General features: G+C 39.2%; 55 protein-coding genes, 2 pseudogenes and 1 riboswitch (1 of these 58 only partly in view). Of the genes and pseudogenes, 15 read left to right on the forward strand and 42 right to left on the reverse strand.

Annotated features, from left to right (window positions below):
- Positions 1–433, reverse strand: partial view of an MATE family efflux transporter gene (locus IEX94_RS05595; protein WP_188856386.1) — the 5' end (the start) only. The gene continues 932 nt to the left of window position 1, outside the view; only the first 433 of its 1,365 coding nucleotides appear in the window; its start codon is at positions 431–433; the stop codon falls past the left edge of the window.
- Positions 434–1,022: 589 nt separating this feature from the next.
- Between IEX94_RS05595 and IEX94_RS05600 the strand changes: the two genes are divergently transcribed.
- Complete coding sequence (locus IEX94_RS05600) at positions 1,023–1,208, forward strand: type Z 30S ribosomal protein S14 (RefSeq protein WP_156856645.1); 186 nt, start codon at positions 1,023–1,025, stop codon at positions 1,206–1,208.
- 194 nt (positions 1,209–1,402) lie between these two features.
- Here the strand turns inward: IEX94_RS05600 and IEX94_RS05605 are convergent, their stop codons facing one another.
- From IEX94_RS05605 to IEX94_RS05675, 15 genes are all read right to left on the reverse strand, one after another.
- The gene (locus IEX94_RS05605; protein ID WP_188856387.1) at positions 1,403–1,567 is read right to left on the reverse strand and encodes a hypothetical protein; all 165 of its coding nucleotides are present in this window, start codon (positions 1,565–1,567) and stop codon (positions 1,403–1,405) included.
- Between the two features lie 82 nt (positions 1,568–1,649).
- Positions 1,650–3,044 carry an amidase gene (locus IEX94_RS05610; protein ID WP_188856388.1) on the reverse strand — a complete coding sequence of 465 codons (1,395 nt, stop codon included), beginning with the start codon at positions 3,042–3,044 and terminating at the stop codon, positions 1,650–1,652.
- Complete coding sequence (locus IEX94_RS05615) at positions 3,041–3,226, reverse strand: hypothetical protein (protein WP_188856389.1); 186 nt, start codon at positions 3,224–3,226, stop codon at positions 3,041–3,043. The genes IEX94_RS05610 and IEX94_RS05615 overlap by 4 nt, the downstream gene beginning before the upstream one ends.
- Before the next feature lie 136 nt (positions 3,227–3,362).
- A complete protein-coding gene (locus IEX94_RS05620) occupies positions 3,363–5,078 on the reverse strand; it encodes a sulfate adenylyltransferase (RefSeq protein WP_188856390.1) in 1,716 nt (571 codons plus the stop codon).
- A gap of 66 nt (positions 5,079–5,144) precedes the next feature.
- Positions 5,145–6,680: a solute symporter family protein gene (locus tag IEX94_RS05625; RefSeq protein ID WP_188856391.1), complete on the reverse strand. Its 1,536-nt coding sequence runs from the start codon at positions 6,678–6,680 to the stop codon at positions 5,145–5,147.
- Entirely contained in the window at positions 6,680–7,030 is a 351-nt protein-coding gene (locus IEX94_RS05630) for a DUF485 domain-containing protein (RefSeq protein WP_188856392.1), read from the reverse strand. The genes IEX94_RS05625 and IEX94_RS05630 overlap by 1 nt, the downstream gene beginning before the upstream one ends.
- 130 nt (positions 7,031–7,160) lie before the next feature.
- Positions 7,161–7,904: a LytR/AlgR family response regulator transcription factor gene (locus IEX94_RS05635; protein WP_188856393.1), complete on the reverse strand. Its 744-nt coding sequence runs from the start codon at positions 7,902–7,904 to the stop codon at positions 7,161–7,163.
- A complete protein-coding gene (locus IEX94_RS05640) occupies positions 7,901–9,664 on the reverse strand; it encodes a LytS/YhcK type 5TM receptor domain-containing protein (protein ID WP_188856394.1) in 1,764 nt (587 codons plus the stop codon). Before IEX94_RS05640 ends, IEX94_RS05635 begins: the two co-directional genes overlap by 4 nt.
- Positions 9,661–11,205 (reverse strand): solute symporter family protein, encoded by a 1,545-nt coding sequence (locus tag IEX94_RS05645; RefSeq protein ID WP_188856395.1) that lies wholly within the window; start codon positions 11,203–11,205, stop codon positions 9,661–9,663. The genes IEX94_RS05640 and IEX94_RS05645 overlap by 4 nt, the downstream gene beginning before the upstream one ends.
- A 4-nt stretch (positions 11,206–11,209) precedes the next feature.
- On the reverse strand, positions 11,210–11,479 hold the full coding sequence (locus IEX94_RS05650; protein WP_188856396.1) for a DUF485 domain-containing protein: 270 nt from the start codon (positions 11,477–11,479) through the stop codon (positions 11,210–11,212).
- Between the two features lie 144 nt (positions 11,480–11,623).
- The gene (locus IEX94_RS05655; RefSeq protein ID WP_188856397.1) at positions 11,624–12,925 is read right to left on the reverse strand and encodes a globin-coupled sensor protein; all 1,302 of its coding nucleotides are present in this window, start codon (positions 12,923–12,925) and stop codon (positions 11,624–11,626) included.
- A gap of 134 nt (positions 12,926–13,059) precedes the next feature.
- On the reverse strand, positions 13,060–13,629 hold the full coding sequence (locus tag IEX94_RS05660) for a 5' nucleotidase, NT5C type (protein WP_188856398.1): 570 nt from the start codon (positions 13,627–13,629) through the stop codon (positions 13,060–13,062).
- 11 nt (positions 13,630–13,640) lie between these two features.
- The gene (gene ribD, locus IEX94_RS05665) at positions 13,641–14,735 is read right to left on the reverse strand and encodes a bifunctional diaminohydroxyphosphoribosylaminopyrimidine deaminase/5-amino-6-(5-phosphoribosylamino)uracil reductase RibD (protein WP_188856399.1); all 1,095 of its coding nucleotides are present in this window, start codon (positions 14,733–14,735) and stop codon (positions 13,641–13,643) included.
- Positions 14,728–15,483 (reverse strand): GTP cyclohydrolase II, encoded by a 756-nt coding sequence (locus tag IEX94_RS05670; RefSeq protein ID WP_188856400.1) that lies wholly within the window; start codon positions 15,481–15,483, stop codon positions 14,728–14,730. Before IEX94_RS05670 ends, ribD begins: the two co-directional genes overlap by 8 nt.
- A 109-nt stretch (positions 15,484–15,592) precedes the next feature.
- Positions 15,593–16,180: a TetR/AcrR family transcriptional regulator gene (locus IEX94_RS05675; RefSeq protein WP_188856464.1), complete on the reverse strand. Its 588-nt coding sequence runs from the start codon at positions 16,178–16,180 to the stop codon at positions 15,593–15,595.
- Positions 16,181–16,338: 158 nt separating this feature from the next.
- On the opposite strand from IEX94_RS05675, the gene IEX94_RS05680 reads away from it, so the two are divergent.
- Complete coding sequence (locus IEX94_RS05680) at positions 16,339–17,247, forward strand: ABC transporter ATP-binding protein (RefSeq protein WP_188856401.1); 909 nt, start codon at positions 16,339–16,341, stop codon at positions 17,245–17,247.
- Positions 17,247–18,848: an ABC transporter permease gene (locus IEX94_RS05685; RefSeq protein WP_188856402.1), complete on the forward strand. Its 1,602-nt coding sequence runs from the start codon at positions 17,247–17,249 to the stop codon at positions 18,846–18,848. The genes IEX94_RS05680 and IEX94_RS05685 overlap by 1 nt, the downstream gene beginning before the upstream one ends.
- Before the next feature lie 490 nt (positions 18,849–19,338).
- Here IEX94_RS05685 and IEX94_RS05690 read toward each other — a convergent pair whose 3' ends face one another.
- Together IEX94_RS05690 and IEX94_RS05695 are read right to left on the reverse strand one after the other, a co-directional pair.
- Complete coding sequence (locus IEX94_RS05690) at positions 19,339–19,926, reverse strand: NUDIX hydrolase (RefSeq protein WP_308425584.1); 588 nt, start codon at positions 19,924–19,926, stop codon at positions 19,339–19,341.
- Positions 19,919–20,443 carry a hypothetical protein gene (locus IEX94_RS05695; protein WP_188856403.1) on the reverse strand — a complete coding sequence of 175 codons (525 nt, stop codon included), beginning with the start codon at positions 20,441–20,443 and terminating at the stop codon, positions 19,919–19,921. The genes IEX94_RS05690 and IEX94_RS05695 overlap by 8 nt, the downstream gene beginning before the upstream one ends.
- Before the next feature lie 201 nt (positions 20,444–20,644).
- Here IEX94_RS05695 and IEX94_RS05700 point away from each other — a divergent pair, with 201 nt between their 5' ends.
- Together IEX94_RS05700 and IEX94_RS05705 are read left to right on the forward strand one after the other, a co-directional pair.
- Positions 20,645–20,980, forward strand: a complete 336-nt coding sequence (locus IEX94_RS05700) for an ArsR/SmtB family transcription factor (protein WP_188856404.1) — start codon at positions 20,645–20,647, stop codon at positions 20,978–20,980.
- Between the two features lie 17 nt (positions 20,981–20,997).
- The gene (locus IEX94_RS05705) at positions 20,998–21,951 is read left to right on the forward strand and encodes a cation diffusion facilitator family transporter (protein WP_188856405.1); all 954 of its coding nucleotides are present in this window, start codon (positions 20,998–21,000) and stop codon (positions 21,949–21,951) included.
- 331 nt (positions 21,952–22,282) lie between these two features.
- Here the strand turns inward: IEX94_RS05705 and IEX94_RS05710 are convergent, their stop codons facing one another.
- From IEX94_RS05710 to IEX94_RS05720, 3 genes are read right to left on the reverse strand one after another with little or no spacing between them, the layout of a single operon-like run.
- Positions 22,283–22,891: an ABC-2 transporter permease gene (locus IEX94_RS05710; RefSeq protein ID WP_188856406.1), complete on the reverse strand. Its 609-nt coding sequence runs from the start codon at positions 22,889–22,891 to the stop codon at positions 22,283–22,285.
- Complete coding sequence (locus IEX94_RS05715) at positions 22,872–23,753, reverse strand: ABC transporter ATP-binding protein (RefSeq protein WP_188856407.1); 882 nt, start codon at positions 23,751–23,753, stop codon at positions 22,872–22,874. The genes IEX94_RS05710 and IEX94_RS05715 overlap by 20 nt, the downstream gene beginning before the upstream one ends.
- Positions 23,754–24,131, reverse strand: coding sequence for a GntR family transcriptional regulator (locus IEX94_RS05720; RefSeq protein ID WP_188856408.1), 378 nt, complete (start codon positions 24,129–24,131; stop codon positions 23,754–23,756).
- A 205-nt stretch (positions 24,132–24,336) separates the two neighbouring features.
- Here IEX94_RS05720 and IEX94_RS05725 point away from each other — a divergent pair, with 205 nt between their 5' ends.
- Entirely contained in the window at positions 24,337–26,181 is a 1,845-nt protein-coding gene (locus IEX94_RS05725) for a monovalent cation:proton antiporter family protein (RefSeq protein ID WP_188856409.1), read from the forward strand.
- Between the two features lie 574 nt (positions 26,182–26,755).
- Here the strand turns inward: IEX94_RS05725 and IEX94_RS05730 are convergent.
- The 4 genes from IEX94_RS05730 to IEX94_RS05745 all read right to left on the reverse strand — a co-directional run bounded on the left by IEX94_RS05730 (position 26,756) and on the right by IEX94_RS05745 (position 28,951).
- Positions 26,756–27,310, reverse strand: a complete 555-nt coding sequence (locus tag IEX94_RS05730) for a GNAT family N-acetyltransferase (protein WP_188856410.1) — start codon at positions 27,308–27,310, stop codon at positions 26,756–26,758.
- 122 nt (positions 27,311–27,432) lie between these two features.
- Positions 27,433–27,786: a VOC family protein gene (locus IEX94_RS05735; RefSeq protein ID WP_188856411.1), complete on the reverse strand. Its 354-nt coding sequence runs from the start codon at positions 27,784–27,786 to the stop codon at positions 27,433–27,435.
- 232 nt (positions 27,787–28,018) lie between these two features.
- Positions 28,019–28,438, reverse strand: coding sequence for a GNAT family N-acetyltransferase (locus IEX94_RS05740; RefSeq protein WP_188856412.1), 420 nt, complete (start codon positions 28,436–28,438; stop codon positions 28,019–28,021).
- 3 nt (positions 28,439–28,441) lie between these two features.
- On the reverse strand, positions 28,442–28,951 hold the full coding sequence (locus IEX94_RS05745; protein ID WP_188856413.1) for a GrpB family protein: 510 nt from the start codon (positions 28,949–28,951) through the stop codon (positions 28,442–28,444).
- 506 nt (positions 28,952–29,457) lie between these two features.
- Between IEX94_RS05745 and IEX94_RS05750 the strand changes: the two genes are divergently transcribed.
- Positions 29,458–29,874, forward strand: a complete 417-nt coding sequence (locus IEX94_RS05750; RefSeq protein ID WP_156856669.1) for a DUF1259 domain-containing protein — start codon at positions 29,458–29,460, stop codon at positions 29,872–29,874.
- Positions 29,875–30,111: 237 nt separating this feature from the next.
- On the opposite strand, the gene IEX94_RS05755 is transcribed toward IEX94_RS05750, so the two are convergent.
- The 11 genes and pseudogenes from IEX94_RS05755 to IEX94_RS05805 all read right to left on the reverse strand — a co-directional run.
- A complete protein-coding gene (locus IEX94_RS05755; RefSeq protein WP_188856466.1) occupies positions 30,112–30,564 on the reverse strand; it encodes a GNAT family N-acetyltransferase in 453 nt (150 codons plus the stop codon).
- Positions 30,565–30,654: 90 nt separating this feature from the next.
- Positions 30,655–31,725, reverse strand: coding sequence for a serine hydrolase (locus IEX94_RS05760; protein WP_188856414.1), 1,071 nt, complete (start codon positions 31,723–31,725; stop codon positions 30,655–30,657).
- A gap of 161 nt (positions 31,726–31,886) precedes the next feature.
- A complete protein-coding gene (locus tag IEX94_RS05765; protein ID WP_188856415.1) occupies positions 31,887–32,612 on the reverse strand; it encodes a class I SAM-dependent methyltransferase in 726 nt (241 codons plus the stop codon).
- Positions 32,605–33,189: a nucleotidyltransferase family protein gene (locus IEX94_RS05770; protein WP_188856416.1), complete on the reverse strand. Its 585-nt coding sequence runs from the start codon at positions 33,187–33,189 to the stop codon at positions 32,605–32,607. Before IEX94_RS05770 ends, IEX94_RS05765 begins: the two co-directional genes overlap by 8 nt.
- Before the next feature lie 96 nt (positions 33,190–33,285).
- The gene (locus IEX94_RS05775) at positions 33,286–33,792 is read right to left on the reverse strand and encodes a GNAT family N-acetyltransferase (RefSeq protein ID WP_188856417.1); all 507 of its coding nucleotides are present in this window, start codon (positions 33,790–33,792) and stop codon (positions 33,286–33,288) included.
- A gap of 156 nt (positions 33,793–33,948) precedes the next feature.
- Positions 33,949–34,881, reverse strand: a complete 933-nt coding sequence (locus IEX94_RS05780) for a nucleoside hydrolase (RefSeq protein ID WP_188856467.1) — start codon at positions 34,879–34,881, stop codon at positions 33,949–33,951.
- Between the two features lie 146 nt (positions 34,882–35,027).
- Positions 35,028–35,207 carry a hypothetical protein gene (locus IEX94_RS05785; RefSeq protein WP_156856673.1) on the reverse strand — a complete coding sequence of 60 codons (180 nt, stop codon included), beginning with the start codon at positions 35,205–35,207 and terminating at the stop codon, positions 35,028–35,030.
- A 130-nt stretch (positions 35,208–35,337) separates the two neighbouring features.
- Positions 35,338–35,631: a DNA-binding protein gene (locus IEX94_RS05790; RefSeq protein WP_156856674.1), complete on the reverse strand. Its 294-nt coding sequence runs from the start codon at positions 35,629–35,631 to the stop codon at positions 35,338–35,340.
- Between the two features lie 22 nt (positions 35,632–35,653).
- Positions 35,654–36,127 (reverse strand): DUF2812 domain-containing protein, encoded by a 474-nt coding sequence (locus IEX94_RS05795; RefSeq protein WP_156856675.1) that lies wholly within the window; start codon positions 36,125–36,127, stop codon positions 35,654–35,656.
- A gap of 3 nt (positions 36,128–36,130) precedes the next feature.
- Entirely contained in the window at positions 36,131–36,442 is a 312-nt protein-coding gene (locus IEX94_RS05800; RefSeq protein ID WP_156856676.1) for a PadR family transcriptional regulator, read from the reverse strand.
- Between the two features lie 276 nt (positions 36,443–36,718).
- Positions 36,719–37,159, reverse strand: a pseudogene (locus tag IEX94_RS05805) (aldo/keto reductase); the annotation flags it as partial.
- A gap of 290 nt (positions 37,160–37,449) precedes the next feature.
- Between IEX94_RS05805 and IEX94_RS05810 the strand changes: the two are divergent.
- Entirely contained in the window at positions 37,450–37,842 is a 393-nt protein-coding gene (locus IEX94_RS05810; protein ID WP_188856419.1) for an OsmC family protein, read from the forward strand.
- 80 nt (positions 37,843–37,922) lie between these two features.
- Here the strand turns inward: IEX94_RS05810 and IEX94_RS05815 are convergent, their stop codons facing one another.
- Entirely contained in the window at positions 37,923–38,549 is a 627-nt protein-coding gene (locus tag IEX94_RS05815; RefSeq protein WP_156857821.1) for a metal-dependent hydrolase, read from the reverse strand.
- Between the two features lie 300 nt (positions 38,550–38,849).
- On the opposite strand from IEX94_RS05815, the gene dacB reads away from it, so the two are divergent.
- The 7 genes and pseudogenes from dacB to IEX94_RS05850 all read left to right on the forward strand — a co-directional run bounded on the left by dacB (position 38,850) and on the right by IEX94_RS05850 (position 45,182).
- Entirely contained in the window at positions 38,850–40,262 is a 1,413-nt protein-coding gene (dacB, locus tag IEX94_RS05820; protein ID WP_229782584.1) for a D-alanyl-D-alanine carboxypeptidase/D-alanyl-D-alanine endopeptidase, read from the forward strand.
- A gap of 692 nt (positions 40,263–40,954) precedes the next feature.
- Entirely contained in the window at positions 40,955–41,743 is a 789-nt protein-coding gene (locus IEX94_RS05825) for a MerR family transcriptional regulator (RefSeq protein WP_188856421.1), read from the forward strand.
- Between the two features lie 108 nt (positions 41,744–41,851).
- Positions 41,852–41,996, forward strand: a riboswitch (FMN riboswitch).
- A 343-nt stretch (positions 41,997–42,339) separates the two neighbouring features.
- Positions 42,340–42,996 carry a riboflavin synthase gene (gene ribE, locus IEX94_RS05830; RefSeq protein WP_188856422.1) on the forward strand — a complete coding sequence of 219 codons (657 nt, stop codon included), beginning with the start codon at positions 42,340–42,342 and terminating at the stop codon, positions 42,994–42,996.
- Positions 42,997–43,006: 10 nt separating this feature from the next.
- A pseudogene (ribB, locus tag IEX94_RS05835) lies at positions 43,007–43,624 on the forward strand (3,4-dihydroxy-2-butanone-4-phosphate synthase); the annotation flags it as partial.
- A gap of 236 nt (positions 43,625–43,860) precedes the next feature.
- Positions 43,861–44,328, forward strand: a complete 468-nt coding sequence (gene ribH / locus IEX94_RS05840; RefSeq protein WP_156857825.1) for a 6,7-dimethyl-8-ribityllumazine synthase — start codon at positions 43,861–43,863, stop codon at positions 44,326–44,328.
- Between the two features lie 201 nt (positions 44,329–44,529).
- Positions 44,530–44,730: a helix-turn-helix transcriptional regulator gene (locus IEX94_RS05845; RefSeq protein ID WP_156857826.1), complete on the forward strand. Its 201-nt coding sequence runs from the start codon at positions 44,530–44,532 to the stop codon at positions 44,728–44,730.
- A complete protein-coding gene (locus IEX94_RS05850) occupies positions 44,727–45,182 on the forward strand; it encodes a DUF3278 domain-containing protein (protein ID WP_156857827.1) in 456 nt (151 codons plus the stop codon). The genes IEX94_RS05845 and IEX94_RS05850 overlap by 4 nt, the downstream gene beginning before the upstream one ends.
- A 97-nt stretch (positions 45,183–45,279) precedes the next feature.
- Here the strand turns inward: IEX94_RS05850 and IEX94_RS05855 are convergent, their stop codons facing one another.
- The 5 genes from IEX94_RS05855 to IEX94_RS05875 form a co-directional block, all read right to left on the reverse strand.
- Positions 45,280–45,645, reverse strand: a complete 366-nt coding sequence (locus tag IEX94_RS05855; RefSeq protein ID WP_188856423.1) for a DnaA N-terminal domain-containing protein — start codon at positions 45,643–45,645, stop codon at positions 45,280–45,282.
- 113 nt (positions 45,646–45,758) lie between these two features.
- A complete protein-coding gene (locus IEX94_RS05860) occupies positions 45,759–46,670 on the reverse strand; it encodes a glycine betaine ABC transporter substrate-binding protein (protein ID WP_156857829.1) in 912 nt (303 codons plus the stop codon).
- Between the two features lie 202 nt (positions 46,671–46,872).
- Complete coding sequence (locus IEX94_RS05865; RefSeq protein WP_188856424.1) at positions 46,873–47,439, reverse strand: sugar O-acetyltransferase; 567 nt, start codon at positions 47,437–47,439, stop codon at positions 46,873–46,875.
- Between the two features lie 158 nt (positions 47,440–47,597).
- Positions 47,598–48,803 carry a Bcr/CflA family efflux MFS transporter gene (locus tag IEX94_RS05870; protein WP_188856469.1) on the reverse strand — a complete coding sequence of 402 codons (1,206 nt, stop codon included), beginning with the start codon at positions 48,801–48,803 and terminating at the stop codon, positions 47,598–47,600.
- Between the two features lie 37 nt (positions 48,804–48,840).
- Complete coding sequence (locus tag IEX94_RS05875) at positions 48,841–49,065, reverse strand: HAD hydrolase family protein (RefSeq protein WP_229782585.1); 225 nt, start codon at positions 49,063–49,065, stop codon at positions 48,841–48,843.
- Positions 49,066–49,406: the final 341 nt, after the last annotated feature.

Here is a 49,406-nt window from a genome sequence, read left to right on the forward strand (position 1 = left end):
CAGCTTCAATACAGAGGGAAAGCCCTGTGATTGCGAGGAAAGAATACGCGTAATCATATACCTCTCCACTTAATCCGTAGAAATTTAAGAATATACCGCCAAATGCAATTACAATAATCGTCATCACGATACCGATCCAGAAATTCAGCCCGAAAGCAGATCTTGCGTAGTCCCTCGCCGTTTTAAGCTGGTTTGCTCCAAGGTTTTGACCAATCAAGATTGTCGCTCCGACTGCTGTCACGTTAAAAAGGATAATAAAGATATTCATAATCTGGTTCGCTACACCGACACCAGCTACCGCCTGGTCAGAGTAACTACTTAATATTAATGTTGCAAGAATGCCCACGCTCATATGAAGAGAGATTTCAATAAAAAGCGGCCACGTAATACTAAATAACGACTGTTCTTGATATTTATTTTTTTCTATATTCAATTGAAATCGTTTCTCCTTCACTATTAAATTTTTCAAATTCCAACATAATAACACAGTTCTTAACCAGTAAAAAAGACCGCCCGAAAATCCGTAAAATAAATAAACGAACTCCCGTGACAGCCGTCTGCTTCGATGTTAGTTACTGAAATCTCTCCAGGTGACATTTTATAGCTGATCATTTTCCATTAGAATATTATACCATTGTTAACTCACTTATTTCAATACCTTTTTTTCAAAAAATGGAAGGTTAATAGGTTAATCTCTTCTATTTTTTCACGAATTTTATCACGTATTAACGCTCTGTAATACCCCCACCTCTAAACAAGAGGGAAAACCAAAAAGGTAAGGAAACCCCCACTGAATGAAGTTTCACTTTATCGGTATAGAACTTTGCAAACTCTGTTTGAAAGTCTACTTTTTGATTACCGCTTTTCCATGTCGTAAAACATTCCTTAATAAGTAAGTTACTACTATAATTGTTTTATTCTTTCATAGCTGGATGATGGCTTTACCACAAATTGGATTCCATATTGAGTAATAAAATATGGTATAATGATTCTCTATTTCAAATATAGAAGGAGAATGCCGCATGGCAAAAAAAGCTTTAGTCGTCAAACAACAAAAGCCTCAAAAATTTGCAGTTCGCGAATATAGCAGGTGTAAGCATTGCGGCAGACCACACAGTGTTATAAGGAAATTTGATATGTGTCGAATCTGCCTTCGGGAATATGCATATAAAGGTCAAGTACCGGGCTTGAAAAAAGCAAGCTGGTAAATGATAGAGTAAAACGGGGAGTATATGTATGCTCGCCGTTTTTTATAATGGAAAGAAGTCGGTTATTTTCCTATCTTTAGGAAGAGACCAGTCGTTTAAGATCTGAAAAAGCACTTTTTTCCCCGTTATAAAGGAAATTTAAAAACCTGGATAACCTAGAGTTGCGCTGTTTTCCAGATTTCTGCAATTCCTTACTATCTATGATTATCGTCATCTCTGTTATGACGTCTTTCATTTTGATGCCCGAGGTCATTCTCTTCTACAAATTCGTTTTCATCTGAAATTTCACGATCATGGTTGTTATCTTTATTGTGATCTCTCTGATCACTACAACCGAAATTACAGTTATTGTTATCCATGATTCATCCCTCTCTTATATTGGGGAAAATCCTTAACCGCAAAGGTATTCTCCACGATTATGATATCGTCTAAATTAAAATATTAGTCATCTGTAATTTTAATTTGCAATGGATTTACTTGCTCCCAGTTATGCCCTATCTGCAATAATTGTTTCTCCGTAAGATGCGAACCAATAAATTGCATACCCACCGGAAGGCCATATCTATCCAGCCCAATTGGTACAGCCAAAGCGGGAACGCCCGTTAAATTGATTGGAACCGTATAAGGCATGATACGTTTTACCACATCTAGATTCTGTTTGACCCAATTTTCCTTGAATTTCGGAGTCATAATTGGAATCGTTGGACCAAGAAGCATATCAACTTCACCGAATGCTCTTTCAAATGCTTGCACGATCCTTCTTCTTGCTTGCTGTGCTTGAATATATTGTCTTGCCTCTATTAATGAACCGGCTAAGAAGAATGACCGAATATCCGGTGAATAATCCTCTGCATGTGTCTTCAGCCACTGATGGTGAAAGGCTGCAGCTTCTCCACCGACAGTGGCATATCCCGCAAAAGTTGCCATCTCCAGTTCTGGGATTACTACTTCTTTAATTTCTACACCTAAGCTTTTAAGTGTACTTACCGCTTGATGGAATAATTTATCAACATCCTCATCCAAATTTTCCATATAATGTGTTGGAACCCCAATTGTTAATCCCTTTATATTTTTATTCAGATCTTCACTATAATTTGGAACAGGGACGCGTAAACTCGCTGGATCATGTGGATCATACCCCGCCATTACTTGGAGCATCAGTGCCAAATCACCTACTGAACGAGCAATCGGCCCAATTGTATCGAGCGACCAGGCAGTTGGAAAAACCCGGTGTGCACTAACAAGTCCGTGAGTAGGCTTTAAACCATAGACACCACACATAGCTGCAGGTACTCGAATAGATCCAAATGTATCACTTCCAGTGGCGAGGGTCGCAAGCCCAGCTGCTAAAGAAGCGGCTCCTCCTCCACTAGAACCTCCCGGCATATATTCGATATTCCAAGGATTACGGGTCGTACCGAAATATGGATTCGTTCCAGTAGAACCCGCAGCAAGTTCGTGCAAATTTTGTTTTCCAAGCATAACGATTCCTGCCAGAACTAACTTACTCACGACTGTAGCAGTCTCACTCGGATAAAAATTCACAAACAGCTTTGAACCATCTGTTGTGCGTATTCCCATCGTATATTGATTATCTTTTATTCCCACTGGAATCCCATGCAGTGGTCCAAGATATTCGCCTTTCATAATCTTGTTCTCCGCTTCTCTTGCTTGTTTTAACGCCGTTTCATGTAGAGGGGTTATATAAGTTCGAAGGGTGTCATCAAGCTGGTCGATACGGTCCAACATGATTTTAGTCAATTCAACCGGAGAAAGTTTTCTTTCCTTAAGTAACATTCCAAGATCTTTTGCCGACATATAGTACAGATCATTCATGTTAACAACTCCTTATCGACAACCTGGATTGGTACTTCCATATTTAAATAAGGAGCTTCTACAAGAAAATATTCGGCTTGTTTTACAGTCATTAAAATATCTTGAATAAATGGAATATCGAATTCAATTACCGGCAGTCCTTGTTCTTGCAAACTATTCTTAATATATGATTCGTAAGTCATTTCATAACCTCCTCTACAAAGTCGCTATACTATATGAACGCCTATAGATAATGTGCCATACAATTTTTCGATACATGCTGTAAAAAAATTAAAAATCTGCCCATAAGAACATTCTTATGGGCAGTACCAAATAACCTTATTCATCATTTCCCCGATAGCGCGCATATGACAGTGAATTCCAAGTGCGATAATCCAGCTGTTCCTTCTCTATTGGAGTTGACAGATCGTCGAAAATCCTTCGAGCAACCTCCAGTTCTTTTTCCGCTTCCTGTTTATCTTGATACATAAACTCATCTGTTGTGGTATCCGGTGCTTGATCCACTTTCTCTTCCAAGTTCTGCACAACCATCTCCTGATGGCGATGGATTGTTTCCCTTGCCTCCGTCACCCAATCGTCCTGGGCGGAGCGATTCATATCCGTTACATAAGTGAACTCATCATAGATATCCCGATATACTCGGTCCGCGTTCTCCCGTACATCCCGGATGACTCCCACTAAATCAGCAATCGTCAGCTGCTCAGGTTCTAATTCTTCAGTACGCTTAGCACCGCCAAGTCGCTCATGTTTTAAATAAAATGGGAAAATGCTCTTAATCGTCTTCCCAACCGGATTGATTGCCATTTGGTTCTCATCCATTCCTTTTGGCTGAATCCCCTGCATCGCAATACGGGCCGATTCCGGTCGGACGATTTCCTTCGGTGGTAACACCCCATACCGCAGCAGTTCACGAATTCCTGTCCCGGAAATGTTAATCCGATATTTCCCTTCATGCGGGCAAGTATATTCAGTTGCAGCACTGTCACAGCGCGTGCAATAGAACACTTCTTGAAAGAGCCGCACATCAATCCCTAATTCCTCTGGTTTAAATGTGTCAAAAATTGTATGGGCTGCATACTTATCATAAAAATCGCCAATCCCCGCATGGTCCCTGCCAATTAATGCATGTGTACAGCCATAATTTTTCATAATTAACGCATGAAGAACCGCCTCGCGGGGACCTGCAAAAATATAAGTTACTCGAAGTGGTGCAAGAATTGTTCTTTCTTTCGGATAATACGTTTCTAAAACACTGCGATATGCAAGCATCCGGAATTCGTGACGGGTATATTCACGTTTTGCCATTTCGACAAGCGGCTGGACAAATAAACCGTCAAGCTCCTCGAGTGCGTTCCGGTGGATGTATTCATGTCCCCGGTGTAAAGGGTTCGCCCCTGTAATAAATCCTCCGACAGTATTAAACTTCTTCTCCTCATAAAATAGTTTCCATGTATCTTTTGGCTCCATGCGAATTCCTTCAAACGGACCCCAATGTACCCGGCGCAGTAATTGAATCGGACCTCCAAGCGCCGTATCCCCCATTCTCCGGTAAATCGCATCTACACCTGGGTGGCTTCTGTCCGTCGTATCAAATAAATGCAACGCCCGAAATTCACGGTCATATTCAAAGATGTCCTCAATTTTAAGTATTGCTACTGCTTCTTTTGTGTGGTCTGCTAATGCTATTTCATCGCCAATATTCAATGATTTGATAATTTCTTTATTTTTATCTCCAATTGGAGCGAAACTTAGCGGAACCGGCCAGACAACCCCATTACTTAATCTACCTTCAGTAAGTACAGATTTATAATCCTCTTCACCCATAAACCCTTTGTTTGGTGAGAGTACCCCGGTTGCAATCATCTCTAATGTGATAACTGCTTCCAAATCAACGACAATCATCGGTAAATGTTTGGCCCTTTCAACCGCATCTGCTAGCGCTTCCCCTGTCAGTACTTGATTTACTAGCTCACCACCATGTGGTTGTTGCGGATAAGCTGTCATTTTTGTTTGATCCATCACCTTTTGACTCATCAATCTTCCTCCTTATTTATCTCTATCGTAATAGCTTATGAATAGTTAAAAATACTGCCCCTTTATCTAATTCGCATCCCGGTATCCCGTATTCGCTTTAACTTTCACTTCCGCATAACGGGCCGAATTGTATTCTTTTGATAGCAAAGTACCTAGAAAACCGGCAAGAAAACCTAGTGGAACACTGATGATTGCCGGATTATCGATAGGGAATATCGGTTCCCCAACAAACAATGCCGCACCTTCCACAGGTGAAAATACGCTCGGACTCATCGAAACAAGGATGAGTGCAGAAAGTAAACCGGTCAATAAAGCCGATATGGCACCCGCTGTGTTAAAACGTTTCCAATATACCGTGTATAAAATAACCGGCAAGTTAGCACTTGCTGCAATACAGAACGCTAAAGAAACAAGGAATGCGACATTTAAATACTGGGCGCCTAATGCAAGTACAATAGATAGGACGGATACGGCTAATGATGCATAGCGGGCGGCGAGCATTTGCTCACGATCCGTCACTTTTCCTTTTTTAATAATCTGGCCGTAAATATCATGGGCAAAGGCAGATGCTCCAGATAATACAAGACCCGCAACAACCGCTAAGATGGTTGCAAAGGCTACTGCACTAATAAATGCAAATAAAATATTTCCGCCAATTGCTTGGGCAAGAAGGGGTGCTGCCATATTTCCACCTGGATTCGCTGCTAGAATTGCATCTTGGCCGACAAATGCAGCCGCTCCAAAGCCTAGGAATAAAGTTAAAATATAAAAGAGACCAATCGTCCAAGTTGCCGTAATTACAGAGCTTCTCGCTGTTTTAGCATCTTTCACCGTGAAAAATCGCATTAAAATATGTGGTAAACCTGCAGTTCCAAAGACAAGTGCAATCATTAATGATATTGTGCTTAATGGATCTGTATAAAGCACTCCTGGTTTTAAATAATCTGCCCCATGAGATGTCGCTGTCTTTACAGCGGTGAACATAGACGAAATATTGAAGTTGAAATGGAATAACACTAATAAAGAAATAATAAACATTCCCGCCATCAAGAGGACAGCTTTCGTAATCTGAACCCAGCTCGTTGCAATCATCCCACCGAATAGAACGTAAATCGTCATCATGACCCCGACGATTAGCACAGCAATCCAGTAATCGATCCCGAACAGCAGTTGAATCAATGCACCTGCACCGACAAGCTGGGCAATCATATAAAACAGGACAATCGTTATCGTACTAAGTGCTGCCGCTCCTCTGATTTTCTTCGCATCGAACCGGGCATTAATCATATCGGCAATCGTATATTTACCAAGATTTCGCAGTGGCTCTGCAACAAGAAATAGAACGACTAAATAAGCAATAAGGAAACCAATACTATAGAAAAAACCATCAAACCCGTTCAGAGCAATCATCCCGGCTATCCCTAGGAAAGAGGCGGCAGAAAGATAATCTCCTGCGATTGCCAATCCATTCTGCCATCCAGTCAATCCACCCCCAGCCGTATAGAAGTCTCCGGTGCTTTTTGTACGTTTAGCTGCATAGTACGTAATGACAAGTGTTAAAATAACGATAGCAAGGAATAGGATAATAACGGTGGCATCCATCAGTGATTACCCCCTTTATCCAACTGCTCCTTCACTATTTCTTCCGCCATTTCATCAAAGCGATTTGCTTTTTTTACATAAATCGTGCTCAGCACCCAAGTCATTATAAATTGCGAAATTGCAAATACCCATACCCAGGATATATCACCGAAGAATGGTGCATTCAGGAATGTTGTATATGACGTAAGTATCGGAAGCGTAAAGTAAAAAACAAGAAAGAAGATCGTCAGCGGAACAATAAATTTCTTTTTTGCATGCATAAAATTTTTAAACTTCCGACTTTCCTCCACTTTAACAAAATTGATTGGCTCTTCTTGCTTTCGTTCAACAGAAACCGGTTGTGTATTCATCAAAACATCCTCTCTACCCTTATTTCGAAAACGCTTACTAAGAGTATAGAGAGTTTCATAACTTTTGTTGTAAGTTTTTCGTGAACGGTAAGTATTTTGGTGTGAACGGTTCGGATACACTGACAAATAGTTATATTTTGAATTTTTTAATCAATATTTTACTTGCTGTCCGGCTGACCGGTATTTTGGTCTGTTCCTTATCTTTTAATGTGACATTACTCGTTCCATTAAACCATGGTGTAATTTCTAAAATATGATTCAGATTAACTAGATAACTCCGGTGCGTCCGGAAGAATGATTCATCATTCAACTTGTTCTCCAGTTCCCTTAATGTCAATTTACTCCTAATCACCTTATCTTTTGTATGGATTTCAATTTGTTTCTTATGTGGTACAGCATAATAAATCGATTCAGGCGAAAGCACGACCATCCGCTCCCCATCATCAATAAGCAGTTTATCTGTCATAGCCTGTGGCTCAGACACAGATCTCTTTTTCCCCTTCGTCTGCAATGCTCTCCGCAGTCTTTTCAATGCCCGTTTGAAATGAGTTTCCTCGTAAGGCTTCAATAAATAATCAATCGCTTCAACATCAAATGCATCCATCGCATAGTCATCATAGGCGGTCGTAAATACGAATAAAGGCTGCTGCTCTTCCTCTTTCGTTATATATTTTGCTGCCTCGACTCCAGACATGCCGGGCATTTCAACATCAAGAAAAATAACATCCGGATGATGGAGACGATACTGTTCGATTAGCTCTTCCCCTGTTTCTGCATGAGGAGAAAGAATAATATCTTCTTCATCCTGCAACAGATACATCAATTCTTTTCTTGCCATCGCCTCATCTTCCGCAATCATCGCCCGTATGATCATGGGATCGCCTTCCTTTCCATTTGATTCATGCGAGGTATTTGGAAATACACTTCACTCCCTTCAAGCGGCAAATTTTGAATCGTTAATTTCGCTGACTCGCCAAGCAGGCCAATCAACCGCTGATTCACATTGTAAAGACCAATCCCGCCACTTTTCTCTTCGCTGAGTGGTTTATGTCCAGCGTCTCTTAATATATGTTCTGGGAAACCATAGCCGTTATCGCGGACAAGAATGAATACAGCATCCGCTTCAACTGTTATGATAATATCAATTCTTCCCCCCTTCGATTTATGGTGTAGACCATGATTTACACAATTTTCCACAAGTGGTTGAATTGTTGAAGGCGGTATATAAACACCCGAAAGGTCTTCCGGTCGCTCGAAATGAATCATCAACCGATCCGCGAATCTTGCTTGGATAATCGCTGTATAAGCCTCGACATGCTCACATTCCTTTTCAAGGTCAACGAGTGACCTGGATACGAGCCGCAAATTAAAGCGCATAAAACCTGCAAGTTTAAGCGTGAGATACCTGGCCTTCTCTGCATCTTCCCGGTAAAGGGTCGCGATAAGCTGTAACGTATTAAATAGAAAGTGCGGATTAATCTGCGCCTGTAGATTCCTGAGCTCCGTATGCCGCATATGCATGTTCAACTTCTCTGCATGCAGCATCGTCAATTGATTGGATATGAATTGACCAAGTCCTTCTGCCATCGTAATCTCTACAGGGGAAATATGTTGCGGTTTCCGAAAATAAAAGATGATTAATCCCGTGTAGTCATGTCCCTCGGAAATAGGAATCATGATGGCTGCATGCAACGGACAATCCGGATCCATACACTCCAAGTCTGCTTTACTATATATTATTTTCATCGTATTCGTTGCGATTGCTTCTTTTGCAAGCTTCGAACGGATTGGATTTCCCGCTTGGTGATGGTTGCCAATTCCTTTATGGGCTAGCACTTCCCGGTGATTTGTAACGGAAACCGCTGCAAGCTCTAAGCGGTCGTAGAGTAAATCGGCAATCCCGTCTGCCATAGCTTTACTTCCATCCTGCTTTAAATATGGTATTGCTTCTTCCGCTATCGTTAATGCCTGCTTTGTCGCAAGCGCCGCCTCATTTTCCTGTTCCTTCAGGACAATGCCAATCATTGCAGTAAAGATTGCAATCGCTATACTGTTTGACAGGACAAGCGGCAGACCAATCCAGTCTACAACCTGTACTATATCATATGCATCCGTGTAAAAAATGAGTAGCAGCTGCATTTGTAATACTGGCGGAAAAACTCCAATAAACAATGCTTTTAACGGTGAAATAACCCGCTCATTGGAGAAGAATCTAGCTGTTAATCCTGCCAATAATCCTGTAAGCGGGTTCACAAAACCATTTGCAAGCCACCCCACTCCACCGAGGAACATCAAGTGAATACCGGCAATCAGACCTGCTCCTAATCCCACAACCGGACCGCCTAATAAACCCGCAATAACCACGGCAACAAGGCTTGTACTAACAATCAGCTGATCATTTTCCACAGGGAATATAATAAAATCAACATGCAGCACCTCATCTTGAACGATGACAATTCCTGTAATCGTACTCGCAATCGCAAAAATACCAAATACGATTGCATGCACCAACGACATACCAATATTAAAATTCCGATCAAGCAACCGCTTAAAGCCTGGCGTTCGCGTTAATACGAATGCTATAACGAGGAGAAGTCCAATCCGTTCAAAGAGAATAATCGTTAAATCCTTCATGACGCATCACTCCTGGAACGGCTGCCAGTTTGTGCTTTTTTGAAAAATGCGTAATAGGACGCTTCCTTTTTCGCTTGGCCTCCAGATAGGAATGCACCTAGAAAAGCTCCTAAAAATCCAATCGGTATCGCAATAATTCCCGGATTATATAACGGAATGATCGCATCACGGGCGATCAACCCATTTTCCGTATCCATAATATGAGGCCCCAGTACGAGCAGGAGAAGCGATGCAATCAGTCCACAAAACATTCCAGCAACAACTCCTGTTCGATTAAACCTTTTCCAATAAATCGTAAACAATAGTACGGGGAAAATACTAGATGCCGCAACGATAAATGTCATCGAAACAAGAAAGGTCACATTCATTGTTTCAAGCCGCAATGCAAAGACGGTAGAGAGAAGTCCGATTGCTAGAGCCGTCCAGCGTGCCGCATAAAGCTGTTCCTTCTCCGTCGACTTTCCCTTCTTCCATATCATATGATAAATATCATGGGAAAAAGCAGTCGTTGCCGAAATGACAAGCCCTGCGACAACTGCAACTATTGTCGTAAATGCAACTGCAGAAATAAACGCCAAGAGAAAGTCACCACCGACCGCTTGAGCGAGTAATGGAGCTGCCAAATTTCCGGTAGAATCAGTTGCTGCCAGTGCCTCGTACCCTAAGAATGCAATCGTTCCAAGCCCAAGAATCAACGTCATTAAATAAAACGTCCCGATGATCCACGTTGCACTGAGCAGCGAACGGCGCACTTCAAATGTATTTTTCACAGTGAATAGTCGGATTAATATATGCGGAAGTCCTGCCGTTCCGAGAATCAATGCGAGCTGTAACGAGATTAACTCAATTGGACTATCAAATAAATGCCCCGGATGAAAAAAGTACTCCCCGAGTGGAGAGCGTTCTTTCACATCCGAAATAATCGCGGGAACATTCCAATTATAATTGGATAGGACGATGAGCGATAATAAAAATGTACCTGACATGAGGACAATCGTCTTGACAATTTGCACCCAAGAAGTCGCAATCATCCCGCCGAACATGACGTAAATCGTCATCAAACTTCCAATTACAAGCACAGAAACAGAATAATCAATATCAAGCAATAAACGCAACAGGAAGCCTGATGCAACAAGCTGGGGGATCATATATAGAATAGAAATCGTAAAGGCCCCAAACGCCATGATGAGGCGCATCGAACTACCGGGAAACCTCGAGCAGATTACATCACCAAGCGAGTATTTCCCGAGTCTGTGCACCGGTTCCGCGATTAAAAAAAGTACGACCAAATAAGAAACTAAAAAACCGATTGAATATAGAAATCCGTCATACCCGCTGAACGCTATCGTACCGACAATACCGAGGAAAGAAGCAGCACTGATGAAATCTCCGGCAATCGCCATCCCATTTTGAAAACCGGTTAAACTTCCAGCCGCCGTATAAAATATGTTCGTTGTTACACTCCGCTTTGCCGCCCAATATGTAATGATAAGTGTGCAAACAACGATACATATGAAAAATAAGAAGTAGGTGAGATTCACTGCGTCACTCCTCTTGTATCATTTGCTCGGTCTGTTCATCTAATTTTTTTGCCTTTAGATGATACAACCATCCAAGCAGCCAAATCATAATAATCTGCAGGAATGCGTAAACCCAAGCCCACGTCACCCCGGGAATAAAGCTTGTTCGATTCATCGTATCAGGGAAAAGAATAAGTGATACAGGGAGTAAAAAGTAAAAAATAAAAGCAAAAGTAATCGCTATGATAACAAATCGGCGCTTCTCCCGTAAAATTTTCTCGTACGTTTCCTCCATCACCCTCCCCCCATTTCACTTAGTAAAAATCTGTAAATTTCTTTAATTATGAATATATATGAAGAAACTCAACTTGTAAAGTGAAAAGTTTGCATAAATTAATCAAAAGAAAAGTCTGGCATTTTCCATGTCAGACTTTCTTTTTCATCCATCTAATTTTGTTGTTAATGAATTTAATGAATCCGCTGAAGCAGCAACTTCTTCAAAAGATTCTCCTAGTACACTCATACTCTCACAAAATAACTGAATCTCATCTGCCATCTTATTATTTTGCGTATCGGTATCATTCATTGTTCGGACGATTTCCTCAAAATGAATTTCCGTATCCTTAGAATAACTATTCCCGATCTGCACGTCTCGACGAATCGTATCTAAAGTTAACGTCAAATAATTAACTTGCTCCGTTGTATTTTTAATTAACGAGGCAACATTCACAACCGCGTCCTTCGTTTGATCGGACAACTTACGCACCTCTTCCGCAACAACCGCAAAGCCGCGACCTGATTCCCCTGCCCTTGCCGCCTCAATGCTTGCATTAAGGGATAGCAAATTCGTCTGCTCGGCCACCCCGGATACAAGATTGATTATCTCTTGCATTTGCTGCATAATCTTCTCCAGTTCTTCCGCGTCTGTACGGATTCCTTCAACCGACGCAGTGATACTGTTCATTTTTTCCGTGAATCGGTTCAATTCCTGCTTACCCGACTCTGCTTTACTTTTTGCCGATTCAGATAAGGAAGAGCCACGTTTCGCCAAAGCAACCATTCCATCCGATTGGGCAATTAATTCTTCCATTGTTGCATTCGTTTGTAGGGAAACCGCTGCTAAACTTTCTGATGTTCCGGTAATTTCCACTTGGATGTTCTGTTTCTCCGCAGCAATTGTCTGCTTGATGCGATCTATCTCTTCTTCATATGCTTCAAGAACGAGCTGTTCTTCCAAATTAATAATTTTACTGGCTGCCCTGAAAGCAAGAAATGATTCTTCCCGGTCAGGCACATGCTCTTCAATAATATTAATCAGTGAATTTAAAATATCTTGGAATGCCGCCAAATACCATTTCGCTTCTAAACCAATTTTGACATGAACATGGGCAACAATATAACGCTTTTTAATATATTCTGCATCGATTTCACCTGTGAACATCTCGACAATATGACGTCTTAGCGTCTGCTTTAACCTTTCGATAGAACTATATTCGTTAATAATATGAATTAACGATGCCTCTTTTTCTAGATTTGAATAGAATCGATCGATAATTAGTCCGATATTTTCCATCACGTATGGCTGCAATGTATGTAGAATTTGTAAATCTTCAACGGTTAGCCCGATCATCTTGACTTGATGATCCAGTGCACTACCCGATTTTACTTCTAAGGTAACATGATGGGGGTCTTTATTAAAAATGAGCTCTCTCGTCTTTTCTTTTTTTCGTTGTTTGAACATCCTTGCTCTCCTCCAAACTTATCTATGTAACTATCCTACTACAGGAAGCCGTACTTTCCAATACAATATAGGAATTATTACTCTGTTTATATATCGTTTCCTATGAAAAAAACGGGCACATGAATCTATTTCATTCATGTACCCATTTTTATCATGGATTTAAAATCATCCCAATCGATAAGTCGTTCCATTTCCAATTCCTTGTTATAGGATTGATCTTTAACGATTAATTGGGTTGGCGTGTGAAGTAACGTATTGAGGACAGCCGGTTTATCATCTACATAATAATCCAGCCCAAGCTCTTCGATGATTTTTATTTTTTCCTCATCTTGCATCCCATAGAAAAAACGATCGTCCGTAATTGGGAACCCTTTTTCCTTCATCCATTCCCTCGTCCGGATGCCGTGTTCTTTCGGTCTTGCCGTTATATAATAGATTTCATGGCCTTCCTCGGCTAAATCTAGTAACGTTTCTCTCGCTCCGGGAAAAGCGGGACAATCGGTATAATAAATTTCTTCTAAAGAACGATTCCACATTTCTTTTCCTTCTGCGTCCGTTAGTCCAAACGGCTCGTGGATTTCCACCCGGTCAATCCCTTTAAAAGTTTCCAAGGATAAGTCTTGTTTAAGCCGTTTTGTATAGATACGAAAAGCATGTTCCCGCAAATTAATTAATGTATCATCAATGTCGAAACCAAATTTCATCTCGTAATCCCTCAATCTGTATAGGTTGGATAACCAATATATTTCAAATCTTTTCCAACTGGAATAAATGCTGCATCATTTAATTCGACCGCATCTTTCATAAGCTTCACTCCAGTCCCTTCCAGAAAGGTTGGGGCATCCTTCCCACCAACAAGCTTAGGAGCAATATAGAGAACGACCTTATCAATTAATTGATTCTCAAGAAACGATGCATGAATATTACCGCCACCTTCAATCATGACCGAGGAAATCCCTTCTTCGCCTAGCCGTTCGACAACTTCATGCGGATCAACCGTATTTTCACGGTTTGTAACAAAAACACGCACACCCGCCCGCTCTAATTCTTTTTTCTTCGTTCCATCATGGGCACGACTTGTGAAAATCCACGTCTCCGCTTCATTATCTGTCACAAGCTGATAATCGAGAGGAATTTTTAACGTTGAATCAAGAACAATTCGAACAGGATTTCTGCCATTCGGAATTCTTGTAGTAAGCGCAGGATTATCTTCTAACACGGTATTGATTCCTACCAAGATTCCCATATTTTCGTTACGTAGATGATGAACATCAACCCTCGCCTCTTCTGAAGTGATCCATTTACTGTCAAGCTTATGGGTTGCGACTTTACCGTCCAGCGTAATTCCTGCTTTCAATGTTAGAAATGGTTTCTTTTCAACAATAAATTTATTGAAAACTTCATTCATCTGCCTCGCTTCTTTTTCCCTAACGTCTGTAATCACTTCGACTCCAGCGTCCTTTAAGATTTTCACACCACTTCCAGAAACAACCGGGTTTGGGTCAAGGGTTGCGATAACTGCTTTTTTAATCCCGGCTTGCACGATTGCTTCAGCGCAAGGACCTGTTCTTCCGTGGTGGGAACAGGGTTCAAGTGTGACGTAAATCGTACCTCCACGTGCAAGCTCCCCAGCCATCCGTAATGCGTGAATCTCCGCATGCGGTTCTCCCGCTTTCAAATGGGTGCCGACTCCGACAATCCGGTTGTCATTTACAATGACGGACCCAACGAGTGGATTCGGATCAGTCTGCCCTTTCATCGCCCGGGCATTTGTGAGGGCAAGGTCCATATAAAATTCATGATTAGTCATTTGGACAAGTTCCCTCCGCTTTCATATGGCCGGATTTTTCAATTTTCGTTTTTAAATATTTCTGGTTATATTCTGATACGTCTCCCCATAACGCTGTTCTACCAGCAACATGCATACCGGAATTCCGGAGTGCTTCCAGTTTTTCGGGATTATTCGTAATCAATGTGACTGGCTTCGTGCGTAAGTTTTTCAGCACTGTAATCGCGTCATCATAATTCCTGAGATCATTATCAAATCCTAAACTTTCATTTGCTTCGACTGTGTCAAAACCATTTTCCTGAAGTACGTAAGCCATTGCTTTACTGAATAAACCAATTCCACGACCTTCATGGTTCGCAAGGTAGAAAAGTGCACCCGCGCCATGCTCCTTGATCCGCTTCATTGACTCTTTCAATTGGAAACCACAGTCACAGCGTTTACTTCCGAAAATATCCCCTGTATGACAAATCGAATGCAGACGAATGAGCGCATCGTCCGCTTCTTTAAAGTCACCGTATACAAGAACGCTCGATTGCTGATATTCAGCAAGGTTTGCTGAGGCGAGATGGTCAATGATTTTTTCATAATCCTCTGTCACCTCATCATAATTCAGCCAAGAGTACCACTGGAAAACAACTGTTTCTCCGTATAAATTTACTGGAAGCTGGATGGGACCGACCAAATAGATCGCCTGATCCTGCTTTTTAATCAATTGTATTTTATCTTTTAAAAGCGCAAAGGCTTTGGATTCCACTTTCACATCTGCCATATTCCGTATCTCCTTTCACTTACTTATCCTAGTATAGTGAAATAATTATCGAGCTTCAATTTATCTTTCTCGGAAATAGGAATTTTTATCACGTATGACAGCTAGGCTACTAGTCCATCCCTTTTCCAGATATACCGTAGAAGAATAATTTTGTTAGATCCTCTGTAAGCGGAAGGAGTGATGGCCCTACATCTTCCCGCCGCATATAATCAGCAAACATTTGAATGTATAAAAGAATCGCCTCATCGGAAATCGACTTATCGATATACCCTTGTTCCTTCCCCTCCGCAAACAGTTCCAGAAACCGAGGTAGTGCCGTTTCTGTATAGAACTTCATGATATAACTATCCTTTTTCATATAATCTTTCATAAAATAATCGAAAAACTCTTCATTAATTTGATTTGCAACTAATGATTTATCAAAAATTATCGTTTTAACCTTTTCCGGAAAAGGAATGTCACGATTTAAAAGCACCACATATTCTTCCCATATTTGGTGGATATAATATCGAAACACTTCTTGGATTAAATTATCTTTGCTCTCGAAGTAATTATAAATCGTCACCTGGGACACGCCTGCTTCTTTAGCAATCCCAGCAACGGAAATTTTACTTATTCCATGTTCCAAAAACAATGATAAGGCCGCTTCTATTATATTATTCATTTTTATTTGCTTTCTTCTTTCAAAGCCATTCATCGCTTTCACCTCTTTCATTAGTTTAATAAAAGTTATGAAATATAACAAATAAAATAGTTCAAATCTATTGCATGCTACATGGTTTTTCTATATTATGAACTATGAGAGGTGAAATATTTCAAAACTTTTTTTTATAAACCTGAGAGAGGATGAGCGCAATGTCGATAGTTGAAGTGAAGAATCTCCATAAGAAATTCGGGAACTTTCAAGCGCTGGACGGAGTCAATTTGGCATTGAATCAAGGGGAAATATATGGTTTCATCGGACCGAATGGTGCTGGGAAATCCACTACCATTCGAATTTTGCTCGGGATTTTGAAAGCATCAGAAGGAAAAGCAACGATATTCGGAAAAGATGCCTGGCACGATGCAGTGGAAATTCATAAACGACTCGCCTATGTTCCTGGTGATGTGAACCTTTGGCCGAATTTGACCGGTGGTGAGGTGATTGACTTATTAATTGGATTAAGGGGTGGGAATAATAAGCATAAACGGGAAGAACTACTGGAACGATTCGCCCTTGATCCATCGAAAAAGTGCCGCACGTATTCAAAGGGTAACCGTCAAAAGGTAGCTTTAGTCGCAGCTTTTGCATCAGATCCCGAACTGTTTATTTTTGATGAACCGACTTCTGGACTGGACCCGTTAATGGAACAAGTCTTCCAGGAATATGTTCAAGCTGCAAAGAACGCAGGAAAAACGGTTCTGCTCTCTAGTCATATATTATCGGAAGTGGAGAAGCTTTGTGACAGAGTCGGGATTATCCGGCAAGGTAAAATTATTGAGTCAGGTACATTAAGTGAGATGCGACATTTAACCCGGACGAATCTTTTAGTGGAAACGAAAGAACCTATCCCCGCAATCGATGAATGGAAAGGTATCCACAATGTGCAAAAGGATGGGCAAACGCTGGACTTTCAAGTAGATTCAGAAGAGCTCGATGCGGTCATCCGGTATGTAAGTCAATACGGAATTGTAAAATTGGAAAGTGCACCTCCGACATTAGAGGATTTATTTATGCGTCATTATGAGCATAAGCAAGAAACGACTGAAGGAGGGAATTCCTGATGTTTCGGTCTGCATCAGATAATATCGGTTCCCTAATTACATTCACCTTAAGAAAAGACCGGGTTCGAATTCCCCTCTGGCTCATTGGTATTATCTTTTTTACTATATTGATTCCTCTCGCGCTGGATGACATGTTTCCAACACAAGATGAACGGGATGTAATGGCTGAAACGTTGGCGAATCCGGCAGTGACGGCGATGGTTGGACCTGGAGATATTGAGAATTATACAATTGGTGCGATGACGACGCATAATATGTTGCTGTTTACAGCCGTTGTCGTTGGGCTCATGAGTATCTTACTCGTTATCCGTCATACGCGGACGGAAGAGGAAGATGGGCTTTCCGAATTGCTTCTTGCACTTCCTGTCGGTAGGTTGGCGAACTTGAATGCTACTCTTTTTGTTTTAACTGTAACAAATATTGTGCTTGCTCTCGTTTCAGGGTTTAGCTTATACGCTTTAGGATTGGAAAGTATGGATTTGGAAGGCTCCTTGCTGTACGGGGTTGCTTTAGGAAGTACAGGACTCTTTTTCACAGGTGTAGCGGCAGTATTCGCTCAAGTTTCGGAAAGTTCACGCGGAGCTACTGGGTTATCAATTGCCGTATTGCTGCTTGCTTATTTCATTCGCGCGATTGGTGACGTGAGTAATGAAACAATATCCCTCTTTTCACCGCTCGGACTCGTTACACAGACGAAAGCTTATTCAGCGAACGAATGGTGGCCAGTGCTCTTTCTTGTCGGATTTTCTGCTTTATTATTTTTACTTGCGAATTATTTAAATGCAATCCGTGACTGGGGAGCCGCCTTTCTCCACGCTCGGGCTGGAAGAACTCATGCAACTCGTTTTCTCCAGTCCCCGATTGGACTTTTCTTCCGCACACAGCGCACAGCTTTTATTTCCTGGGCAATAAGTATGCTTGTTCTAGGCATCTCTTACGGTTCTGTGATGGGGGATTTGGAGTCATTCTTTCAAGGTAATGAACTATTGGAACAAATGCTTATTGCTGAAGAAGGTTACTCCTTAACCGAACAATTTATCCCCGCCTTAATGCTTGTGATGGGAATACTTGCTACTGTTCCTCCGATTATGGCAATGAATAAATTGATTGGTGAAGAAAAGAAAAATCGAATCGAGTCGATTCTCGCCGCTCCAGTATCTCGTGGAAAACTCTTGGCGAGCAACTTGATTATTGCTGCGTTTAATGGATTTGTCATGATTTCCTTATCAGGCATCGGACTTTGGCTTGCTGCTGAGGCTGTAATGGAGGATAGTTTTTCTTTCGGAACGATTTACGGGGCTTCCCTCGTATTTTACCCGGCGATGCTAGTCATGATTGGAGCTGCTCTGTTTTTAATTGGCGTGGCACCAAGATTTACCGGATTGATCTGGGTATATGTCGTGTTTTCATTCATCACTAATTATCTCGGCGGACTGCTTGACTTACCGGAATGGATAGAGAAACTCTCCCCATTCGGTCATATCCCAGCTCTACCAGTAGAAAAAATGGAATGGACACCAATCGTATTACTAATTTCAGTTGCTGCCATCTTAATAATTCTAGGATTTATTGGCTATCGAAAAAGAGATATAGAAGGATAATCGACTCAAGTCCGGGACAGTGGGGTCAGAGCAAATGTCCCAGTTTTTTGGGATAGTTGTTCCGACCTTTTGTCGTTTTAGGGTGGGTTCGGTTTAGTTCGGATACTCGAAGGTTTGTTAATTACCGAAAGAGCTAGGAAGTCAATTGTTCAGAGGGTTAGAGAGTCTCTTATCAACCGAACGAAAGGAAAACTAATTGTTCGAGGGATTAGAGTGTTTTTCATCAACCGAATGAGCGGAAAAATTAATCGTTCGAGGGTTTAAAGGGCCTCTTATCAACCAATGAAGCGGAAAATTTTTATATTTAGATGATTAGATAGCTTGTAAACCGCTGAACGATTGGAAAACTTGGCTATTCGAGGGATTAGATAGCCTATAAGCTTCTGCATGGGTCGAAAATTACAAAGATGAAGACACTGATAGTTCCCCCCATACCAAAACAACGAATCGGGATTTGGATGATGAGGAGGGGAACTAACCCTCTGCACTCTTATTGTCGAATGCAGCCATATTTCCCGCGCATTTCAAAAAGCAAATGTATCATACCTTCATAATATGGAACAAACTCACCGCTCCTAATCATCTCAATAATTTCTTCTCTTGTTGCCCATTTTACATCTTTAACTTCTTCCTCCTGTAGCTTTACATCTTCCAACTTAATTTCCTTTTCAACTAAATAAATATCATCAAAACCACGTTCGAAATTAATAGTAAAATGCGGTCTTAGTTCCTCTAAATTCAGATTAATTCCAAGTTCTTCTTCCAATTCTCTTTCTGCTGCCGCTTGACTGCTATCCCCTTTTATCGCACTGCCACCAGCGGTAATATCCCATTTATCCGGCCACCCTATTTTGAATGGTTGTCGCTGCTGGATCAACATTTCCCCTGCCGAATTGAAGATACAAACATGGACAACCAAATGATAATCCCCTTCTTCAAAAGCTTCTCCACGTACTATAAGTTTATCTTTTTTGATGCGATCTCGATTATATACATCCCAAAGTTCCATTTGCAGATCCACTCCCCAATTTCTATTGCTATTTGAAATTAACAACGTCTTCAAATTAAAATCAATCATACCCGCCTACTGCTTCTGGTAAATCTTTATATGTATCCTTTCTCTTCACTATATCAAAAATATAATTTCTCAATTCAAATAACTCACTTGCATCAGCAGTTAAATCACAGTAAGCACCAGATACGGAATGGTGTATTGTCTCCCCGTTAACCCTGATGTTCCACTCGTCTTCTTCGTGCGGTTGTTGGTAACATATTTCCCCATCAACAGGCTCTGGTATCAATTTTTTCTCTTCTACTATATGAACGTCTTTCATTTTCTCGTAAATTTGCTGCATTTCTTTCTCTGTCAAAGTGATGCTCGTCGTAATCGTTCCATTCTCAATTAAGTCTTTCGTTACAGTATCTTCAAATGTATTAATCTCGTTCTTTTTATCAAAACCAAACTGAACCGCAAAACCAAAGTCATCCGGCATTTTTTCTGGCATACTTGTAGTGGTTACGTTAGGTTCTTCATTTGTATCACTACAACCGACTATTCCAATAACGAGTACCATTAGTAAAAGAAACTTCTTCACTTTTCCATTCCTCCCTTCTGGTTATTCTTCGTAAACTGGGACATTTACTCTGACCCCATGTCCCACTTAAATCATAGCACAGGTTGATTGGGTTTTATGATTTGTTTCTTGACATTTAATATGTTTTGTCATAAGTTATATATATGAGCATGTGTTCATGTATTGATGTAAGACAATAATATAGATAGAGGAGTTGTGGTGGTGGTGGATGAGCGAAAACGGGAACAGGTATTTACAGAAGACGGGCAACATTTGGATGAAGAGACGTTATTCGTTGTCTCGCAAATATTCAAAGCTTTGAGTGATCCAACCCGAATTCGGATTTTAAATTTGCTATGTACAGGGGAACATTCCGTGAACGCTATTGCAGAGACATTAAACCTCAGTCAGTCGAGTGTTTCCCATCAGTTACGATTCTTAAAAAATTTACGATTGGTTAAATATAGAAGAGAAGGGAGAACCTTATATTATTCTGAAGATGACGATCATGTCATGAATTTATTGAAACAGGCGATCGAGCATGCTCTACATCATTGATTGAGGAGGAATTTGAAATGGGATACGATCATGTACATGATCATTCGCATGGTGCAAATAAAAAAGTTTTAAAAATAAGTTTTATCATCATTTCCCTCTATATGATAGTGGAAGCGATAGGTGGATTCCTTACCAATAGTCTTGCCCTCTTGGCAGATGCTGGCCACATGTTAAGTGACGCCATCTCACTCGGTATCGCCCTGCTCGCTTTTACACTCAGTGATAAAGCTGCCAACTATAGTAAAACATATGGATATAAACGATTTGAAATTTTAGCAGCTGTGCTGAACGGGATTACGCTAATCATCATTGCCGGCTATATTTTCTATGAAGCAATTGGACGTTTCCAAAATCCGCCGGAGGTTGCTTCAACCGGCATGTTAGTCATTGCGATTATTGGTCTGTTCATTAATATTCTTGTCGCTTGGATTATGTTTCGCGGTGGAGATGTGGATGATAACTTGAATATGCGCGGAGCATACCTCCATGTCATCAGTGATATGCTTGGTTCAATCGGTGCGATTATTGCTGCCCTGCTTATCATTTTCTTCAACTGGGGTTGGGCGGACCCTCTCGCAAGTGTTATTGTCGCTGCACTCGTCCTCCGTAGTGGCTACTTTGTTGCAAAATCGGGACTCCATGTGCTGATGGAAGGAACCCCAGATAATGTTGATATGGAGAAGGTCGTGGAAACTATTCAACATACGGATGGTGTTCAAGGTGTCCATGACTTGCATGTCTGGTCGATTACGAGCGGATTAAATGCCCTTTCCTGCCACGCGGTTGTTGATGATGATATGTCTATCGCAGAAAGTGAAACATTACTCCGACAGATTGAACATGAATTGGAACAGCAAAATATTCACCATATGACGATTCAACTAGAAACGACTGCACATTTACACGACAATTCGATTCTTTGCAGGATGCAGCCGGAATCACCCGGACATCACGATCATCACCACCATTAAATAGGAAGTCCTTTACCTAAGGACTTCCTTTGTTCATATAAGAAACTATAAAATAAAAATGCTGTGATAACTTAGATATCCTGGGCTAGCCACGTCCGGCTCCAGCGCCCAGCAACTAGCAGATCTTTTGGTGGGGCGAGCAGTGCGCAGTCCCAAACTTCACACTCCTTCAATCGATAAGTCAACATCAACTCAGAACTAAAGGAGGGCCGCTTAAATACGGGCTAAAGCCCAACAGCGGCATACCCCTAAAGGGGCATGTTTCCTTTATCTCATTCCGGAGTGCTCCAGTTTGTACGTTGCTAAACGGGCGCTTCCGCTTTTGTTCATCTTAAAATACTTTTCTATTATATAACCAAATCGAGAGCAGCCACGAAAGGAAATACAGAACTGCCGCTGATAAAATTACAATCAATTGCAAGAAAATATCATCTAAACCAATAATCGTTTGAACAAAGCCCCTTATCCGATCATTCAAGTCAGGAATGAATGTACTAACCGTAAATAAATAGAGGACAAGCAGGACAAGTGATGCATTGACGATGTATTGAATTTTAAAGACATAGGCAAACGGGAATGCAAATGAAGTGAAAAAAATGACTACACTCGTAACTAGAATAATTTGCTCCCACTGGATGAATTCTTGATGAATAATCCAGTTCCCGGCTAGAATGGTAAGTAGAATTAAAGTTGTGAAAATGAGTGCACCGATGTACTTCGAGCTGACAATTTCCTTCCTCGTATATGGTAAAGCATTCCATAGTATATTGGAGGATGATTTTTCATCCTTGGAAAACACATCCATAATAATGACTATACAAAACACAATACCTACCCACGTTACAGACAATCCACTAAATAAGTAAATGAACAATGCAGGTAGCAAGGTGAATAAAGCATTCTTCTGTAACCGGATATCTTTAAGAATAAGATTCCACATACGCTTCCCTCTCCTTCTTCGTATACAGCATAATATCTTCCAATGTCGGCTTTTCCAAAATGGCCGTATCACCAAATAGTTCCGCTGTGTGCTCTTTATTTGCCGTTAATGCTTCAAAACCATAATCAGATTTACGAATTCCGATAAATTCTCTTTCTGTATCACGATCCAGGAGCTCTAGCTCACCTTTGACAATTGCATACTCTTCCTCAATTTTATAATATTCCTTGGAGAAAATATGCTGCCCCTGATGGATAAATGTTATGTAATCCGCGATGCGATCCAGATCCGTCGTAATATGTGTCGAGAAGAAAATCGTCCGCTCTCCGTCCTGAATAAGGTCATGAAGAATATCTAACAGTTCTCTCCGAAAAGTCGGATCCAGCCCAGACGTTGGTTCATCCATAATGATCAACTCAGCATGATGGGACAATGCAATCGCTAAGGAAGCCTTCATCATCATCCCTTTTGAAAATGTTTTTATCTTTTTCTTTAACGGTAAGGCAAACTTCTCTATATATTGATTGAATACTTTATCGTCCCAGTTCACATAGGCTCGTTTTATCATATTTTTCATTTCCAGCAATGTACTATTTTCATAGAAAATGTTGTTATCAAATACAAAACCGATACGCTGTTTTATTTCTTTCTCATGATTTTTATAATCCAGTCCGAAGAGTGAAATGTCACCCCGATCAGGTTGCAACAAATTCATGATCAGCTTAATCGTTGTCGACTTCCCTGCCCCGTTACCGCCAATAAAACCAGTAATGAAACCTTTCTTCACTGTCATCGATAGGTTCTCCAATTTAAACCCTTCAAAAGCCTTGGTCACCTTGTTTAATTCAATTACATTCTCCATTTATGTATCCTCCTTATATAACAACGAAAGCAGCTCGTTTAATTCTGCCAATTCTATTCCTATCTCCTTACTGTTTTGAACTGCAGCCGATAATTGCTCTTCAATAACTTTCCTTTTCCGTTCAAGAATCATTTCATTATTTTGCTCAGATATAAAGGAACCTTTTCCAACGACGGAATAAATAAAACCATTTTTTTCAAGTTCTTCATATGCCCGCTTTGTTGTAATCACACTTACATCCAGCTCCCTTGCCAACTTCCGCATGGACGGCAATGGTTGACCCGCTTGCAATTCACCCGTCAAGATCTGCTTCTTGATCTGTGTATAAATTTGCCCATAAATAGGCTCCTTAGAATGATTTGAAATAATGATGCGCATGCTAATACCTCTTATCGTCATAGTGTATATGTAGTATATATACATTATACATGCAGTTGATTAAATTTCAAGGTGAATTTACTTATAAAAAAATGTATGTAGATAATATTAGACAAAAGAACAATTCTGTTGTTTAATTATGCTTTACAACTTAGCTAACTCCATGTTATATTGACAATTATTTTCAAAAAGGGGGATTTATCAGATGGAACATGGTGCAACTTCAATTGTATCTCTCATGATCGTTACGGGTGTTGCGTTTTTCATTCCAATTTTGCTCGAACGATTAAAATTAAAAGCGATACCGATTGTGGTAGCAGAGATTATTGCTGGGATCATCATTGGTAAGAGCGGTTTGAATCTTATCGATGTCGATAATGCATGGCTCACCTTGCTATCCAGTTTAGGTCTAATATATTTGATGTTTTTAAGTGGTTTGGAAATTGACTTTAACTCCTTCCGCGTGAAGAAAGGAAATAACTCTGGGAAATCGAAGGAAATTAACCCATTCCTCGTCTCAAGTATTATTTTTGCCTTAATGTTAGCTCTCGCTTACGGGTTCTCTCTAGTGCTCGTATCATTTGGAATGATTGATGATCCGTATTTCATGACGATTATCTTATCAACCATTTCTCTAGGAGTTGTCGTACCTGTATTAAAAGAAAGGAAAGTACTGAATACGAAATTAGGGCAAACCGTATTGCTCATCGCAGTCATATCTGACTTTGCCACGATGATTTTATTTGCTTATTATTTAGCTGTAAAAGATGGAGACACGACGATTGTCTGGTGGATCATCCTGCTCGTCGCTCTTGTATTCCTGCTTTATTTCTTATTGAACTTTTACCGGAAGAAAACGAACATGGCAGTGGTTGAAGCATTAAAAAGAGGAACAGCGCAAATCGGTACTCGCGGTATCTTTGCATTAATCCTTTTGTTCGTAGCTTTATCAGAAACAATGGGAGTCGAAAATATCCTAGGCGCTTTCTTGGCTGGGGTTGTTGTGTCCTTACTTTCTCCAGATAGAGAATTCGTCCATCAGCTGGACAGTTTCGGCTATGGATTCCTGATCCCTATCTTCTTTGTTATGGTAGGGGTGGATTTTGATTTCGGTTCTTTACTGGAAAATCGCAGTATCTTGCTGTTGATTCCTGTTGTGTTGGTCTTTCTCTTTTTAACACGTAATCTGCCGACATTACTTCTCAAGCGATGGTTTTCTTGGAATGAGGTATTCAGTTCAGGGATGCTGCTTACGTCTACCCTAAGCCTTGCAATTGTAGCGGCTACCGTGTCACTGCAAATGGGAATCATCTCGGAAGGTATGAACAGTGCGATTGTACTAGTTGCTATCTTGACGTGTTTCACTTCACCGATATTGTATGCAAGAATGTCGCCTGAAGTGGAAGAAAAAGAAAGAAGCTTAGCTATTATTGGAGCTAACCGTGCCGCACTCCGAGCGAGCCTCAACTTTCAAAAGAGTAATTATAAGGTAACCATCTTCTCGGAGAAACAAGGGAAATTAAAATCTGAATCAGATAATGAATTTCCAATTGTTGAAGTGAACAACATGACGCTGGAGAAGTTAATCGAATTGGATATCTTTGAATCCTTCGATGGTATAATTGTTGCAACGAGTAATGATAATTTTAACGTGGAGATTACTAATTACGCGATTGCAATTGGCTATGAAAACATCATTACCCGGATTGAAGAACCGACATTGAACAAACAATATACGGATATGGGTATGGCGATTTATTCGAATGCCTACGCTGGAGAAATGGTGTTAAAAGCGATGGTGCATAGTCCAAGTCTTGTCCGTCTATTAACGGATAATGATGAGATTATTAGAGAATTTGTTTTAGATGGAATGAGATATGATCGGATACCGCTCCGCAAGCTGCCATTCTTGGGAGATACGCTTATCCTGTCCATTTATCGTGGAGAACGAGCGATTACACCAAATGGAGATACGATTTTACAACAAGGTGACCGTTTAATTATTAGTGGCAGCGAAGAATCGATGGAAAAAGTAGCGGAATATTTATAAAAAAGGTTTACACCTTTGGCGTGATGAAGATGCAGTGCGCATACTTTATCACGCCATTTCTAGATAACAAATTGTTTATAGAAGGTTTCGTGCTAAAGAACCCATCCCAAGACTTCAATTGAGTCAATACGGGAGTTAATCTTTAATCGCTCGAATGAGAAGTATTCTAATCGTCTGAATGAGATAGATTTGAATGCGTTGGGGAGATTAGAGGTATTCTAATCAACTGAATGAAATAGATTTGAGTGCGTTCGGATGATTAAAGCTGTTCTAATCAACTGAATGAGATAGATTTGAATGCGTTCGGATGATTAAAGCTGTTCTAATCAACTGAATGAGATAGATTTGAATGCGTTCGGATGATTAAAGCTGTTCTAATCAACTGAATGAGATAGATCTGAGTGCGTTCAAGAAATTAGGATGATCAGGGGGAGGTTCTAATCACCATTTAAGCTTCGTTCAGGCAGAGAGGTCCTAACAACATTTGCAAATTTGAGAATGAACATATGGGGAATAGAATGTATCTTACTTAGGTGAGGCAAAGTTTCCCCTATTCTATCAGAAATCAATGGTCTCAAGTACTTTTTAAGTACCAATCAAGAAATGCAGCTTTTTCTATTACGTTTAATAGGCAAGGTTCATTTACCTGTTGCACCAATTTCTTATATTCATCAGGAAATTCAGATTGTGCGTCTATTTTTACATAAGGAAGCTTTTCCTGTGCTTTTCGAGAGCGTATATTAGTTAACTTGGCACCGGCGAAGACATATTCCATGTTAAGATCTGTGAAAGCAGTATATAGAATATCTTTTTTGGCCAGCTCATTATATCCTTTTCCCCAATAGGGATGGCCGATCCAAGTTCCGATGTGACAGGTCTTCTTCTCATTATCTATTTCTTTTAAGGTTATTACCCCGATTAACTCATCGTTTTCATTCAAGATTACTCTCGAATACAGCTTATCTAATCGTTCACTTTCTAGGACAAACTCGATAAATTCAAGTGTTCCGTCTATCGATGTCTGATCATCCGTCAATCCTAGAGGTTCTCTCACCTGTGGAGCTGAAGAGAGTGAAGATATTAATTTTGCATATTTTTTATCATGAGGTACTAATGCTACCTTTCTCATTTGTAACCCTCCAACATAGAATTTTTAATTTTATAAAGAAGATTGTTGCTTTAACTTTTCAATCTCTGTATCAACAATTGAGAGGTCATTTTCTTTCTAGTATATGACTCGTTTGCATACTATTAACATTTGCAAACCATTAAAATATTCCCGTCGGGGTCTTTGAAATTAAAATAATGATTATGTTCGATTTCTGAAATTAAATTAACTCCTTTATTGCTTATAAAATGAAATGCTTTCTCAATATCTTTTGTATTGAAATGGAATGCTGGGGTTTTAAAAGTTCTATCTTCTGAATAAATCTTGCTATCTAATACAATTCCTGTCCCTTCCATGGGTATAACGTAGAGATGACCAAATTGAACTTCCCCTTCTGTTTTTAATCCTAAAATGTCGCAGTACCAATCTCTCGCTTTTTGAATGTTGCTTACTGGGATAAATACTGTTCCGATTTGTTTTAAGATAGGATTTTCCATCAAGACACTCCTCTAATTTTATGTGCTTATTTAATATTCTACGTAATTAGCATGAAATCCTAGTTTCTAGAGATAAAACTGCAGCCTAATTCAATCTAACTATTTTTACCTACCAGCAGTATGATAGTTTCAGCACGATCGCTATATAATCAGTAACGTTTAAAACAATACAATAAAGCGATCGAATAGGACCACCTACTTTAACAATTGCAGATATAGCTGCCGGTAAATCCTAATTAGTCCACTTATAATAAACAAATCTCAAACTTTCTCCATTCATTTCAAACGTTTCATCACTCGTTGCTATATGCTTAAACCCATTTTTCTCCAAAACTCTTTGCGAGGCGATATTGTCAGTAGTTGTCTTCGCTAAAATTTCTTTAATCTCCTGCTTATTAATCGTTGTTAATAACAAATTTACCGATTTATTAGCGATACCTTTGCCAATATATGATTCCCCTACTCTATAACCGATATGACCTGTACCTTGACTTTTATCAACATTTACTAGGTTTATTCTTCCCAAAATAAGGCCATCTTCATTCTTTATTAAGTAAAAATAGGATAAACCTTTAGATTGTTCATCCAACAAGGCTTTATTCTTTTTCGTGAAATTCTCAAAGATGTAGTATTCATCCCCACCTAATGCCATCTTCTAACTTTCCAAATACCAACGAAGAGCTTTTTGTTCCATCTCATTTACGAATTTCTTTTTTGCTGGACTATAACGACTTGTCGTATCGTAACGTTGAGCCAACTTTTCTTTGAAACGACTGTATTTAGCTACCTCTTGTGGATGAGCCCTCAAATAATCTCGAAAAATTAAATGTCTAGCAATTTCAGGGTTATCAAATTGATAGAAATGAATATGATGGGTTCTGTTATCCCCACCTTTACGAAATAACCTTCTTCCTTTAATTCCCCATTCCCCAGCAACGTCATATCCTAAAGAATTCATTTGCTCATTGAAAAAGTCAACCTTTTCTATGGATTTAACGATACACATCATGTCGATTACAGGCTTTGCCTTCATCCCCCGTACTGCTGTACTCCCAAAATGCTCACATTTTATTATCAAGTCGCCAAATACTGTTGTAAGAAACGCTGCCTCTGTCTGAAACACGCAAGACCAATCTTCACTATAGTCAGTAAGTCGAACTTTCACGTTATTGTATCCCACCTTTTTATTTTCAGTTTATAAGGATGATCATCATTTCTTGTTCAACTAAGAACTATACACTTTCAATTTGTAACTTAATTGTATCAAACTTCTTTATGAATTATCGGAATTTATCCCAAACGATCATTCTTCATTATAAATTATCGAACTTAATTTCATTGCTGTCCGGCATCCATCTTATGATAACGCAGGGATGATAGGCCAAGGAATAGGGATCTAAAATGTATTGCTAGTTATACCAGCAATTAACTGATAATTCGAGCCCGTTTGTTAAATACATATATCCTCCAACTACAACTTACATTATTTAATAAAAATATACAGACCTCTTCTAACAAACTTACTTCTTCCACCACCTATTAATAATAGTGATGTAGAAGTCGTTAAAAGCAAAGAATAAAAGGGGGGTTTGCTCTGGATGACTCGTCTATACCTATCTAACATCTCCGAATACACTATTTAATGAGAATGAAAAAGAAGGAGGGATTTATATGTATAGAAGAGAAAATGATAAGGAATCCAAATCAAAATCAACTTGTCAAAGACTTGCAAATATTATTGGCGGTGAGGTTATTCAAGCGCAACCTGTTTGTGTGGTAATGCGTCTTCGAGATGATATCAGAGCGACTATTTTAGGCCGCCGCACGCGTTCTCCACTAGCCCTACCTTTCATGTTATCCTTTGAAAATAATGGTTTAAATCTAGGTGAAACTGTAATCCTTCAAAAGGAAGTAAATCCTATGATTCGAGCATTACAAAGAAGGGGGATTATCGTAACTGCATTTCATAACCACTGGTTGTTTGAAGAGCCGAGGTTAATGTATTTGCATTGGGAGAATGTCGGAATGAATCCATTCGAATTTGCGAAGAATAGCTTTGCAGCCGCAAAAGAAGCAGGACTTTTTTAATAAGCGAGCCATTGTGTTATCACAATGGCTTTATTTCTGTTCATTCATTCCTCTTTATTTAGATATTAATCTAACTTTAGCATTATATTGGTTTGTATCTGGAGCATCTGCATTTATTGTTAACAATTGTACTTAATATTCTACCCTGTAGATAAATAAGAAACATGTTTTTTAAAGAACACTGATTCCCCTATTTATTAATCCTCCCCCAGCAGCCATCATTTCTAGAAAACAATTTTATAAATCCATAGACAACCGAATCATATCTCGGCATTGAATACCATTTTCAATAATTTCCTCATCATAATGTCTAATGAAAAAATCTATATCTACACCAATAATTCTAAATCCACATTTTTGATAAAGTGCAAGCTGCCCGATACTTGAATTTCCAGTACCTACTTCCATTGTTTTGTAACCTTTTTCTTTGGCAGTTCGAATAGCATCCATTACCAATGTTTTCCCAAAACCCTTACCATGAAATTCTTCTGCAACCGCAACATTCACCAATTCCACAGTTTCCGGTCTGGTCGGAAGTATTACATATACTCCAATAACGCGATTATCACTTTCTCCAATGAAACATTCTCCTTTTTCCAAATACGCTTCCACTATTTCTCGAGAGGGATCCGCTAGCAATAACAAATCAATAGGTGGGTTTTCGTCTTTATTTAACAACCTGATATTCATCTTAAATCTCCTTTTGCAAAACTTCAAAATGCGAAATCCTATATCATTTGCTATTCCTTTTAAATCTATAAATATATTTTCCAACATAAATTAACGAAGCGATTCTTTTACTTTTTCCCTAAAATCAGCATCTAGCGCCGTACTGATAACAAAATCATTGAATATATTTCTTATCCAGTAGAGCTCACCACCCGTATCGTCCTTTATAAAAAGAGATACAGCGATAGTATTACCATAAAATTTTCTGTATAAAGCAGATGTTAAAACAAACATGGTCGCTCCGCCTTTGTACCAAAAGTAGGCATCCTCTTCACTTTTGATGTTCTTACCAATCACTATTTCACTAAATAAATCTTTTTCCTTTTCGCTAAGTAGATTTCCTCCTAATTCGTACATAAAATCAGCATATTCTCTTGTGGTTGAGGAAGGCATCTTTTTAGTTATTGCGAGTTGTGTCTTATGGTCCAACATTTTCAACATGTTTTCTTTAAGATCGTTGCACCCATCTGTCGTCATTTTTTCAAATAATTCTTTCGACAACTCCTGGTATTTATGTATTGCCATTGATTCTAATTGTTGCCTAGCTATCTTTTTCTTATCTGACAAATAACGCGGCATTAAAATTGGTGGAGTTAAATAGGTTATTTGATCATGGCTGTCCAGTTGGAGAGCATCTAAACTATTGTTAATTGTATCTATTCCTATTTTGTTTATGAGGAAATCTGTGCATGCGTTAGAACTAAACTGCATCATTCCCTTTGCTACTTCCATTAGAGAAACATCGGCGGGATTATTTATAGACTTTTTCCACCTGGGATGAGCATCTCCATCCGTATTTGGGAGATAGAATTTATCAAGCTCATCTAATTCCACTTTATCATTAATTGAAAATCTCTTATTTGTTACAGCCTTTACAAAATTAAACGCTATTAGTACTTTTAACGTACTAGCTAACGGAAATTTCTGATTAGAATTTATAGTTAATGTGTCTATACCATCTTCCTTAATCGTAATAGACAGCCTATCTTTATGCTTCTTAAAGTAATTTAATAAATCATGCTTGTCTTTCCTTAAATTGCGTTTATTAATTGCTATTCCAGATATGATAAAAAGAATGAATAAAATTAGCAATACCACTAAAACAATAATAAAAGTTTTCATTTTCACCAACCTTTGAGCTACTTACTTACCCTTTTTTCCTGCCCCTGCCAAAAATGCAGGTAAGAAACTTTTCAGCTTCACCACTTATTCCCCCATTAAATGAATCATTACCACCTATTTCCAATAGTACTTTCCATTTTTCCCCTCTAATCGCCTGTATCTCACTTATCTAGATCACCCTTTTTTGAAATAGCTTTTACAATAAGAAAATGTGGATGAGTCATGAGATAATGATAAGCCTCTTCCTTCACTTTCTTCATCAATTCATCCGGCTTCGGTTCAATCAACTTTTCTAGATTGAAGTATTCAGTCGTTTCATTCACGATATCTTGCATAGACCGCCGATAAAAGATCACATCAATTGTAATATTTGGTTTATACCAGGTTTCTGATAGAAGTTGCTTTTTAAAGTAATCATCGCATTCGTACCGGGTAAAATCCATAAATGGATGATGAACAGAAAATAGCAAAGTTCCACCACTTTTTAAAATGCGATTGAATTCCTGGAAGGTGTTCGTCCACTCTTTTATGTAATGAAGCGTCAGTGAGCTTACGATAACATCAAAAGAATTATCATTAAACGGAAGAGGTTCTTCAAGATCATGACAGAGGAATGTTGCTTTATCCCCTATTCGATGCTGTGCTGCTTTTATCATGTTGGGGCTCAGGTCTATACCGGTAACTTCCGCTCCACCAGCCAAAAGTTGCGAAGAGTACCAGCCAGCTGAACAACCGGCATCCAGTACCTTTTTTCCTTTTAATTGGCAGGGCAATGCAGCCATCATGGCAGGGCGTTCATAATATACATTGTAAGGACTACCCCAGTCCGTATCGTGCTGATAAGCGTCGGCTAGTTTATTATAAATTTCTCTTATTGGATTACTCATTTAATTTCCCCCCTTCAGCAGGATAAATTTTTAATTTCTGCCAGGTTACCTGCCAATTCTTTTTCATAACACGTTCTTCATAGATTTTTACCCGTTGCTTATCATTTTTAAAATGGGGTGTAGGTTTTACCTCTAAATGAACAACATCTGTAATATCCCATGGGGCAGTTAATACTAGATTACCATTCCCGTCTAATTTCACCCCAAGAGCTGTTGCTGTTTCTGGAAACTTAGAAATAGCATCAACAGATGATGTATATGGCGGCATTTTACTATGTATATGCATTCTTGCTTGATTCTTCACAGACCAGGGTATATTTGGCATAAGACGTCTAAGCTTTTCCTCATATATCTTCTCTTCCATTTCCGTACTATTTAAAGGATCGAAATAAATTACATCAATATCTGATAAGGGTGTTCGATCATCAAAATGATGTAAGGTATCCCATATTTTTGAACGAATAAAGCCAGCACAAATCCACCAATCCGGAAGATTCAGTGAACTTGTTAAACGTAATAACTCCATCATCCATTGATCTTCCCTTATCAAGGATATAATATCTTTTTTATCTTTCATGATAAAACTCCCCTATATGTTCTTTTCGTTAAAACAAACCTCAAGAATCTCTAAAATGAACAACTTTAATTTATGCTGCCAAATAATTGAAATGAATTATAATTCCTTCCCCATTATCACATAAGCTTGTTTCGAGTTACCTGGAAAAAAAGGTTCTTTAATATCCTTCCAGCCCAATGACTTATATAATGTGCGAGCAGGATGATTATCAACTTGTGTTGTTAAAATAGCTGTCTTATTTTCAACTGCTTCGACTAGTTTTGTAGCTAACAATCTTGCAAACCCCCGGTTTCTATAAGATGGATGAATTGCTAATTCAACAAATTCAAAACAATCTTTTAGCCACCGTTGATATTCCAGAGCATTTAATTCCTCAGCCAGCAAATTATGATAGAATTGTGTAGGCAATGAGGTGTATCCATACGAAAAACCTATCATACTTCCTTCATTTGACAAAATAGCAAGTCCTCTAAAACCGCTATAGGAGCTATGTTTTTGAATCCGTTCTTCTATGGAATGGTCATTATCTTTCCAAATCTCTTCGTAAAGTGTTGCTGCCTGCTGAAATTGTTCGTCATTGGTTAATCCCATTATTTTTACCATCCGAATTCCCCCCGAAGTATATTCGAGCAATATACCGCATTAATTATGATTTAATATTAACATAATTCTTCCAACATAATTGCACAAAAAAAGACAATCAACAAATGATTGCTTCCGATCCTTCACGCATATTCTCTTTCTTAAACAAAACACAATTCACTCCGGCAACATTACCTTATTAAATTGCTCCACAAACGCTGCATAATCAAGACTCACTGCAATCCTTGTCTTTCCTCTTTTACTCGTCGGCCGGTAATCAATATACGACATCCCCTTTACTTCATCGCAGCGAGCGACATGCACATCGTAATATATGTAATCACAGAGGGAGGGATGATTAATAATCATGACGGTGAGCAGATCGTGCACTGGTGCACCTTGAATACCTGGCATCAACTTTTGATAAAAATCATAGTAATATTCAAAAACAGGGACAATCAGCGCAGCATAATATTGTTTCTCATTCTTAGATACAGCTTGAACCATTTCTTCTGTAATAACGGCAAATTGTGTTGCATTTAAAGGCGTGATTGTTAAATTGTGTGCAGACTTGACGACAAAATCAGAAGAATTCGGATCGCCATAGAAGTTAGCTTCAGCGAGCGCTGTGGCGTTCCCCGGCATAAAAAATGCCCCGCCCATTACATAATAGGAATGAACCAATTTTGCATGTTCCGGGAATAAAATAAATATTGTAGCGAGCGCTGTTGATCGCCCTGTATCAACAAGAATAAGTTCATTTTTATATTTTTCTATGATAAACCTGATTGTATCAAATGGGTACGTTTGATATTGCAACGGATGTGGCGGCTGGATTGGACCAATTCCTTTTCCATGAATTTCGGGATAAAATGCTAAATAATCATCCTCCATCGGTTGGGAAACTCCAGGAATAATCGGGATATCCGTTCTCCCAGCAAGTTGCATTAGATAGGCTGCATTAGCCGTTGCTTGCTCTTTCGGTACATTCCCGTAACTTGTTACAATACCGACAATTTCAATCTCGGGATCCATCATCATATACATAATTGCAAACGAATCATCTATTCCAGGATCACAAAATAGCAGAATTTTTTTCGCGATAAAAATCCCCCCCTCTATATATGTATATCCCGGAATTTACAAATCATGTTAGGAACAGTATGAAAATTGTAACCATCCCTATCGTTGTAAAAATCGACTACATCATTCATTACAAGTTTTTGTATCCACTAATTGAAAAGAACATTTTTTTACTATTTATTTTTTAATTCCCGGCGAATAAATAATAAAGAAAGGAATAAGTAAAGCGATAAAATAAATGTAGCACCAACTACGGTCCAATTAATTTCCCCATTTCGGAGTATACTCACAATCATAATTCCTGTCAGAACACCTGCAACCAACAATAAATAAGACTTCCATACATGAACCACTTTATCCCCTACCAATCCATTCTACTTCAATGCATTTGATTTACGACGTTTCCTCATTATCTTGTTCACGGTATAATTCTTCACCCTCATTTTTCTAATTAGTTCTTCTAGTGAATCTCTCCACTATTCATTAATAATCATGTGAAGAAAACCACTCCATCAATTTTTTGTATGGATAATAATTTGTTCCGTTTAATTCAATCTTAGGGGCATTGGGATACTTTCTCAATAATTCTTCAATCTCATTTTTGTCTAGATTGGAGTAATATTCCAACTCACTTTCTTTGATAAAGAAATGATAATGATGGCCTTTCTCGGGATGCCCCATATTTTGTAGGCCTTTCCCAATAAAATATCCCATAAGACTTAACCCGACAGCTAACAAAACTAACCCGATTCCTAGACCAGATATTTCTATTTCCATTTGATTCCCTCCATTTTTTCATTCAAATGTTAGTGTATTCATGTTTTCTTCTAATTTTATGGTAAAGGGTCATAACGATCCAAACTACTGTTGGAAATACGATCCCTCCGATCACCATTGATGTTAGAATTTTAACTGTAGTGCCCGTCCCTCTGACAAATAGTAAAATAATGATCGTTATCGTTGTATCCGGATCCGTATATATCGGTTTTGTACCAGGACGAGCCCGGAATAAATGAATATCTGCTGAAGAAGAAACATGCGACCAGCCAGAGTTAAAAAAGAAATCAAAGTATTCATCTTGTTCGTCAGCATGTAATGAGCGATAGTCTATTGTGTAAATGTAATCTTTGTTTTCTCCTTTTTCGAGCGTATAGCCCATAAAGCTAAAATCACTGACATGCCAGCCTTTTAGAGAATATCGACGTAATTTATCCATATCTTCATACTCAGAGAAAGCTAGTCCACCTGATGTAATATATTTTGTTTTACTCATTTTTCACTCTCCCTTTAATCCACTTTCTGCTAATTCAATCATTTGTTTTCTCACTTGCAAATCTTCTTCCAGTACCTTTCTGCCATATTCGGTAAGCTCGTATGTTTTGCGCCTTGAATCTTCTCCGTCATACAAATAAATCCACTCTTGTTTTAATAACCTTTTAATAATCGTATACATGGATGCTGGACCTATTGTAATTACCCCATTTGTAGTTTCTTCAATTAAATTCATAATAGCGTAACCGTGTCTCGGTTTCGTTAAAGCAGCCATAATATAAAACATCGTATCTGTTAATTGCTCTGTTTTTTTCAAGCAATCATCTCCTATATCTATTCATGATATATCATAAAGCGATACTTGCATCAGACTTCAATATATCATAATGTGATATATATGTCTATAGGAAAAATGGAAAAATTAAAGAGACAATCTTCTTGAGCGATTGTCTCTTTGATATGTTAATTCTTTTTGACATGATTCCTATTGTAATATTGGACTGGCAAGCCTAATCACAACTCTTTCTCAAGAATTATTTTCGCTTCCCCTACTTTATCCGTATAAGTGCCAATCACATCAAACCCACTTTTAATCCTTCAATTCTTGCAACGCCCCGACTGCCTCAGCCTTTGGCGTATCCTCGTCTGGATAATGAATATACATTAAATCAATATAATCTGTTTTTAATCGTTTCAAGCTCTTTTCAACTTCTTGCTTTAAAAAGTCGGGATTGTTATTATTTATCATTCCATCTTCAGTAAAAACTGGTGAAATCTTCGTTGCCAGTACGAGTTCAGAACGTTTTCCCGTTTCCTTCACTACCTCACCAATTAATTCTTCTGAACGGCCTTTCCCGTATAGATAAGCCGTGTCGATAAAGTCAATACCATGATCAATTGCATAACGGACTGCATCTTTCCCTGCTTCTTCATCTAAGTTCGGAAAAAGATTATGACCACCAATTTTGTTTGTCCCCATACCAACCGGATTTACAACTAGATCTGTTCTGCCAATTTGTACTTTGTTTGTCATTTTAGCACTCCTTCTATGGTATTTATGAATTTGAAAATACAATACTTTTCTAAATATTCATTAGGAATATTATAATGCATGCCTTTTCGTGGAGCAATGATTATGTTTCGTTGATTACTTGGGAAATGTTGCTGATTTAGGATGATGCTAAGGTGGATCAGTGCCCGAAGAGGAGATGATCTACCAAGAAAAAATGCTCTTATTTGAGGATATGATTATATTTTCACTAAATTTTCATGTTTCTATATTATAATTGATGTATGAATATATATTGAAGGTAGGGGATAAATTTGAAATTTAAGATGAATGAACATGGGTTTGAGTCAAGCTTTGAATTTGGCGAGCTAAAAGTTTCGGGGCAGAGTGAATATGGGTATCGACCGTTTCAATTAATGATCTCCTCCATCGTGGGGTGCAGTGGTGGGGTATTAAGAAATATACTCAAGAAAATGCGCTTATCATATGAGGATATTACGATTGAAGCGGAAGTAACACGAAATGAAGAAATAGCAAATCGGATTGAAAAGATTCACTTGATTTACACGATAAAAGCAGAGGATATTTCTCAGAAAAAAGCTGAAAAAGCGATAGAGCTTACACGCAAAAACTGTGCAATGCTACAATCTGTAGCTGGCAGCATTCAAGTAACAGAAGAATTGCGGCTAAAATCTCCACATGACTAACATCTAAACATAGAAAAGTTGTTTCATATATTGCACCCCGAATCATCCGATATGGGGTGCAATAACTTACTATGTATCTGTTAAAAATCCTTCGATGATAATGGCAGAAACAACTTTATCCCCCGGTCATTGAACGGAAGAAATTTACTATCTGTAACCAAATGGCTAATATATCCGGCAAGACATGTATAATGAACGCCTTGAATTGCTAATGATTCTTCCAGCTTCAATGTAATAAAACTAAAGAATATCACTCCAATTATCGAATGGGTATAACTTCGATGAGGAACAAAGGATGCGATGAGCATATAGATTCCAAAGAGAATCAACCAAATCTCCTGAAGTGAAGCACCTCCAGCAATGACTCCGACACTTGTTAGAGTCAGCATATGTTTTTGTTTTAATCGTGAAGAAATTGCCAGCATGGCAAGTCCTATCCCCATCCCGAGGTATTGCCGGTTATCTTCTCCTTCAAAAAAACTATAAATAATCATTAAGAGTCCAATAAATTGCGCGACGGACCGAACTAATTTATGGGACAATGTAATTTTCCCACGTAACTTCCCGTCAATGTCCAGGTCTGGAACTAAAGCAGATACGGTTCCTAAGCCAACTAACAGAAAAGTTACCGTTGGATCTGCTTGAACTATATTTGCTGCAGCGAAGCCTATTGCTCCGCCAACTGTTGCATGTGCTGTACCATTCATCTTGCTGCTCCTTTATCTGCGTTGTTATTTTTCTATGCATTCATTAATTTTACTACAGAACTCAAACTTTTTTTAGCCACTCTTCCCATCATTCATAATTTTTACTCCGGCCGGATATAATTCAATAATGGACATACTTCTTTTTACCCGTTCGATATTGAAATAGGATGTGGATACATGAAATCAAAACCCTTTCTTAAAACGATGCTGTTTTTTATCGTAATTCTAATTGTTGCAAGCCTCCCGTCAGTATTCCCGGAGGAACCCTTATTCTTAGAAGCATCTAAGGAGGAAAGTTCAATGACACGTACCGAAAGTAAACCATTGGAGGAAAAAATCAATGCCATTTTAGAAAATGAACAGCTTGAAGGAGCTGTCGTTGGAGTCACTGTGAAACATGCTGCAACTGGAGATCTCTTATTTTCCCATAATGGAAACATTCGTCTTCACCCGGCATCCAATATGAAATTACTTACTGGAGCTGCTGCCTTAGAAACACTTGGGGTTGATTACCGGTTCCAAACTGAAATTTTATCAGATGGAGAGCTGAAAGGGAACATATTACATGGTAATTTGTATATAAAAGGAAAAGGTGACCCGACATTATTAAAGTCTGATCTCGATCAATTTGCTAGGGAACTAAAAGCCCAAGGAATTGAAACCATTGATGGCGACCTTGTTGGCGATGATACGTGGTATGATAATATACGACTTTCCCAGGATTTAAACTGGTCGGATGAGCCGTTTCATACGGGCTCCCAAGTTTCTGCTCTAACCCTTTCACCTAATGAAGATTATGATGCGGGAACAGTGATTGTTGAGGTGATGCCTAGTGAAAATGCGGAAGGAAAAGCCCAAGTCAGGGTAATTCCCGAAACCGATTATGTCACAATTGTCAATCAGACAAAACTCGTGCAAGCAGGAGAGGCTCAAGAGATTTCCATTGAGCGGGAGCATGGGACGAATAACATAATCGTGGAAGGAACAATGCCTGTAGACGGAACAGTATCACGTTCTTGGGTCTCGGTGTGGGAACCAGCCGGGTATGTACTTACTGTATTCCGTGACGCTCTAGCTGAAGAGGGAATTCAATTTACGGATGAATCCCGTGATGTGACGGGAGCGACTCCCGAACAAGCCAAGATCATTACTAGTAAAAAATCCATTCCACTTTCCGAGTTACTCGTACCCTTTATGAAATTAAGTAACAATGGAATTGGGGAAACTTTAACGAAGGAAATGGGGAAGCAAATCCACGGGGCAGGGACTTGGGATAAAGGTCTTGAAGTAATGGAAGATGTCGTGACGGAACTTGGTGTGGAACGAGAATCCTTCCTCCTTCGTGATGGTTCGGGAATGTCACATAAGACACTGATTTCAGCAAATAATATCGCGCAAATTTTATATGAAATCCAGAATAAGAGCTGGTTTGACGCGTTTGAGGACTCCCTGCCTGTTGCTGGAGAAGAAGATAGACTTGTGGGTGGGACATTACGTAATCGTTTGACTACAGAACCCGCCAAAGGAAATGTAAAAGCAAAAACAGGCTTGATCACGGGAGTGTCTACATTATCTGGTTATGTGACGAGTCTAGACGGAGAAAAACTTATTTTTTCAATTCTAATAAATAATCATTTAGGTCCTAGTGAAGCGATGCAGGAAATTGAAAATGAAATTGTGACGATGCTAGCTGGGCATGAATTTGTAGAATGATAGTTGGACGTGCGCTAATTTGCATGTCCTTTTCCTTTTTTAGATGCTTTATAATCGATCTAAACGTTAGGTATTGGATTCTTTTAGGTGGTTAGACCATCTTTTAATTGTACGAGCATGACGGAATTAATTAGGCACCTTCTATGTACATGAAATTAACGGAATCCAATTCGTTCAGGCAATTAGATGAATTCTAATTACACGAAATTAACGGAATCGGAATCGTTCACGCGATTAGGCGCCTTCTATGTATACGAAATTAACGAATTCGGAGTCGTTCACGCAATTAGGCGCCTTCTAAATACACGAAATTAACGGAACCGGAATCGTTCATCCGATTAGGCGCTTTCTAAATACACGAAATTAACGGAACCGGAGTCGTTCATCCGATTAGGCGCCTTCTATGTACACGAAATTAACGAATTCGGAGCCGTTCAGGCGAAGACACCTTCTTATACAAAGAATGCATCATCTCAAGTAGTTTGGATTTTTACAGTACTCATTTATTTAAGGTTTTTTTAGTATTAAATCTATAGCAATTTCAGAATTACTCTCGATTTTCCAAACAAATTAGCCTTTCCCCCTTGCCCCCTCCGTTACGTCACATGATAACTTATAATTAACAATAAAGCGAAACTCATTCAGTGGGGGATTACAGACCCTTAATACCTGATAAAATGGAGGGATTTTTTATGAATCATGAAGCACCTAAGTTTTCAATAAGTGAATTCAGCAAACAGGCCAGAATAACCGTACGCACCTTACGTTTTTATGAAGAGTTAGGTTTACTCGTACCAACTGAAAGAAATGAATCAGGCCACAGACTTTACGGATTAAATGAACTTGCGAAGCTGCAACAAATTCAATCACTAAAGTTTTTGGGCTATCCATTACAAGAGATCAAAGATTTCATAAAAGATGAAATGGATGGTGCTGCGCAGCTCGAGAAATCATTACCTTTGCAGCATAAACTTTTAACCGAAAAGCGGGATGAATTAAATCAGGCAATCGAAGCTGTCGAGCGAGTACAAAACTTACTCCAGGCAGGAAAATCAATCAATTGGACAGTGTTAAGTTCTTTACTTTTTCAAATGGAACATGAGGAAGATCTGAAGGAATGGGCGAAAGAGTATCTCCCGGAATCGGTTGCTAAAGAATACTTTTCCCTGCCAAAAGAATACCAGCAACTACTGGACGTGGAAATGCTTGATTGGCTAGCTAAGTTAGAAAAATTGATGCAAGATAATGTCCCTGCAAATTCACCAGAAGCTTTTGAATTACTAATGGAACTAACCGAACTGGCAACAAGACATGTTGAGGATAAAGAAGCCTTTGCGATGGAACTGGAAAAGGCGCAGGAGTTAATGGCTCAGGAGACAATGGATTTTCAGTTCCCTACCATGCTTACCTCTGAACAAGAATCCTATTTAATGAAAATTGGCGAGGAAATGGAGGCATTGTATAAGGAAAATGAGGAATAAATGATTATCATAGAGTTAGGGATAAACGTATTTCCATTTCGCCAAATAGGTACATCCAGTTGCCACATTTTATTGAACATGATACTTTAATAGTAGTATAATATTTTCCAATAACTTCGGGGCAAGGTGAAACTCCTTACCGGCGGTGTTCAAGTGTTATGCTTGTAAGTCCGTGACCCGTACTCTTTAGGAGACGGTGGAGCTGGTGTAATTCCAGCACCGACAGTTACAGTCTGGATGGGAGAAGTTGTTGCGAAAATTTATGCGATGCCGATTCTAGTATTCTCTCTTTTAAAACAGAAAGGAGCTGCAGAGAGTAAATTAATATAGAGAAATAGCTTCAGGTCGCGCATTTTAATTGATACGGTTACAAAACAGAAGCCTTACTCCTTATGGCATATGCAAGAACAAACGGAATTCTTTTATGCATCCTCGCATATTTCCGTATTTCTTAAATGTATGCATGTTTATAAAAACCGTACTCCAATCAAACTCTTTCCTTACCACCCAAACGCCCCGCGGTGGAAAGAATTCAAATACATTATTTTACAAAAACAGAAGATTACACGTGATCTCTAGAAGGAGGTTTTATTTCATTGTTCACTGGAATTGTGGAAGAAATTGGAACAATCCAATCCATTAAACGAAATCCCAATTCATTACAATTTAAAATCGCATGTACGACAGTTCTGTCCGATGTGAATCTCGGGGACAGTATCTCGGTGAACGGTGTTTGTCTAACTGTCCATGAACATGGACCAGGCTTTTTCACGGCTGACGTTATGCCCGAAACGGTTAAAGCGACAACGCTCCATACGTTACAGATCGGGAGCCCTGTTAATTTAGAGCGGGCAATGGCAGCGAATGGTCGATTTGGCGGTCATTTTGTCAGTGGCCATGTCGATGGGACTGGAGAAATCATTTCTGTTCGCCGTCATGAAAATGCGAAATACATGGAAATCAAGACAGATCAACAATTGCTGCAATATTTTATTGATAAAGGATCTGTCACGGTCGATGGCACTTCACTAACGATATTTGAAATTACAGGCAATGGATTTGTCATTTCCCTAATCCCTGTCACGCAAGCAGACTCGATTATTGGCGAGAAACAGCTTGGTGATTTCGTGAATATCGAATGTGACATGCTCGCAAAGTATATGGAGAATTTACTTTCTAAAAGATCAGAACAACCAGCAACGAATGGAATTACGAAGGCAACCCTAGCTGAAAGTGGATTTTTAAATGGATGAGGTGAATAAATTGTACGCAACCGTAGAGCAAGCAATCGAGGAATTAAAAGAAGGGAAAGCAATTATTGTAGTAGATGATGAGGACAGGGAAAATGAAGGCGATTTTCTCGCATTAGGAAAATTTGCAACACCGAAAATGATTAACTTTATGGCAAACGAAGGAAAAGGGTTGATTTGCGTTCCTATTGAAGAAGAAAAAGCAAAGCAGCTTTCCTTAACCCTAATGGCGCCGGAGAATACGGACCCTTACCGGACTGCATTCACCGTGTCGATTGACCATGTTTCAACACATACCGGGATCTCAGCTTTTGAGCGTTCAACAACAATCTTAAACATGTTGGATCCTGAAGCCAAAGCTAGTGATTTTAATAAACCTGGGCATATTTTTCCGCTGATTGCAAAGAGTGGCGGTGTTGTGGAACGACCTGGTCATACCGAAGCTGCAGTTGATCTAGCTAAGCTTGCTGGTGCAGAACCAGTTGGGGTAATTTGCGAGATTATGAGCCCAGATGGAACAATGGCGCGCGGTGCGGAACTGAAAAAAGTTGCAGAGCACTTTAATTTAGTTATTTTGACAATTAAGGATTTAGTAGAATACCGCAAATCGAGCAAGGTTCTTTTATCACGGTGAAATCATTCGTAAAACCCTCGCCTCAAAATAGAGAGTAATCAAATCTATCTAGTCGGGGGATAACGGACGCTAACACCCTGATTCACGAAAGCGAATTCAGTGGGGGAGGAGCAGTCGACTAAAAACGCGATTCGTTTCGCAACGTCGACACTAACATGTTCTGTGCGTCGAAACTTCTACTGAATGAAGTTTCGTTTGATAATAAATAGGAAAAACATTGAAGGAGAAGAAAAATGAGTAATATTTTCGAAGGTCATTTAGTAGGAACCGATTTAAAAATCGGGATTGTCGTTGGAAGGTTTAATGATTTTATTACCGGTAAGCTACTCGCAGGAGCTGAAGATGCCTTACGCAGACACGGTGTAAATGAAGATGATATTGATGTTGCGTGGGTGCCAGGAGCTTTTGAAATTCCAATCGTCGCAAAAAAGTTAGCAACATCTAAAAAATATGATGCAGTTATTACACTTGGTACAGTAATCCGCGGCTCTACCCCACATTTTGATTATGTATGTAGTGAAGTTTCTAAAGGTGTGGCTGCGATTAATATGCAAGATGGTATTCCTGTTATTTTCGGTGTCATAACGACCGATACAATTGAACAGGCCATTGAGCGGGCTGGAACGAAAGCCGGAAATAAAGGTTGGGATGCTGCAACAGCAGCTATTGAGATGGCGAATTTGATGAAGCAGATTTCATAACAGCTTGCATGAAGAACTCTCCAATTTTTGATTTGGAGGGTTCTTTAATTTTATAACGCGATTTATTGAATGTCAGCCCTCCCTGAATGTTGGTCTAATTCGTACATTTTTTATTTCACAGTTGACTTTACCCTCCTCTCTGATGTAAGATATAAATTACAAAAGAAATCTATATCTTACATTTCGTAAGTAGGGTGACAAATGAAAAACAACGTAAAAATTACTCGAATTAAAAATTCCATGACACAAGAGCAGCTAGCGCGCCAGGTTGGTGTCACCAGGCAAACAATTGGGCTCATTGAAAAAGGGGAATATAATCCTAGTCTCCAGCTCTGTATTAATTTAGCAAAGTCACTTAACAAAACATTGGACGAATTATTCTGGGAGGTTGATACGCAATGAAATCTTGGATATCCTTTCTATTACCGGATGATGAATATAAGGAAAAAAAGATGCTTTACTTTTTCACGGAAGGAGCAATTATCCTTTTTCTTTCCCTTATTGTAATGATGATCTGCAACAAGTTTTTTAATCTGGACACGGAAACTGTCTTATTGGCAGCCATTGCCATCTTCCTCTTTTATGTAACAGGAAGATATATACTAGCCGGGATGGAATATACAGATATTGCCACAAAACATGCGTACAAAAAAGAGTTAAGAGTGATATGCATTAGAACAATTGGATTTGTTATTATTTTTATGGCACTGTATTTGATTTTCATTAATATACCTTCGAGTCTCAACAATTGGGTTGAAATTTTAGGCTTATTGATAAGTGTCAGTGTAGTATCGTTTTTATCGAGTTATATTTCCTTAAAGCGTTCCTATAAGAAAAATAAGGAACTGTTATAATCCTACAAAAACGCACTTTCTTCAGTCTGTTAAGACGAAAAAAGTGCGTTTTAAAATCCCTTATTATTAACTCAAAATTAGAACGTTCCAAAAAACTTCATTTTTTCTCTAATTCACTTACTCTTCTTTCAAGGTTTTCAATTTTCTTTAGCAGGTCTGATACATCAATATACTTCGTTTGAGAATGTGCTTCAGTTGTAGAACTTGTCATCATCATTTTTTCCCCAATAGTAAAGGAAGCCTTTAATCTTTCACCAGTTAGTACATACAATAGTTCCTCAACTTGCTCCTTATATCGATTCTCCAACCAATCCCTTTGAAACTCATTAGCTGTTTCTATTATTAAGAGATTGTCCTTCATTTCAACGGCTTTTGTATTCTTAAACCATGTATCATAGCTTGCCTTTTGAATTCTCTGTTGAATCCTTTCTAAAACCTCTGACCATAATTGTTCAACATCCATTATGTATTAACCTCCAAATCATTTAGGGTAGCAAAATAAGTCTTGAAAAAAGGCCAGATAGCTTATCTGACCTTCAACATCATTCACCAAAATCCAATAAGGTGACAAGCCCCTTATTTCGTCGGCAATTCTTCAATACTATCAATATCCATATACGCCGGGACGACAAATCCTTGCTGAGCACCTTCTAAATTTGGTCCGAGGTCAACAATGTCATCTTTATATTGTTCGGCATAAGTAGCAGCTCCTACTGGAAGCCAAGCGATAAGCATGCCATCGATTTCTCCCTCTGAAAGACTTTCGAATGCGATACCCATATCAAGTGGAGTCAATTCGACCGTGTAACCTAATTCTTCAAGCATTAAAGCAACAACATTCGTTGATGATAGTTCCGTATCCCAATTCACATAGCCTAATTCAATAGTCTCTCCATCAACTGGCTCTATTCCTTCCGTCCAAACTTCGACTTTGTCCCGGTTATCTGCAATCCATTCTTCCGCTGCCTCGCGTGGCTCTACTTCATCGCTTTGACCAAACTTGGACATTACTTCATTCATGTCTTCTACTTCCCAGTAAAAGTTATCTAGGAGCTTGAAAGCTGCTGGTTGCTCCTCCTCAAGACCGTGTCTTACCATTGTATGAATATTTTCCGATTCACCTAAAGTACCTTGTGGATCCTCTAAGAATTTCAAATCATATTCACTGAACATCCAATGCGGCTCCCAAAGTGTAACAACAATCGGTTCTTCATTCGCAATTGCACCTTGAAGTTCCGTTAACATCGCCGGTTCTGAACTCGGCAGCAACTCTAGATCCAAATTGTACGCTTCTACCGTTTCCGCTGCTATATTCATTGTTCCAGAACCGGGATCAATCCCGACAATTTCTGTCAGTTCAGATGCATCGTTTTCCTCTTTTTCCCCGGAAGCAGAGTCACTATCATCAGATCCTCCCTGACAAGCTACTAATAAAAGTAAAGTAAGTATGCTTATAAAAATAATACTTTTCTTTCCTATCCATTTCATCGTTTCGGCAAGCCCTCTCTCTTTTTAGATTTATTTCATTTAACAAGGCGATAGTATACTAGATTATCTTTTACCGCAAAGTGCTTATATCGTGATTTTCCGCCATATTAATGAATCCGTAAAGTTCAGTGGGCTTATGGTCGAAAATCTTGCAAATCCCTTCTATATTTGAATTATTAGACATCATTTCTTTTACATCCGATTACCCATTTACCTCAATATGTTTAATAATTCTAGCTGGATTACCTCCGACTACAACATTATCTGGCACATCTCTCGTCACTACTGCTCCTGAAGCCACAACAACATTATGACCAATCGTTACACCCGGATTTACTATTGCACTACCACCAATCCAGACATTATTTCCAATCTTAATCGGTTTCGCATATTCTATACCCGAATTGCGTTTTACCGGATCAAGTGGGTGTGTCGCTGTATAAAGTTGCACACCCGGCCCGAGCATACAATGATCACCAATTCTCACTTCACATACATCCAAAATTGTACAATCAAAGTTCGCATAGAAATTTTCACCTACATGGGTGTTATATCCGTAGTCAAACCGTATATTCGGTTCCATATATATATTTTCCCCTGTAGAGCCAAGTAATTCCTTTAAAATTTCAACTCGTTTTTCCTCATCCGTTTCTAAAGTTTGATTATATTTTCTAACCCTTCGCCTTGCTTCCTTCCGCTCTTTTACTAACAATGGATCTTCAGGATTGTATATTTCTCCAGCTATCATTTTCTCTTTTTCTGTTTTCATTCGATCATTTCCTTTTTTGTATAGTCTCTGTTCCATTATTTCATTTCCACGATTTTTAAAAAATCGTGGACGTTTTTTCACATAAAAACATACATCAGTATCGGCGCGCTACTTCATATCTCATTTACAATTAATCTCCTGTTATTGAGCACTAATTTTTATTCATCTGCCTTATCTTTTCTCGCAACTGTAAAAAATACTGTAAAACCAATCAGAGTCGTTGTAAACATAATCGTTCCCATTGGAACTGCCGACGCTTCATTAATACCCGCAAGCGGGGAACAAAGAGATCCGAGAAGTAACGGCAGCATACCAAGAACAGCGCTCGCACTTCCCGCACGATGTCCTTGTTTCGCCATCCCTAATGTGAATGTACTTGTCGTAATCATTCCCATTGTAATCATATAAACAAAAATCAAAATGACAATGGCAGCTAAAGGACCTTCAATAATCGTCATGACGAGCAATAATGATGTTGCAGAAAGCGCAACGATGACTGCAGTCTGGAGCATCTTTTTCACGGGAATAATCCCGCTAAAGCGTCCGATAAGAAAGCTCCCCGTAATGATTGCCAATCCATTGATTCCAAATAGCACACTAAATACTTGTGGAGAGACCCCATAAATTCCCTGGTAGACAAATGGAGTCCCCGACACATAAGCAAAACTCCCACCATGGATAAATCCAACAACTAAAGCATAACCGATAAACGAGCGATCCGTAAATAAACTCCCCATCGTTTTTAACGAGGCACCTACTGAGCTTGGGATTCGATTTTCAGGCGGCAAGGTTTCTTTAAGGTTGAAAGCCACAATTACAACCATGATAAGGCCAATTAAAGCTAAAGAATAAAAAATACTCTTCCAATTTGTTGACTCAAACGATAAAATAAAGCCGCCAATCATTGGAGCCATCATCGGAGCAACAGCGTTTATCACCATTAGCAATGAAAAGAACTTTGTAAGCTCTGGGCCACTGAATACATCGCGCACAACGGCACGCGAAAGAACAACACCCGCTGAAGCAGTGAGCCCTTGTATAAATCGAGCACTAATCAATATTATTATATTCGGCGCGAGCGCACAGAGAAGCGAAGCGAAAGCAAACAGCGCTGTAGCAATTAGTAAAGGCTTCCGTCTCCCTTGGGCATCACTAATCGGGCCAACAACTAATTGACCGACAGCAAGCCCTAATAAACATGCAGTTAAACTTGCTTGTACAAGCGAAGCACTTGTATTGAAATCCGCAGCAATCCCAGGAAAACTCGGCAAATACATATCAATGTTAAGCGGTCCTAAAAACGCTAGCATTCCTAGCAGCAAAGCTAAGCCCAACCGGGTTGCGCCGGTCGGGTTATGTTGTATCGTTAATTCTTTTTGTAAATTCATTTACTCATTCCTTTTAGCAAATACTATTAAATGGTCCTTCCTTTGCAAAGTATTGATCGATTATCTTTAACACCCCATTTTGATTATTCGCTGGGGCAATATAATCGGCGAGCTGCTTCACATCTTCACTTCCATTTTCCATACCAAATTCATATGTAACATGTTTTAGCATCTCAATGTCTTTTTTAAACATATACAAAATAAGCGGAATAATCGTACCAGTAAGTATCCCAATCATAAGTCCAGCTATTAACATCCTGATAATATGCACAACAAAGACAGTTCTTTAGATGTTAAACACTTAGAACTGTCTTTGTTTACTCAAACTTTTCACGTATTAACGGTCTGTAATACCCCTCCTCTAAACATGAGGGAAAACCAATATGTGAAGGCCGGGGATAAACAGTCCGTAAATTCCTGATTCTGTTCAACTAACATTCAGTGGGGGGTAAGGATGCCCCACTGAATGAAGTTTCACTTTAACACGTATTAACGGTCTGTAATACCTCCTCCTCTAAACATGGGGGAAACCCAATATGTGAAGGGTGGGGATAAACAGTCCGTAAATCCCTGATTCTG

The sequence above is a fragment of the Oceanobacillus indicireducens genome, assembly GCF_014647195.1.
Lineage (GTDB): Bacteria > Bacillota > Bacilli > Bacillales > Amphibacillaceae > Oceanobacillus > Oceanobacillus indicireducens.

Bases quoted from the DNA above. Each gene is read 5' to 3' on its own strand.
- IEX94_RS05600 (WP_156856645.1), top strand. From the start codon at position 1,023: ATGGCAAAAAAAGCTTTAGTCGTCAAACAACAAAAGCCTCAAAAATTT.
- IEX94_RS05605 (WP_188856387.1), bottom strand. From the start codon at position 1,567: ATGGATAACAATAACTGTAATTTCGGTTGTAGTGATCAGAGAGATCAC.
- IEX94_RS05610 (WP_188856388.1), bottom strand. From the start codon at position 3,044: ATGAATGATCTGTACTATATGTCGGCAAAAGATCTTGGAATGTTACTT.
- IEX94_RS05615 (WP_188856389.1), bottom strand. From the start codon at position 3,226: ATGACTTACGAATCATATATTAAGAATAGTTTGCAAGAACAAGGACTG.
- IEX94_RS05620 (WP_188856390.1), bottom strand. From the start codon at position 5,078: ATGAGTCAAAAGGTGATGGATCAAACAAAAATGACAGCTTATCCGCAA.
- IEX94_RS05625 (WP_188856391.1), bottom strand. From the start codon at position 6,680: ATGGATGCCACCGTTATTATCCTATTCCTTGCTATCGTTATTTTAACA.
- IEX94_RS05630 (WP_188856392.1), bottom strand. From the start codon at position 7,030: ATGAATACACAACCGGTTTCTGTTGAACGAAAGCAAGAAGAGCCAATC.
- IEX94_RS05635 (WP_188856393.1), bottom strand. From the start codon at position 7,904: ATGATCATACGGGCGATGATTGCGGAAGATGAGGCGATGGCAAGAAAA.
- IEX94_RS05640 (WP_188856394.1), bottom strand. From the start codon at position 9,664: ATGAAGGATTTAACGATTATTCTCTTTGAACGGATTGGACTTCTCCTC.
- IEX94_RS05650 (WP_188856396.1), bottom strand. From the start codon at position 11,479: ATGGAGGAAACGTACGAGAAAATTTTACGGGAGAAGCGCCGATTTGTT.
- IEX94_RS05655 (WP_188856397.1), bottom strand. From the start codon at position 12,925: ATGTTCAAACAACGAAAAAAAGAAAAGACGAGAGAGCTCATTTTTAAT.
- IEX94_RS05660 (WP_188856398.1), bottom strand. From the start codon at position 13,629: ATGAAATTTGGTTTCGACATTGATGATACATTAATTAATTTGCGGGAA.
- ribD (WP_188856399.1), bottom strand. From the start codon at position 14,735: ATGACTAATCATGAATTTTATATGGACCTTGCCCTCACAAATGCCCGG.
- IEX94_RS05670 (WP_188856400.1), bottom strand. From the start codon at position 15,483: ATGGCAGATGTGAAAGTGGAATCCAAAGCCTTTGCGCTTTTAAAAGAT.
- IEX94_RS05675 (WP_188856464.1), bottom strand. From the start codon at position 16,180: ATGAATGGCTTTGAAAGAAGAAAGCAAATAAAAATGAATAATATAATA.
- IEX94_RS05680 (WP_188856401.1), top strand. From the start codon at position 16,339: ATGTCGATAGTTGAAGTGAAGAATCTCCATAAGAAATTCGGGAACTTT.
- IEX94_RS05685 (WP_188856402.1), top strand. From the start codon at position 17,247: ATGTTTCGGTCTGCATCAGATAATATCGGTTCCCTAATTACATTCACC.
- IEX94_RS05690 (WP_308425584.1), bottom strand. From the start codon at position 19,926: ATGATTGATTTTAATTTGAAGACGTTGTTAATTTCAAATAGCAATAGA.
- IEX94_RS05705 (WP_188856405.1), top strand. From the start codon at position 20,998: ATGGGATACGATCATGTACATGATCATTCGCATGGTGCAAATAAAAAA.
- IEX94_RS05710 (WP_188856406.1), bottom strand. From the start codon at position 22,891: ATGTGGAATCTTATTCTTAAAGATATCCGGTTACAGAAGAATGCTTTA.
- IEX94_RS05715 (WP_188856407.1), bottom strand. From the start codon at position 23,753: ATGGAGAATGTAATTGAATTAAACAAGGTGACCAAGGCTTTTGAAGGG.
- IEX94_RS05720 (WP_188856408.1), bottom strand. From the start codon at position 24,131: ATGCGCATCATTATTTCAAATCATTCTAAGGAGCCTATTTATGGGCAA.
- IEX94_RS05725 (WP_188856409.1), top strand. From the start codon at position 24,337: ATGGAACATGGTGCAACTTCAATTGTATCTCTCATGATCGTTACGGGT.
- IEX94_RS05730 (WP_188856410.1), bottom strand. From the start codon at position 27,310: ATGAGAAAGGTAGCATTAGTACCTCATGATAAAAAATATGCAAAATTA.
- IEX94_RS05735 (WP_188856411.1), bottom strand. From the start codon at position 27,786: ATGGAAAATCCTATCTTAAAACAAATCGGAACAGTATTTATCCCAGTA.
- IEX94_RS05740 (WP_188856412.1), bottom strand. From the start codon at position 28,438: ATGGCATTAGGTGGGGATGAATACTACATCTTTGAGAATTTCACGAAA.
- IEX94_RS05750 (WP_156856669.1), top strand. From the start codon at position 29,458: ATGTATAGAAGAGAAAATGATAAGGAATCCAAATCAAAATCAACTTGT.
- IEX94_RS05755 (WP_188856466.1), bottom strand. From the start codon at position 30,564: ATGAATATCAGGTTGTTAAATAAAGACGAAAACCCACCTATTGATTTG.
- IEX94_RS05760 (WP_188856414.1), bottom strand. From the start codon at position 31,725: ATGAAAACTTTTATTATTGTTTTAGTGGTATTGCTAATTTTATTCATT.
- IEX94_RS05765 (WP_188856415.1), bottom strand. From the start codon at position 32,612: ATGAGTAATCCAATAAGAGAAATTTATAATAAACTAGCCGACGCTTAT.
- IEX94_RS05770 (WP_188856416.1), bottom strand. From the start codon at position 33,189: ATGAAAGATAAAAAAGATATTATATCCTTGATAAGGGAAGATCAATGG.
- IEX94_RS05775 (WP_188856417.1), bottom strand. From the start codon at position 33,792: ATGGTAAAAATAATGGGATTAACCAATGACGAACAATTTCAGCAGGCA.
- IEX94_RS05790 (WP_156856674.1), bottom strand. From the start codon at position 35,631: ATGGAAATAGAAATATCTGGTCTAGGAATCGGGTTAGTTTTGTTAGCT.
- IEX94_RS05795 (WP_156856675.1), bottom strand. From the start codon at position 36,127: ATGAGTAAAACAAAATATATTACATCAGGTGGACTAGCTTTCTCTGAG.
- IEX94_RS05815 (WP_156857821.1), bottom strand. From the start codon at position 38,549: ATGAATGGTACAGCACATGCAACAGTTGGCGGAGCAATAGGCTTCGCT.
- dacB (WP_229782584.1), top strand. From the start codon at position 38,850: ATGACACGTACCGAAAGTAAACCATTGGAGGAAAAAATCAATGCCATT.
- IEX94_RS05825 (WP_188856421.1), top strand. From the start codon at position 40,955: ATGAATCATGAAGCACCTAAGTTTTCAATAAGTGAATTCAGCAAACAG.
- ribH (WP_156857825.1), top strand. From the start codon at position 43,861: ATGAGTAATATTTTCGAAGGTCATTTAGTAGGAACCGATTTAAAAATC.
- IEX94_RS05845 (WP_156857826.1), top strand. From the start codon at position 44,530: ATGAAAAACAACGTAAAAATTACTCGAATTAAAAATTCCATGACACAA.
- IEX94_RS05850 (WP_156857827.1), top strand. From the start codon at position 44,727: ATGAAATCTTGGATATCCTTTCTATTACCGGATGATGAATATAAGGAA.
- IEX94_RS05855 (WP_188856423.1), bottom strand. From the start codon at position 45,645: ATGGATGTTGAACAATTATGGTCAGAGGTTTTAGAAAGGATTCAACAG.
- IEX94_RS05860 (WP_156857829.1), bottom strand. From the start codon at position 46,670: ATGAAATGGATAGGAAAGAAAAGTATTATTTTTATAAGCATACTTACT.
- IEX94_RS05865 (WP_188856424.1), bottom strand. From the start codon at position 47,439: ATGAAAACAGAAAAAGAGAAAATGATAGCTGGAGAAATATACAATCCT.
- IEX94_RS05875 (WP_229782585.1), bottom strand. From the start codon at position 49,065: ATGATTGGGATACTTACTGGTACGATTATTCCGCTTATTTTGTATATG.